This window comes from Rhizobium sp. 18055, from assembly GCF_902706285.1.
GTDB lineage: Bacteria > Pseudomonadota > Alphaproteobacteria > Rhizobiales > Rhizobiaceae > Rhizobium.
Genome location: NZ_CACSKD010000018.1, coordinates 1 through 55,594 on the forward strand (window position 1 = coordinate 1; position 55,594 = coordinate 55,594).

Annotated in this window: 54 protein-coding genes, 1 tRNA gene and 3 pseudogenes; 30 read left to right on the forward strand and 28 right to left on the reverse strand. The window is 62.0% G+C overall.

What is annotated here, in order from left to right:
* The 5 genes and pseudogenes from GVL52_RS23850 to GVL52_RS23870 form a co-directional block, all read right to left on the reverse strand.
* A pseudogene (locus tag GVL52_RS23850) lies at positions 1-127 on the reverse strand (electron transfer flavoprotein subunit beta/FixA family protein); the annotation flags it as partial.
* A 173-nt stretch (positions 128-300) separates the two neighbouring features.
* Entirely contained in the window at positions 301-1,086 is a 786-nt protein-coding gene (locus GVL52_RS23855) for a rhomboid family intramembrane serine protease (RefSeq protein WP_160011687.1), read from the reverse strand.
* A 37-nt stretch (positions 1,087-1,123) separates the two neighbouring features.
* A complete protein-coding gene (locus GVL52_RS23860; RefSeq protein ID WP_160011689.1) occupies positions 1,124-1,702 on the reverse strand; it encodes a cob(I)yrinic acid a,c-diamide adenosyltransferase in 579 nt (192 codons plus the stop codon).
* Positions 1,703-1,727: 25 nt separating this feature from the next.
* Positions 1,728-1,931 (reverse strand): twin transmembrane helix small protein, encoded by a 204-nt coding sequence (locus tag GVL52_RS23865; protein WP_160011691.1) that lies wholly within the window; start codon positions 1,929-1,931, stop codon positions 1,728-1,730.
* 15 nt (positions 1,932-1,946) lie between these two features.
* Entirely contained in the window at positions 1,947-2,780 is an 834-nt protein-coding gene (locus GVL52_RS23870) for an SDR family oxidoreductase (protein ID WP_160011693.1), read from the reverse strand.
* Positions 2,781-2,857: 77 nt separating this feature from the next.
* Between GVL52_RS23870 and GVL52_RS23875 the strand changes: the two genes are divergently transcribed.
* Complete coding sequence (locus GVL52_RS23875) at positions 2,858-3,787, forward strand: YihY/virulence factor BrkB family protein (RefSeq protein ID WP_160011695.1); 930 nt, start codon at positions 2,858-2,860, stop codon at positions 3,785-3,787.
* Here GVL52_RS23875 and gluQRS read toward each other — a convergent pair.
* Positions 3,752-4,633, reverse strand: coding sequence for a tRNA glutamyl-Q(34) synthetase GluQRS (gene gluQRS, locus GVL52_RS23880; protein WP_160011697.1), 882 nt, complete (start codon positions 4,631-4,633; stop codon positions 3,752-3,754). The genes GVL52_RS23875 and gluQRS overlap by 36 nt on opposite strands.
* Between gluQRS and GVL52_RS23885 the strand changes: the two genes are divergently transcribed.
* Together GVL52_RS23885 and GVL52_RS23890 are read left to right on the forward strand one after the other, a co-directional pair.
* Positions 4,632-5,318, forward strand: coding sequence for a DNA-3-methyladenine glycosylase (locus tag GVL52_RS23885; RefSeq protein WP_160011699.1), 687 nt, complete (start codon positions 4,632-4,634; stop codon positions 5,316-5,318). The genes gluQRS and GVL52_RS23885 overlap by 2 nt on opposite strands.
* Positions 5,319-5,429: 111 nt before the next feature.
* Complete coding sequence (locus GVL52_RS23890; RefSeq protein WP_160011701.1) at positions 5,430-5,987, forward strand: HNH endonuclease; 558 nt, start codon at positions 5,430-5,432, stop codon at positions 5,985-5,987.
* Between the two features lie 47 nt (positions 5,988-6,034).
* On the opposite strand, the gene GVL52_RS23895 is transcribed toward GVL52_RS23890, so the two are convergent.
* The 3 genes from GVL52_RS23895 to GVL52_RS23905 all read right to left on the reverse strand — a co-directional run bounded on the left by GVL52_RS23895 (position 6,035) and on the right by GVL52_RS23905 (position 9,087).
* Positions 6,035-6,547, reverse strand: coding sequence for a disulfide bond formation protein B (locus GVL52_RS23895; RefSeq protein ID WP_160011703.1), 513 nt, complete (start codon positions 6,545-6,547; stop codon positions 6,035-6,037).
* A 64-nt stretch (positions 6,548-6,611) separates the two neighbouring features.
* Positions 6,612-7,208, reverse strand: a complete 597-nt coding sequence (locus GVL52_RS23900; RefSeq protein WP_160011705.1) for a YqaA family protein — start codon at positions 7,206-7,208, stop codon at positions 6,612-6,614.
* A 130-nt stretch (positions 7,209-7,338) separates the two neighbouring features.
* A complete protein-coding gene (locus GVL52_RS23905) occupies positions 7,339-9,087 on the reverse strand; it encodes a cation:proton antiporter (protein WP_160011707.1) in 1,749 nt (582 codons plus the stop codon).
* Between the two features lie 306 nt (positions 9,088-9,393).
* Between GVL52_RS23905 and GVL52_RS23910 the strand changes: the two genes are divergently transcribed.
* Positions 9,394-9,714, forward strand: a complete 321-nt coding sequence (locus GVL52_RS23910; protein WP_306440382.1) for a hypothetical protein — start codon at positions 9,394-9,396, stop codon at positions 9,712-9,714.
* Positions 9,715-9,789: 75 nt separating this feature from the next.
* On the forward strand, positions 9,790-10,053 hold the full coding sequence (locus GVL52_RS23915) for a hypothetical protein (protein WP_160011709.1): 264 nt from the start codon (positions 9,790-9,792) through the stop codon (positions 10,051-10,053).
* A 27-nt stretch (positions 10,054-10,080) separates the two neighbouring features.
* Here the strand turns inward: GVL52_RS23915 and GVL52_RS23920 are convergent.
* A tRNA-Leu gene (locus GVL52_RS23920) sits at positions 10,081-10,165 on the reverse strand.
* 123 nt (positions 10,166-10,288) lie between these two features.
* A complete protein-coding gene (locus tag GVL52_RS23925; protein WP_160011711.1) occupies positions 10,289-11,590 on the reverse strand; it encodes an MFS transporter in 1,302 nt (433 codons plus the stop codon).
* A gap of 150 nt (positions 11,591-11,740) precedes the next feature.
* Here GVL52_RS23925 and GVL52_RS23930 point away from each other — a divergent pair, with 150 nt between their 5' ends.
* Positions 11,741-12,316 (forward strand): TetR/AcrR family transcriptional regulator, encoded by a 576-nt coding sequence (locus tag GVL52_RS23930; protein WP_160011713.1) that lies wholly within the window; start codon positions 11,741-11,743, stop codon positions 12,314-12,316.
* Here the strand turns inward: GVL52_RS23930 and GVL52_RS23935 are convergent.
* The gene (locus GVL52_RS23935; RefSeq protein ID WP_160011715.1) at positions 12,313-13,116 is read right to left on the reverse strand and encodes a class I SAM-dependent methyltransferase; all 804 of its coding nucleotides are present in this window, start codon (positions 13,114-13,116) and stop codon (positions 12,313-12,315) included. The genes GVL52_RS23930 and GVL52_RS23935 overlap by 4 nt on opposite strands.
* A 94-nt stretch (positions 13,117-13,210) precedes the next feature.
* On the reverse strand, positions 13,211-14,191 hold the full coding sequence (locus tag GVL52_RS23940) for an aldo/keto reductase (protein WP_160011717.1): 981 nt from the start codon (positions 14,189-14,191) through the stop codon (positions 13,211-13,213).
* Between the two features lie 197 nt (positions 14,192-14,388).
* Here GVL52_RS23940 and GVL52_RS23945 point away from each other — a divergent pair, with 197 nt between their 5' ends.
* On the forward strand, positions 14,389-16,029 hold the full coding sequence (locus tag GVL52_RS23945; protein ID WP_160011719.1) for an AMP-binding protein: 1,641 nt from the start codon (positions 14,389-14,391) through the stop codon (positions 16,027-16,029).
* Between the two features lie 44 nt (positions 16,030-16,073).
* Entirely contained in the window at positions 16,074-16,616 is a 543-nt protein-coding gene (locus GVL52_RS23950) for an AAA family ATPase (RefSeq protein ID WP_160011721.1), read from the forward strand.
* Positions 16,617-16,646: 30 nt separating this feature from the next.
* Here the strand turns inward: GVL52_RS23950 and GVL52_RS23955 are convergent, their stop codons facing one another.
* The 5 genes from GVL52_RS23955 to secA form a co-directional block, all read right to left on the reverse strand.
* Positions 16,647-17,924 carry a GNAT family N-acetyltransferase gene (locus GVL52_RS23955; RefSeq protein ID WP_160011723.1) on the reverse strand — a complete coding sequence of 426 codons (1,278 nt, stop codon included), beginning with the start codon at positions 17,922-17,924 and terminating at the stop codon, positions 16,647-16,649.
* Positions 17,925-17,928: 4 nt separating this feature from the next.
* A complete protein-coding gene (locus GVL52_RS23960) occupies positions 17,929-19,341 on the reverse strand; it encodes an oligosaccharide flippase family protein (protein WP_160011865.1) in 1,413 nt (470 codons plus the stop codon).
* Between the two features lie 110 nt (positions 19,342-19,451).
* Positions 19,452-20,558, reverse strand: a complete 1,107-nt coding sequence (locus GVL52_RS23965) for a D-alanine--D-alanine ligase family protein (RefSeq protein ID WP_160011725.1) — start codon at positions 20,556-20,558, stop codon at positions 19,452-19,454.
* Between the two features lie 32 nt (positions 20,559-20,590).
* A complete protein-coding gene (locus GVL52_RS23970) occupies positions 20,591-21,211 on the reverse strand; it encodes a C39 family peptidase (RefSeq protein ID WP_160011727.1) in 621 nt (206 codons plus the stop codon).
* A 181-nt stretch (positions 21,212-21,392) separates the two neighbouring features.
* Entirely contained in the window at positions 21,393-24,101 is a 2,709-nt protein-coding gene (secA, locus tag GVL52_RS23975) for a preprotein translocase subunit SecA (RefSeq protein WP_160011729.1), read from the reverse strand.
* A gap of 245 nt (positions 24,102-24,346) precedes the next feature.
* Between secA and GVL52_RS23980 the strand changes: the two genes are divergently transcribed.
* The 6 genes from GVL52_RS23980 to GVL52_RS24005 all read left to right on the forward strand — a co-directional run bounded on the left by GVL52_RS23980 (position 24,347) and on the right by GVL52_RS24005 (position 28,424).
* Positions 24,347-25,234: a peptidylprolyl isomerase gene (locus GVL52_RS23980; RefSeq protein WP_160011731.1), complete on the forward strand. Its 888-nt coding sequence runs from the start codon at positions 24,347-24,349 to the stop codon at positions 25,232-25,234.
* A 66-nt stretch (positions 25,235-25,300) separates the two neighbouring features.
* Positions 25,301-26,542 (forward strand): bifunctional glutamate N-acetyltransferase/amino-acid acetyltransferase ArgJ, encoded by a 1,242-nt coding sequence (argJ, locus tag GVL52_RS23985; RefSeq protein ID WP_160011733.1) that lies wholly within the window; start codon positions 25,301-25,303, stop codon positions 26,540-26,542.
* A gap of 7 nt (positions 26,543-26,549) precedes the next feature.
* The gene (locus GVL52_RS23990; protein WP_160011735.1) at positions 26,550-27,332 is read left to right on the forward strand and encodes an N-acetyltransferase; all 783 of its coding nucleotides are present in this window, start codon (positions 26,550-26,552) and stop codon (positions 27,330-27,332) included.
* On the forward strand, positions 27,329-27,742 hold the full coding sequence (mutT, locus tag GVL52_RS23995) for an 8-oxo-dGTP diphosphatase MutT (RefSeq protein WP_160011737.1): 414 nt from the start codon (positions 27,329-27,331) through the stop codon (positions 27,740-27,742). The genes GVL52_RS23990 and mutT overlap by 4 nt, the downstream gene beginning before the upstream one ends.
* Before the next feature lie 124 nt (positions 27,743-27,866).
* Positions 27,867-28,202: a hypothetical protein gene (locus GVL52_RS24000; protein ID WP_160011739.1), complete on the forward strand. Its 336-nt coding sequence runs from the start codon at positions 27,867-27,869 to the stop codon at positions 28,200-28,202.
* Positions 28,203-28,253: 51 nt separating this feature from the next.
* Entirely contained in the window at positions 28,254-28,424 is a 171-nt protein-coding gene (locus GVL52_RS24005) for a Flp family type IVb pilin (protein ID WP_160011741.1), read from the forward strand.
* Between the two features lie 12 nt (positions 28,425-28,436).
* Here the strand turns inward: GVL52_RS24005 and GVL52_RS24010 are convergent, their stop codons facing one another.
* The gene (locus GVL52_RS24010; RefSeq protein ID WP_160011743.1) at positions 28,437-29,321 is read right to left on the reverse strand and encodes a class I SAM-dependent methyltransferase; all 885 of its coding nucleotides are present in this window, start codon (positions 29,319-29,321) and stop codon (positions 28,437-28,439) included.
* A 77-nt stretch (positions 29,322-29,398) separates the two neighbouring features.
* Here GVL52_RS24010 and GVL52_RS24015 point away from each other — a divergent pair, with 77 nt between their 5' ends.
* From GVL52_RS24015 to GVL52_RS24030, 4 genes are all read left to right on the forward strand, one after another.
* Complete coding sequence (locus GVL52_RS24015) at positions 29,399-30,172, forward strand: ComF family protein (RefSeq protein ID WP_160011867.1); 774 nt, start codon at positions 29,399-29,401, stop codon at positions 30,170-30,172.
* A 32-nt stretch (positions 30,173-30,204) separates the two neighbouring features.
* Positions 30,205-30,462 carry a glutaredoxin 3 gene (grxC, locus tag GVL52_RS24020; protein WP_160011745.1) on the forward strand — a complete coding sequence of 86 codons (258 nt, stop codon included), beginning with the start codon at positions 30,205-30,207 and terminating at the stop codon, positions 30,460-30,462.
* Between the two features lie 114 nt (positions 30,463-30,576).
* Positions 30,577-31,005 (forward strand): DUF1178 family protein, encoded by a 429-nt coding sequence (locus tag GVL52_RS24025; protein ID WP_160011747.1) that lies wholly within the window; start codon positions 30,577-30,579, stop codon positions 31,003-31,005.
* Positions 31,006-31,030: 25 nt separating this feature from the next.
* Positions 31,031-31,588, forward strand: a complete 558-nt coding sequence (locus GVL52_RS24030) for a DUF3291 domain-containing protein (protein WP_160011749.1) — start codon at positions 31,031-31,033, stop codon at positions 31,586-31,588.
* Between the two features lie 94 nt (positions 31,589-31,682).
* Here GVL52_RS24030 and ubiG read toward each other — a convergent pair whose 3' ends face one another.
* Positions 31,683-32,429 (reverse strand): bifunctional 2-polyprenyl-6-hydroxyphenol methylase/3-demethylubiquinol 3-O-methyltransferase UbiG, encoded by a 747-nt coding sequence (ubiG, locus tag GVL52_RS24035; protein WP_160011751.1) that lies wholly within the window; start codon positions 32,427-32,429, stop codon positions 31,683-31,685.
* A gap of 215 nt (positions 32,430-32,644) precedes the next feature.
* Here ubiG and GVL52_RS30965 point away from each other — a divergent pair.
* Positions 32,645-33,415, forward strand: a pseudogene (locus tag GVL52_RS30965) (FecR domain-containing protein); the annotation flags it as partial.
* A 745-nt stretch (positions 33,416-34,160) separates the two neighbouring features.
* Here GVL52_RS30965 and GVL52_RS24045 read toward each other — a convergent pair.
* Positions 34,161-36,353: a CHASE2 domain-containing protein gene (locus GVL52_RS24045; protein WP_160011755.1), complete on the reverse strand. Its 2,193-nt coding sequence runs from the start codon at positions 36,351-36,353 to the stop codon at positions 34,161-34,163.
* Between the two features lie 365 nt (positions 36,354-36,718).
* Here GVL52_RS24045 and GVL52_RS24050 point away from each other — a divergent pair, with 365 nt between their 5' ends.
* Positions 36,719-37,765 carry a glycosyl transferase family 90 gene (locus tag GVL52_RS24050; protein ID WP_160011757.1) on the forward strand — a complete coding sequence of 349 codons (1,047 nt, stop codon included), beginning with the start codon at positions 36,719-36,721 and terminating at the stop codon, positions 37,763-37,765.
* Here the strand turns inward: GVL52_RS24050 and GVL52_RS24055 are convergent.
* The gene (locus GVL52_RS24055) at positions 37,762-38,721 is read right to left on the reverse strand and encodes a UDP-glucuronic acid decarboxylase family protein (protein ID WP_160011759.1); all 960 of its coding nucleotides are present in this window, start codon (positions 38,719-38,721) and stop codon (positions 37,762-37,764) included. The genes GVL52_RS24050 and GVL52_RS24055 overlap by 4 nt on opposite strands.
* Positions 38,722-38,975: 254 nt before the next feature.
* Here GVL52_RS24055 and GVL52_RS24060 point away from each other — a divergent pair, with 254 nt between their 5' ends.
* Positions 38,976-39,254, forward strand: coding sequence for a hypothetical protein (locus tag GVL52_RS24060; RefSeq protein ID WP_160011761.1), 279 nt, complete (start codon positions 38,976-38,978; stop codon positions 39,252-39,254).
* 20 nt (positions 39,255-39,274) lie between these two features.
* Here the strand turns inward: GVL52_RS24060 and GVL52_RS24065 are convergent, their stop codons facing one another.
* Both GVL52_RS24065 and GVL52_RS24070 read right to left on the reverse strand, forming a co-directional pair.
* Positions 39,275-39,502 (reverse strand): hypothetical protein, encoded by a 228-nt coding sequence (locus GVL52_RS24065; protein WP_160011763.1) that lies wholly within the window; start codon positions 39,500-39,502, stop codon positions 39,275-39,277.
* A 230-nt stretch (positions 39,503-39,732) separates the two neighbouring features.
* Complete coding sequence (locus tag GVL52_RS24070) at positions 39,733-40,812, reverse strand: GH25 family lysozyme (protein WP_160011765.1); 1,080 nt, start codon at positions 40,810-40,812, stop codon at positions 39,733-39,735.
* Positions 40,813-40,944: 132 nt separating this feature from the next.
* On the opposite strand from GVL52_RS24070, the gene GVL52_RS24075 reads away from it, so the two are divergent.
* Entirely contained in the window at positions 40,945-41,190 is a 246-nt protein-coding gene (locus GVL52_RS24075; RefSeq protein ID WP_160011767.1) for a hypothetical protein, read from the forward strand.
* 58 nt (positions 41,191-41,248) lie between these two features.
* On the opposite strand, the gene gstA is transcribed toward GVL52_RS24075, so the two are convergent.
* Positions 41,249-41,866, reverse strand: a complete 618-nt coding sequence (gstA, locus tag GVL52_RS24080; RefSeq protein ID WP_160011769.1) for a glutathione transferase GstA — start codon at positions 41,864-41,866, stop codon at positions 41,249-41,251.
* A 158-nt stretch (positions 41,867-42,024) separates the two neighbouring features.
* Entirely contained in the window at positions 42,025-42,639 is a 615-nt protein-coding gene (locus GVL52_RS24085; protein ID WP_160011771.1) for an O-methyltransferase, read from the reverse strand.
* 420 nt (positions 42,640-43,059) lie between these two features.
* On the opposite strand from GVL52_RS24085, the gene GVL52_RS24090 reads away from it, so the two are divergent.
* From GVL52_RS24090 to GVL52_RS24120, 7 genes and pseudogenes are all read left to right on the forward strand, one after another.
* Positions 43,060-44,334 (forward strand): aspartate kinase, encoded by a 1,275-nt coding sequence (locus GVL52_RS24090; protein WP_160011773.1) that lies wholly within the window; start codon positions 43,060-43,062, stop codon positions 44,332-44,334.
* A 90-nt stretch (positions 44,335-44,424) separates the two neighbouring features.
* Positions 44,425-46,692 carry a phosphoenolpyruvate--protein phosphotransferase gene (gene ptsP / locus GVL52_RS24095; RefSeq protein ID WP_160011775.1) on the forward strand — a complete coding sequence of 756 codons (2,268 nt, stop codon included), beginning with the start codon at positions 44,425-44,427 and terminating at the stop codon, positions 46,690-46,692.
* 27 nt (positions 46,693-46,719) lie between these two features.
* Positions 46,720-47,802 (forward strand): peptide chain release factor 1, encoded by a 1,083-nt coding sequence (prfA, locus tag GVL52_RS24100; RefSeq protein ID WP_160011777.1) that lies wholly within the window; start codon positions 46,720-46,722, stop codon positions 47,800-47,802.
* Positions 47,799-48,680, forward strand: coding sequence for a peptide chain release factor N(5)-glutamine methyltransferase (gene prmC, locus GVL52_RS24105; protein ID WP_160011779.1), 882 nt, complete (start codon positions 47,799-47,801; stop codon positions 48,678-48,680). The genes prfA and prmC overlap by 4 nt, the downstream gene beginning before the upstream one ends.
* Before the next feature lie 344 nt (positions 48,681-49,024).
* A complete protein-coding gene (locus tag GVL52_RS24110) occupies positions 49,025-49,948 on the forward strand; it encodes a DUF4167 domain-containing protein (RefSeq protein WP_160011781.1) in 924 nt (307 codons plus the stop codon).
* Positions 49,949-50,286: 338 nt separating this feature from the next.
* Positions 50,287-52,040, forward strand: a pseudogene (locus tag GVL52_RS24115) (methyl-accepting chemotaxis protein).
* Between the two features lie 469 nt (positions 52,041-52,509).
* Positions 52,510-53,238, forward strand: a complete 729-nt coding sequence (locus GVL52_RS24120) for a hypothetical protein (RefSeq protein WP_244619263.1) — start codon at positions 52,510-52,512, stop codon at positions 53,236-53,238.
* Here GVL52_RS24120 and GVL52_RS24125 read toward each other — a convergent pair.
* On the reverse strand, positions 53,235-54,125 hold the full coding sequence (locus GVL52_RS24125; RefSeq protein ID WP_160011783.1) for a DMT family transporter: 891 nt from the start codon (positions 54,123-54,125) through the stop codon (positions 53,235-53,237). The genes GVL52_RS24120 and GVL52_RS24125 overlap by 4 nt on opposite strands.
* Positions 54,126-54,155: 30 nt before the next feature.
* Complete coding sequence (locus GVL52_RS24130; protein ID WP_160011785.1) at positions 54,156-54,932, reverse strand: DUF3108 domain-containing protein; 777 nt, start codon at positions 54,930-54,932, stop codon at positions 54,156-54,158.
* A gap of 239 nt (positions 54,933-55,171) precedes the next feature.
* Here GVL52_RS24130 and rpmB point away from each other — a divergent pair, with 239 nt between their 5' ends.
* A complete protein-coding gene (rpmB, locus tag GVL52_RS24135) occupies positions 55,172-55,474 on the forward strand; it encodes a 50S ribosomal protein L28 (RefSeq protein WP_160011787.1) in 303 nt (100 codons plus the stop codon).
* Positions 55,475-55,594 lie beyond the last annotated feature (120 nt).

The following is a 55,594-nucleotide window of genomic DNA, read 5'->3' on the forward strand; positions in this document are numbered from 1 at the left end:
CGGAGATTTCGTCGAAGGGGTTCATCGACATCTTGATGTTGGCGAGTTCGACACCCGTGCCATCCGGCTTGACGCGGATCTTCACGTTGTAGTCAACCACCCGCTTGACGGGGACGAGAATCTTCATGGGGTCCTTCCTTCAACTCTTTCGCCAAGAAAATGCGCGTTTCCGCGCTGCTCCGATTGTCGAATGGCGACATGGATACGCGTTTTTCCTCCAAAGACAACGCTTCCATGACGCAGACAGGCAAATTGAATCGGCAATAACTTACCTTTACGTTCACGTCAATATTGTTGACGTCACTTGTCCCAGGGCAGGCGTGGGCGTGGCGGCTGGCCGGGGATGCTGATCATGGCGGGATTGGGCGTGGCCCGGTCGCGCACGGCGCGCGGGGTGATCACCTCGCGGTCGAAAAGCGGCACGCCACGGCGGCGCATGACGGTGACAAGCAGGGCGCCGGCGATGATGCCGCCGACATGGGCACCCCAGGAGACGCTGCCATCCGGCTCCAGCGCCAGCATGACGAACTGCTGGCCGATCCAGAGGATGATGGGGATGAAGGCCGGCAGAGGCAGGGGCACGCGCATGAACACCAGCACCCAGACTTTGACGCGCGGATGCAGCATCAGATAGGCGGCGACGACGCCTGCAATGGCGCCGGATGCGCCAATCAAAGGCGATTGCGAGGTGACGCCGACAAGGCCGTGGCAGAGCGCGCCTGATATGGCGCACAGAAGATAGAAAATCAGGAAGCGGACATGGCCCAGCGCATCCTCGACATTGTCGCCGAACACCCAGAGGAACAGCATGTTGGAGGCGAGGTGCCAGAAGCTGGAGTGGACGAAGGAATAGGTGACGTAAGTCAGCGGCTCCGGCGTGTAGGCGAGCGCCGGCTCGAGATGAGCATAGTGGAAGGCGACGGCCGGGATATAGCCGAGGCCGACGAAGGCTGCCTGCGCGACGCTTTCGGTGGCGATGACGCCGGTGAACAGCCAGACGACGACGTTGATCGCGATCAGCCCCATGGTCACCCACTGCAGCTTGATGTGCTTCAGCGTATTGGCGTCGTGCAGCGGTATGAACATGAAGCCCCGGCGGTTCTGTTGCTCGTGGTCGGTGAGGCTAGCGGTTCTTGCCGGGAACCCAAAGCACGTCGGCCAGACCGCGGTCATTGGCGTGGCGGGCGGCGACGAAAAGGAAATCCGACAGGCGGTTGACGTATTTCAACGCAGCCGGGCTGACGATCTCGCCGTCGCTGCGACCGAGCGTCACCATCAGCCGTTCGGCGCGGCGGGTGATGGTGCGAGCCAGATGCAGATGGGCGGCGGCGGAATGGCCGCCCGGCAGCACGAAGGATTTCAGCGGCTGCAGATCGGCATTCAGCGTGTCGATGTCGTGTTCGACGCGGGTCACCTGGGTCTCGATGATCCGCAGCGGTTCGTATTCGGGTATCTCGCCAGTATCGGGGGTGGCGAGATCGGCGCCGAGGTCGAACAGGTCGTTCTGGATCATCATCAGCATGGCGTCGAGAACAGGCATGCCCTGCATGTGCAGCCTTGCGATGCCAATCGCCGAGTTGGCCTCGTCGATGGTGCCGTAGGCCTCGATGCGCAGGTCGTCCTTCAGGCGGCGCGGGCCGGAGACCAGTGCGGTGGTGCCGTCATCGCCAGTCTTGGTGTAGATCTTGTTGAGCTTGACCATCTCTGGTTCCTCTTCTTCCGAGTTCTCAGGTCGGCCGCCCGCCGCCGGTCAGCCACAGGGTCAGCATGATCAGGAAAACGGCCAGGGCCTGCAGCAGCACGCGCAGCTGCATCAGCTTGTTGGACAGGTTGGCATCGCCGCCCTTCATCATGTTGAAAAGGCCGCGCACCAGAACGATGGCGACCAGGCCCATGACGATGATGGCGAGAACGTAGACGACAGTAGACATGTGGTTTCCTCCTCCTCAGTCGAACCTGCGTATCAGACGGTAGAAGAGGTCTGCGGGCAGCAGTTTCTTCAGCAGGATGCCCTGCTTGGCCGGCCTGGTCACTGGGTAATGTGGTCGCGGGCGCCTGGCGTTCAATGCGTGCTTCAGCACGTCGTAGACGGCATCAGGGCCGAGCTTGTGGCGATTGGGGCCGCCGGAGCCATCGAGGCGGGCGAGCTGGCGACGATATTCGGTGGCGTGCGCCGAGCCTCTGAGGTCAATATGCTCGTTGATCTTCAAGAGCGAGGTGGCAACGAAGCGCGAGGTGATCGGGCCGGGCTCGATCAGGCTGACATGGATGCCGCTGCCCTCGAGCTCCATGCGCATGGTGATGCTGAGACCTTCGAGCGCAAACTTCGAGGCGGTGTAGGCGCCACGGAAGCGATAGGGCACGACGCCGAGGATCGACGAACACTGGACAATGCGGCCCTGGCCGCGCTTGCGCATCATCGGAATGATCTGCCGGGTTAGTTCGTGCCAGCCGAAAAAATTGGTCTCGAACTGTTCGCGCAGCACGTCGGTGGTCAGGTCCTCGACGGCGCCCGGCTGGCCGTAGGCGCCGTTGTTGAACAGCGCGTCGATGCGCCCGTTGCCTGCCCTGGTGACATCGCGGACGAAATCCGCGATCGAATCGCTGCTGGTGTAATCCATCCGGAAGGCTTCGATGCCGTCGGCTTCCAGCGGTGCCAGGTCGTCGAACTTGCGGACGGTGGCGAAGACGCGCCAGCCATCTGCCTTCAACGCACGGGCACAATAGGCACCGATCCCGGACGAACATCCGGTAATGATGATAGTGCGCTGATCCGACATGGAATGATTCCTGTACAAACTAGGACTCGTTTCCCATATTCGATCGGGCGACACAATGAGGAATGCCGGGAGCAGGAATGCCGAAAATATTTCGCATCTTCTATGATGTGCTCTACGACGCGATCTGGCATTTCCTCGAAGATGACGGCTTCGCCATGGCAAGCCATATTGCGCTCTCCAGCCTGCTGGCGGTGTTCCCCTTCCTGATCTTCGGAACCGCATTGGCAAATTTCCTCGGCGCCGACCAGTTTTCATCGACGGCCGTGCATCTGGTGTTCGACACCTGGCCGGAGGCGATCGCCAAGCCGCTGGCCGATCAGGTGCTGCAGGTTCTGACCGTGCCGCGTGGGGGGCTGCTGACGATCTCGGTGCTGGCGGCGGCCTATTTCGCCTCCAACGGCGTCGAGGCGCTGCGGATATCGCTCAACCGCGCCTACCGGGTGCAGGAAACGCGGCCGTGGTACTTCACCCGTCTTGCCAGCCTCGGCTTCGTCCTGATCGCGGTGGTGATCTTTGCGGCGATCAGCATCATGCTGGTGGCGGTGCCGCTGGCGCTGGATTATGCCCGGCAGTGGTTTCCGCTGTTTGCCGATACGCTCGACGTGGTGTTCGACTGGCGTATCTACGGTACGCTGTTCGTGCTGACTGTCGGGTTGCTGGTGGTGCATCTGTGGCTGCCGGCCGGGCGGCGGCGGGTGTTCGACGTGGTGCCGGGCGTGCTTCTGACGCTGATCCTGTGGTTCGCCGGTGCCCTGATCTTTGCCTATTACCTCGCGACCTTCGCCAATTACGCCGCCACCTATGCCGGTCTGGCCTCGGTGATGATCGTGCTGATCTTCCTTTACATGGTGGGCGTGATCTTCATCATCGGCGCCGAGCTCAATGCGGCGCTGTTGAAATTCCGGGTGCGGGCGATCTTCGCCCATAATTTTCTCAGCGGCCAAGGGACCAGCGGCCAGGGCGCCAAGGCTTCAAAGCCCGACAAGGTGGCGGATATCGGTCGCTGACAGACCTTTGGCCCGCAGTTCGGCAAGGCCGGTATCGCCGGCACTTTTCGAGAGCTTGCGGCCGTCGGCGTCGTTGATCAGGCGGTGATGGTGATAGGTCGGCGCCGGCAGGCCGAGCAGTGTCTGAAGCAATCGGTGCACCGATGTTGCGTGGTAGAGATCAAGGCCGCGCACCACATGGGTGATGCCCTGCAGCGCATCGTCGACGACGACCGAGAGATGATAGCTCGATGGCGCATCGGAACGCGACAGCACGACATCGCCCCATGCGGCGGGGTCGGCTGTGATCTCTCCACGCTCACCGTCGCCGGTCTCGCTCCACGCGAGCGGGCTTTCGACCGTCGCTATCGCCTTTGCCATGTCGAGCCGCCACGCGTGCTTTTGTCCTGATCCCAACAATTGCTTGCACTCTTCTGCCGATTTGGTGCGGTCGGTCGGTGGATAATGTGGCGAACCATCCGGATCGCGCGGCCAGGGCGTGCCGGTGTTCTCAATAGCGGTGACGTGAGCCTTGACCTCGCCACGGGTGAGAAAGGCGGGATAGGCGAGGCCGCGGTCGATCAGGCTGTCCAATGCGGTCTGATAGTCGGCGAAATGGTCGGATTGTCTTCGGGGCGGCTTTTCCCAATCGATACCGAGCCATGCGAGATCGGTCTCGATACCGGCTTCGAATTCGGGTGTGCAGCGGGCCAGATCTATGTCTTCCATGCGCAACAGAAATCGGCCGCCCGATGCCTTGGCCATGTCGCGGTTGAGGAGAGCCGACAGCGCGTGGCCGAGATGCAGCGGGCCGTTGGGGCTCGGGGCAAAACGGAAGACGGGCTTTTGACGGGGAATCGCGATCATGCTTTCTTCTGCCACGGATTTTACGAGATCGCGAGGAAGCGTGCAGATCATTCGCAACGACGACGATGTGAGATTGGGCTTGGAGCAGCTACTGCTGCTCGATCCGCGGCTGGTCTCTGTTGCTGCCGATGCCGGCCCCTTGCCGCTCAGGCTGCGCGAGCCGGGGTTCGAGGGCCTGGCGCATATCATCGTCTCGCAGATGGTGTCGCGGGCAAGCGCCGAGGCGATCTGGCGGCGGATGCGGCCGGGCGACGTGCTGCTGACGGCAGAAGTCTATGCCGCGCTGCGTCCGGACGCCTGGCGGGAGTTCGGCCTGTCGCGGGCGAAAGCCGAGACGCTGACCCGGATCGCCGAGGCGGCGGCTTCAGGGAGGCTCGATCTCTCGGCACTGTCGGGTCTGCCGCCGGCCGATGCGATGGCCGCGCTGACGGCGCTGAAGGGCGTCGGGCCGTGGACGGCGGAGGTCTATCTGATGTTCTGCGGTGGTCATGCCGATGTGTTTCCGTCCGGCGACGTGGCGCTGCAGAACGCGGTGGCTGCGGCATTCGGTCTCACGGAACGGCCAAGTGCTAAAAAACTGGCGGCTGATGCGCAGGCCTGGTCACCGTTCAGATCGGTGGCGGCGCGACTTTTCTGGGCGTATTATGCCGCAAAGCTCGGACGCGGCTTGCTGCCGGTGGCCTGAACTGCAACACTCGTCAACGTGGCTGTCCTGCTTGAATTTATTGGACTTCACAATGCCGTCACAAGCGGCCTAATATAAGAGTGCAGATGCCGAATCGATCAGGAGAGTGCCTTGACGATTGCCGTTTCCCCTCAGGCCCTGCCAGCGCTCGTTCTGAACGCTGACTACAGGCCGCTGAGCTATTACCCCTTGTCGCTATGGTCCTGGCAGGACGCGATCAAGGCCGTCTTCCTTGACCGTGTGAATATCATTGCGGAATACGAACATTCGGTCTCGTCTCCGAGCTTTTCGATGCGGCTTCCAAGTGTCGTGTGCCTGAAGACCTACGTCCAGCCTTCGCGCAATCCGGCTTTCACGCGCTTCAACGTGTTCCTGCGCGACAGGTTCGAGTGCCAGTATTGCGGCCAGCACGACGACCTGACCTTCGACCATGTCATTCCGCGCGCCCATGGCGGCGAGACGACCTGGCAGAATGTCGTGGCAGCCTGTTCTCCCTGCAATCTCAGGAAGGGCAGCAAGCTGCCGAAGCAGGCAGGCATGTTCCCGCACCAGAAGCCGTACCAGCCGACCGTGCAGGACCTGCACAACAATGGCCGGCTGTTCCCGCCGAACTATCTGCACGAGAGCTGGCTCGATTATCTCTACTGGGATAGCGAACTGCAGCCCTGATCGTTGCCGATCGGGACCGGATCACCTTATCCAGCCGCCATGCCTGATCAGGACGACTTGCGCACGCCGATGAAGGCGAAGGCGGCGAGGATGATGCTTGCAATGACATTCCAGCCGGCCATCGACAGGCCGAGAACGCGCAATGCCGCTTCGGTGCAGGAGGGGCCCTTGATGGTGTTGAGCTCCGTCAGCAGGTTGCCGGCATCCTGGGTCATGCTGCCGGCGCTGGTCGAGCAGGCGGTCGGGCCGGCCCAGAAGTGCCATTCGACGCCGGCGTGATAGACGCCGATGCCAGCGCCGACGACCATCAGCAGGCCACCGGCCAGAAGAAAGGTGCGGGCGATCCAGTTCGGCAAGCCGAGCGCCGAAGTGATGGCGCCGATGATGACCAGCGGGATGCCGTAATAATAGGGCTGGCGCTGCATCAGGCAGAGCTCGCAAGGGATATAGCCGCCTATATACTGGAAGCCGAGCGCGGAGCCGACGACCGCTGCCATGCCGACGGCCATCAGGATCGAATAGAGGAAGGCCGGGCGGCGGAGAGAGAAGGAGGCGGTCATGCAGGAGCTCCGGGGGATTGGCGCATTCGTGTGACGTCAGCTGGCCGATATCATTGGGCTTGCATCAGTGCGCAAGCAATTTGTAGGCGACGCCCAACGCGATCAACACGGCGGCGGCGATGGCGGTGATCTGGCCGAGGCGCTTCTCGATGAAATGACGGATCGGTTCGCCATAGTGGCGCAGCAGCCAGGCGAGGAACAGGAAGCGGGCGCCGCGCGCAATGATCGCCGAGATCACGAAGAAGCCGAGGTTCATGTGGATGACGCCGGCGAGGATCGTAACGATCTTGATCGGCGGCAGATGCGCCAGGCCTGATGTCACCAGGAGCAGCAGCAGGATTTCCCACTCGTCGTGAATGTAGACCCGCATCTGCTCGAAGGCGTCGAGCTTGCCGTAGAATTCCAGCACCGGGCGGGCAATCGTATCATAGGCGTAGTAACCGAGCATCCAGCCGGCGATGCCGCCAAGCACCGAGGCGACGGTGGCGACCAGCGCGTAGCGATAGGCGCGCTCGGGCCTGGCCAAGGCCATCGGCAGGAAGAGGACGTCGGCTGGAACCAGAAAGACGGAGCTTTCGACGAAGGCGATAACGGCAAGCCAGACTTCGGCCGATTTGCGGCCGGCGAGCGACATGGTCCAGTCATACAATCTGCGAAGCATTCCGATCCTTTCAGGTTGCGTGCATGAGCTTTATGGGGCTCGCATCGGCCTGTAAATGCTTGCTGTGTCACTCATGCGGCGGTGCGGCGAAAAAATCTTCGTGATCGCCGCGCCATGAGCGCCCACAGCCTCACGAGGCGATGTCGGAGGGCTGGACGCGCTTCTGGCGCATGACGTTCATCTCGGTGCGTTCGCGGGCCAGATCGCTGACCATCTGGCGCAGCGCCGGATGCTTTGATGTGAACATGTTGAAGTCGCGCCGCTCGAGCACGAAGAACTGGCAGAAATCGACAGCGACGACATCGGCATTGCGGCGGCCACCTGACAGAAGGGCTATTTCACCGAAGAAGGCACCGGGCTCCAGCCGGATCGGCTCGCCGGGGATCTGCACCTCGACGGCGCCGGAGGAGAGGAAATACATGCCGTCGCCACGGTCGCCCTTGCGCATCACGCGCTCGCCGGGAAGGGCGGATTTCGGGCGGAACAGCAGCAGCAGCTCTTCCTGCGAGTTCTCGTCGACATTGGCAAACAGCGGGAAGGTTTCGCTGAGTTCCTGCATCTCCAGATGATGCTGGTGCTGGCGCGCCTCGGTGATGGCGCGGATCTTGTCGAGCGCGTCGTTGAGCGTATCGAAGTTGGCGTGGCCGTGGCCGGCACTGACGGCCGGCCAGCGGCGCAGGACGTAATTGTGCAGCGCCTCTGCGCCGGCGCAGACGACCGGGTTGAGGGTGATCGAGATAATGGCGCTGGCGAGAATGATGTCCTGGCCGTCGGTCGGCAGCAGGCCGAGCGTGACGCCGAGGCCGGCGAGGATGAAGGAGAACTCGCCGATCTGCGCCAATCCGGCGGCCACCGTCAGCCCCATGCCGATCGGATAGCGCAGCAGGGTGACGACGGCAAAGGAGATGATCGCCTTGCCGACGATGATCAGCAACAGCGCGGCGATGACGCCGAGCGGCTGGCGCACCAGGATCGACGGATCGAACAGCATGCCGACGGAGACGAAGAACAGTACCGAGAAGGCGTTCTGCAGCGGCAGAGAGTCGGCGGCGGCCCGGTGGCTGAGGTTGGATTCGCTCATCACGACGCCGGCGAAAAACGCGCCGAGCGCAAAGGAGACGCCGAAGATCTCGGCCGAGCCGAAGGCGATGCCGAGCGCGATGGCCAGCACCGTCAGCGTGAACAGTTCGCGCGAGCCGGTTCTGGCAACGCGGGTCAAGAGCCAGGGCACGACCTTGGGACCGAGGAAGATCGCCATGGCGGCAAAGGCACCGACCTGCATCAGGGTGAGCGCAATGGTCAGCGGCAGCGGCATGCCGGCGCCGTGGGCTGCATTTTGCGGGGCGTGGCCGCCGAGAAGTTCGGCCAGCGCCGGCAAGAGCACCAGCGCCAGAACCATCACCAGGTCCTCGACGATCAGCCAGCCGACGGCGACGCGGCCGCTGGCGGAATCGACCAGGTTTCGCTCCTCCAGCGCCTTCAGCAAAACCACCGTGCTTGCGACCGAAAGGCTGAGCCCGAAGACGATGCCGGCGCCGAGGCTCCAGCCCCATAGCTCCGCAAGGCCGCAGCCGAGCAGGGTTGCCACGGCGATCTGGGCGATGGCACCGGGCACGGCTACCCCGCGCACGGCGAGCAAGTCGGCCGCGGAGAAATGCAGGCCGACGCCGAACATCAAAAGGATGACGCCCATTTCGGCCAACTGGCCGGCAAGACCCGCATCGGCGATAAAGCCCGGCGTGATCGGCCCGAGGAAAATGCCGGCCATCAGATAGCCAACCAGCGGCGGCAGCCGCAGCCGGTCGGCGATATAGCCGAGCACGGCCGCACAGACGAAGCTGACGGCAATGGTGGCGATGAGCGGGACTTCCTGATGCACGGTGGCGCTTTCCCCTTTGGCGGAGGCACTTTGACCGATGTGGGCGGGAAATTAAACCGTTGATTTAAAGTGTGCTATGTATGAATTCATATCACAACGCGCTGAAATGCAGGGCTTGCGGTGCACAACGCCGGTCAGCCATTCACCAATGTCATGGCTTTGCAGACGGATGCCGCTTTATTCGCCATTCTTCAATTGCTTTGTCCCGGCTTCGGGCGCATGCTCTTTCCTTCAGCAGCCACTGTTACGGGCGCTGCTGTTTGAGGGTCACCAAACCCTAGCCCCCTATTCGAAAGGAGGACCGCGATGTCTTCCAATGTAGATACGACGTACCTTTCCGGCGCCGATCTCGACTTTCTGCACGGCATTCTCGCAGAAGCCGGCTATTCCGGCGCCGACGACAGCGCCCGGCAGCTGCGCTCGAGCAGCGTTGCCGCCAACCTGCTGATCCGGCTGTTTCAGGAAGGCGTGACGGGTCGTGCGGAACTCTGCTCGCAGCTCGAGCGGCACTTCGGCAGTTTCGTGCGGGTGCGCAAAAGCGCGACGTCGCCGTTCCAGCGCTACGCGATCCAGGGATTGCCGGTGAAATCGCGGACGTGGCGGGTGGAGCTGGCGACGGCGCATTGACGGTATCAACGATTTGATACAACTTTAGCGTTTTCTAAAGCTGAAAATACAGGTGTTTCGACTACACCTGCTCGGATGAGCAAGTTTTCGCTGTTGGTGGTTCTGTCTTCGGTCGCCTCGTTTCTGGGCGCGGGCGGCTATACGCTAATTCCGCGTGAGCTCTATCACTCAGCATGCGATATCAAGGGCAACATCTCGATCAATTCGGCTGCGAGAATCTATCACGTCCGCGGCCAGGAAGACTACGACGCGACGATCATTCGGCCGGAGTACGGCGAGCGGTGGTTTTGCTCGGAGGCTGATGCGCGTGCTGCGGGATGGCGCAAGGCCGGGCGGTGAGGTTGGGCTGTCGTCGTTTGAGTTCAGTGGTGCCCCATGCCGGAGTCGAACCAGCACTTCTTTCGAAACTCGATTTTGAGTCGAGCGCGTCTACCAATTCCGCCAATGGGGCAACGGATACCGACGAGGCGGGTGTCTAGCATGCGTTCGGCGGGGGGCGCAAGACGGGCTGTGTGGTTAGCGGGCTGATTTCATGATGCTTCCGGCCGAAAGATTGCGGCCGGAAGCGGGTTGGTCAGTGGGCGACGGATACGGCAGGCGTGGCGGAGCTTGCCTTTTTCAGGGTGATCGCCAGGATCGAGGCCAGCAGGCAGAAAGCGCCGGCGATGAAGAAGGCGGGCAGGTAGCTCTGCAGCTCGGTGCGCGACAGGCCGGCACCATAGGCCGCAGTAGCGGCGCCCAGCTGGTGGCCGGTGAAGATCCAGCCGAAGACGATGCCGACCTTTTCCTTGCCGAAGCGTTCGGCGGCGAGCTTGACCGTCGGCGGCACGGTGGCGATCCAGTCGAGACCGTAGAAGACGGCGAAGATCGACAGACCGTAGAAGCTGAAATCGCTGAACGGCAGGAACAGCAGCGACAGGCCGCGCAGACCGTAATACCAGAACAGCAGCCAGCGATTGTCGAACCGGTCGGACAGCCAGCCGGAGCCGATGGTGCCGAAGAAATCGAAAATGCCCATGACGGCGAGAACGCTGGCCGCTGCCACCGGCAGGATGCCGAAATCACCGCAGAGCGTGACGAAATGCGTCTGGATCAGGCCGTTGGTGCTGAGGCCGCAGATGAAGAAGGTGGCAAACAGGATCCAGAAGGTCGAGGTCTTCGACACCTCTCTCAAGACGACGATCGGGGTTGCCAGCATGGCGAGCAGGCCACCCGTCTGGGCCGGCGGCGGCGGGGTGACGCGGTCTTCGCCGAAGGAGGGCAGGTTGAGGTCCGAGGGGCGGTCGCGCATGAAGGCGAGGACGACGAGGGCTGCAAACAGGATCATGCCGCAGACGAAGAAGACGGTGGCGCGCCAGCCGTAGCTCTCCGTCAGCTGCGCCATCAGCGGCAGGAACACCAGCTGGCCGGTGGCGGAACTGGCCGAGAGCATGCCGACGACGAGGCCGCGATGCCTGGTGAACCAGCGGGCCGAGATGGTGGCGGCGAGCACCATGGCGGTCAGGCCGGTGCCGAGGCCGACGACGACGCCCCAGAGCAGCAGGAGCTGCCAGATCTCGGTCATGAACAGCGAGCCGACGAAGCCGCTGGAGATGAGGATCATGGCGAAGACGATGACCTTGCGGACGCCGAAATAATTCATGAAGGCGGCCGAGAACGGTCCCATCAGGCCGAACAGCACGAGACGCACGGCAAGCGCCGAGGAGATCTGCGAGGTGTCCCAGCCGAACTCGTCCTGCAGCGGCTTGATCAGCACGCCTGGCGCGCCCATGGCGCCGGCGGTGACCAGCATGGTGATGAAGGTGGTGGCGACAACGACCCATCCGTAGTGGATGTTGCGCCGCGCCAGCGTGGAGGCAAGTGCAGTGGAGACCATGGGGGCTATTCCGTTCGGGGGTTGCCGGAAAGGCTAAAGCATATTTTTAGATGACGGCCATCATGTTTGTTGATTATTGATGATGGACGTCATATAAATTGTCAAGCGGCTATTTGGCCTCTGTTGAAGCCACGGATTGCGGAGAGCCGGATGCGGGTCACCAAGGAGAAGTTTGCCGAAAACCGGGAGAAGATCCTGCAGGTTGCCGGCGTGCTATTTCGCGAGAACGGTTTCGACGGGGTTGGCGTCGCCGAGATCATGAAGGCGGCGGGGATGACGCATGGCGGCTTTTACGGCCACTTCCAATCGAAGGAGGATCTGGCGCTGGAGGTCAGTCAGGCGCTGATCGCGCGGGTCAAGGTGCGCTGGAGCGAGATCATCTCGGCCGCGCCGGATCGGCCGCTGGATGCGCTTGTCAACCACTATATCTCGCGCTGCAGCGTCGATGATCCCGGCGGCAGCTGTGTGTTCGCAGCGCTGGTGCAGGAGGTGAGCCGCAGCCGCGGTGCGGTGCGCGCCACCTTCAATGACGGCCTGTCGATGCTGGTCGATATTCTCTCGACCATCGTGCCCGGCGAGACCGAGGAAGAACGCCGCGCCAGGGGCTTTACGACGCTGTCGTCGATGATGGGGGCTGTCATTCTGGCGCGCGCCGTCGAAAGCCGCGAGCTTTCCGACAGCTTCCTGTTCACGACGCGCGACGCTCTTTCGCCGGCTAATGGTTAGTCGCGGCCGCTGCGGCGGGCGATCAGACCGGTGATCTCGACGATTTCCTGGAAGCGGCCGTCGGGCGCGAGCCTGGCCAGTGCGACCCGCAGCTCGGTTTCGAAGGCTGCGGCCTTGTCGCCGAGGGTTTCCGGCGAAGTGACCGAGGTCGAGAAGGCGCGGCCGACGATGTCGTCGATGCTCAGTTGCCGCTCCCTGATGATGCCGATGCGTTCGAGATCGTTGAACGGCGATTGCAGCAGTACGGCTTCGTGCGGTGTCCAGTCCGGGCCCTTGCGGCGCTCGCGATCGGCATTGCGGGCGGGGGCGAAGGTTTCTGCGAGGCCGTTGACGACGTCGCGCCATTCCGGTGTCGATGACACATGGCGGTCGCCGAACAAGACGACGCAGCCGTCGGGGACGGTGATCTGGTCCAGCGCCTTCAGCGTCGCCGGGCGGTCCATCCAGTGGAAGGAGCGGCCCATCACCGTCATCTTCAGCGGTGCGAAGGCCTGGCCGAGATCGTAGGACGAGCCCTGGATGAAATCGACCGCGACGCCGGCGGCTGCCGCATCGGCGCGGGCGGTGTCGAGCATTTCCGGCTCGGGATCGAGGCCGGTGACGGTTGCTCCAGACAGGCGCGCGAAGGCGATGCCGAGCTGGCCGGGGCCGCAGCCGAGATCGAGCAGGCGCTCGCCGGGCGCAAGGCCGCCGCGGGCACTGACGCGCTCGATCAACTGGTCGGGATAGGGAACGCGGTAGCGGGTGTAATAGGCCGCGGTCGAGCGGAAACGACGGGCTTCGAAGGGGATGGCGGTCATCGGGATATCCTATTTGGAGCGCCCCATCGCTAGAGCCGGACTGTGACTTGTTGTTGACGGTCGTTGCCACGGCGATGGGGCGTTCCGATCACCTTTACTTGAAGCCTTCGACCTGATGCGGGACGTAGGGCTGTTCGAGTGCCGCAACATCTTCGGCCGAGAGCTTGACGGCAAGGGCGCCGACGGCATCGGCGATGTGGCCGGGCTTGGAGGCGCCGATGATCGGGGCGGTGACGGCGCTCTTCTGCATGATCCAGGCGGTGGCGATCTGGGCGCGGGAGACGCCGTGCTTCTTCGCCAGATAGCCGACGATGCCGATGATGGCGCGGTCGGCGTCCTCGGCCTGCTTGTAGAGCGTCTTGCCGAATTCGTCGGTTTCGCTGCGGGCGGTCTTTTCGTCCCAGTCGCGGGTGAGGCGGCCGCGCGCCAGCGGGCTCCAGGGAATGACAGCGATCTTCTGATCCTGGCAGAAAGGCAGCATCTCGCGCTCTTCCTCGCGGTAGAGCAGGTTGAGATGGTCCTGCATGCTGACAAACGGTGTCCAGCCATTGGCCTTGGAGGTGTTGATCATCTTGGCGAACTGCCAGGCATACATCGACGAGGCGCCGATATAGCGGGCCTTGCCTGCCTTGACGACATCATGCAGCGCCTCCAGCGTTTCCTCGATCGGGGTGGTCGGATCAAAGCGGTGGATCTGGTAGAGGTCGACGTAATCGGTGCCGAGGCGGCGCAGGCTGTTGTCGATCTCGTCGAAGATCGCCTTGCGCGACAGGCCGGCGCCATTGGGGCCGGGGCGCATGCGGTTGAACACCTTGGTGGCGAGAACGATCTCCTCGCGCCTTGAGAAATCCCTTATGGCGCGGCCGACGATCTCTTCGGAGGAACCGTCTGAATAGGTGTTGGCGGTGTCGAGGAAATTGATGCCGGCTTCGAGCGCCTGACGGATCAGCGGGCGGCTCGCCTCCTCGCCCTGCGTCCAGGCGTGGTTGCCGCGGTCGGGATCGCCGAAGGTCATGCAGCCGAGGCAGATTTTCGAGACCTCGAGGCCGGTGCCGCCAAATTTAACGTAATCCATGAAATCGCTCCGTGATGAAGATGAAACCCAGACGCCCTCACAATCTAGGGCGGCAGCCGCGATAATGTCAGCGGTCCCGGCGAATTATCGCATGTCCCGCGGCGGCAAGTTGGCCATTGCCCTTCACGCTTGCGTGTTCATGGCGCAAGGTGTTAGCTGCTGCAGCATCATCGGACCCTGCTCATGAAACTGCGCCCATGAAACTGCCGCCGCGCGATCGTTATGACGATCTCTATCGCGATTTTGCCTGGACCATTCCTGCGGATTTCAACATCGGCCGCGCCGTCAGCGACGACTGGGCGGCGCGCGCGCCGGAGCGGATTTGTCTTGAGCATTTCAGTGCTGACGGCCAGCACCTGTCGATGAGCTATGGCACGCTTGCAGCGCGCTCGTCGTCGCTGGCCAACGGTCTCGTTTCGCTGAGGGTGAAGAAGGGCGATCGGGTGGCGCTGCTGTTGCCGCAGTCGTTCGAGACGGTGATTGCGCATGTGGCGATCTACAAGATGGGTGGAATAGCGGTGCCGCTGGCGCTGCTGTTCGGTGTCGAGGCGCTGGAGTATCGGCTGCAGACGGCAGGCGTGAGCGCGATCATCACCAACGGCTTCGGGCTGGAGCGGGTTCGGCAGATCCGGGATCGGTTGCCGGAGCTGAAAACCGTGATCAGCGTCGATGATGATGGCGATGCGCTATCCTTCTCGGCGTTGGTGGATGCGCATTCACCCGCGTTCGACGTGCCGCCGACCAATCCTGACGAACCGGCGCTGATGATCTTCACCTCGGGCACAACAGGGGCGCCGAAGGGCGCGCTGCATGGCCATCGGGTTCTGGCAGGCCATATTCCGGGGATGCAGTTTGCGCATGAGGGCTTTCCGCAGCCCGGAGACAAAATGTGGACGCCATCCGATTGGGCCTGGGCGGGCGGTTTGCTGAATGCGCTGCTGCCGAGCCTGCTGCTCGGCGTGCCTGTCGTGTCGTCGCCGGCGCAGAAATTCGATGCCGACATGGCCTATCGGATCATGGCGGAGATGAAGGTGCGCAACGGGTTCATTCCGCCGACGGCCCTGCGACTGATGAAGGCGGTGGCCGATCCGCGCAGCAAATATGATCTGGTGCTGAGGACCATCGGTTCGGCCGGCGAGGCGCTGGGGGCGGAGACCTATGAATGGGTCAAGCGCACGCTCGGCATTGGCGTCAACGAATTCTACGGGCAGACGGAGTGCAATTTCGTGCTGTCGTCGAGTGCTGTGCATGGGGTCAGCAAGGCGGGTGCCATCGGGCGGCCGGTGCCGGGGCATCGCGTGGCGATCGTCGATGATGCCGGGACCGAACTGGCTGTCGGCGAGGCCGGGCAGATCGTGATTGCGCAGCCTGATCCGGTGATGTTTCTCGGCTACTGGAACGATGAGGAAGCGACTACGCGCAAGTTTGCCCGCGACTGGCTGCTGACCGGCGATCTTGGGCGGCAGGATGTGGAGGGCTATGTCACCTTTCTCGGGCGCGACGACGATGTCATCACCTCGTCGGGATACCGGATCGGACCTGCCGAGATCGAGGATTGTCTCAGCGGCCATCCGGCGGTGCAGATGGCAGCAGCGATCGGCAAACCGGATGCGCTGCGCACCGAGATCGTCAAGGCCTATGTGGTGCTGGTGCCGGGGTTCGAGCCGAGCATGACGTTGGAAGCAGACATCCGCAACTGGGTGAAGACGCGGCTGTCGATGCACGAATATCCGCGCGAGGTCGAATTTGTCGATACGCTGCCGCTGACCACCTCGGGCAAGGTGATCCGCCGGCTGCTGCGCGAGCGGGCGGTGGCCGATAAGGGCATTTCAAGCTGAATGTTGCTGTTTCACAAGGCATTCGAGACATTGGAATTGGCGACATGGGTGTCAGAAATTATTTGATTGAAGGTGTTTCAGGGACCGGCAAGACGTCCGTCGCCACCGAATTGCAGCAGCGGGGCTATCACGTCATCCACGGCGATCGAGAACTGGCATATCAAGGCGATCCGCGGACGGGCGAGCCGCTGGATATCGCTGCCCGGGTGGAGGCGGCTCTGGATGTGGCTTTCAGGCATCAACACCACCTGTGGAATGTCGATAAAGTCAAAGCGCTGGTTGCCGATCAAAGCAACCCGATGGTCTTCTTCTGCGGTGGTTCGAGGAATTTCGATCAGTTCATTGATTTTTTTGACGATGTGTTCGTTCTGGCGGTCGATGCATGCACATTGAAGCGGAGGCTTGCTGCCCGAGCCGAGAACGAGTTCGGCGGAAAGGCGGCCGAGCAGGAATTGGTCATGCGGCTGCATTCAACGCGAGAAGACATTCCAAAGGGCGCAACAGCGATTGATGCCACCGCGCCACTTTGCTTGGTTGTCGACGAGATCCTATCGAAATGCGGCAAGCCTGAACAGACGCTAGAATAATCGTGGCGGATGCATTCAGGGTCCCGCTGCCTAGCCGCGCCCTGCCAGCGACAGGATTTTCTGGCGCAGCATTTTTGCGACGTTGCGGGTGCTGCTGTAGAGGTGCAACTGGGCTGCGACCTGGCGGACGTCGCGGTCGGCGTTCTGGTTGAGGCCGATGACGACAGTGCCCATTTCCTCGCGCTCCTGCCAGAAGCGGCTCATGATCGGGTGATCGGGTATCGCGCAGGAATCGGAGCGGACGATGTTGGCGTCGTCGAGGTGCCATTCGGTCAGTTCGGCCATCAGCAGCTTGCCCGGCGAATAGCGGGCATAGGCCTCGTCATAGGCGGTCTTCCACGTATAGGCTTCGCCGCCCATCATCAGCACGACCGTCGATGCGATCGATTTGCCGTTGAAGTCGATGCTGTGGATACGCACGGCATCGACGGCGGCGAGGTTGGAGATTGCCTCGCGGGCAAAGGCGGTGTGATAGCGGTCGGTCACCAGCGCGCTGCGCTTCTTGCCCTTCCAGCCGCCGGCTTCCAGCGCCAGGAATTCCTCGAAGCGCAGGTGGATGTCGCGCGGCTGGCGGGCGACGTTGTAGACGACGGTTCCCTGTTCTTCCAGCAGGCGCCACTGGCGGCGCATCTCGCGCAGGTGCGAGGAAGAAACCGACTGGCGCAGGTAGGCGGTGGCGTCCTCGTCGCTTTGCAGCATCGGGCGCAGATAGGGGTTGGTGGTTGATATCGGCAGGTTGCGGCCGATGGCGACGGCGCGGATCATGCGGGCGAAAATGCCGTTCAGCCTGAGATCGGGCAGCACCAGGATGGGTGGCATGCGCAGATCACGCGCGGTCAATCCGTCCAGCAGATTGTCCAGGGTCTCGGCGGCATCCTCGCCATCGAGCAGCGGCGTGCCGAGCGGCGCGAAGCTGTTTGCCCAGACGCGGATAATCGACGGACCGACGGCAAAGCCCGGCTTTTCGATCGAGAACGGCATCAGCACGCGCAGGCGACTGCGGGTTTCGTCCTTGTCGCGCAGCAGCGCGAAATTGACGGCGCGGTCGTCGAGGCGCGGCATGGCGGGCGCCAGGAAGCGGCCGGTGAAGAAGACGTTCGGTTCCAGCGCGCGGTTGGAGAGGAAATCGAGCTCCTCCTGCAGGTCGTAGCCGAGCTTGCCGGAATAGACGCAGAGCTCGCGGCCGGGGCGGCCGACCTCGACGCGGGCTTGCGCCTGCGGCGCGTCGAATTCCAGCGATGCCAGCTCATGGACCATGCGGTTTGCGGTGGCGTCTGTCGTGTGGGAACCGGGAGGAGTGCGCACCATTCTGTCAGGCTTCCATGTCGTTGCCGGCGGCAGCCGGTCTGGCGAAGGCGAAGAGGGCGATGCCGAGCGCATGGCGCACGGCGAAATGCAGGAGCAGCGCTTCGACACCCATGGCCGATGCGGTGGCGATCGCCGCGCCCTCGATGCCGAAATGCGGGATAAGGAGGATGTTGAGGGCGACGTTGGCCGTTAGCGCCGCGGCGTAGAGCGCGACGCAGATATTCTGCTTGCCTGCCATCATCAGCAGCGTTTCGGCGGGGCCGACCAGCGACTTGGCGAGAATGCCGGCAAGCAGGATGACCATCAGGATATAGCCTGATGTGAAGGCACCGCCGAACAGCGACAGCAGCAGGTGGCCGGCGGCCAGCACGACGAGACCGACGGCGAGTGCCGGCCAGAAGGTCCATTTGGCGGCGTCGATGGCGGCTACCGCCAGTTCGGCGCGGGTGCCCTCGGCGATGATGCTGGAAAAGCGCGGGCCGGAGGCGGCCTTGACGGAGAAGTTGATGAAATGCACCAGCGCCATGGTCTTGGCGGCGGCAAAGTAGATGGCGACGTCGTGCGGCTCGAGAAAGATGCCGACGACGACGACGTCGGAATTGGTGAGCAGGAAGCTGACGCCCTCGATCAGGAAGATCGGGAAGGCGACGCTGAGCCAGCCGAGGAAATCGACCTTGCGTGGTCCTTCATGATAGTGGCGGCGCAGGCGGATCAGCGTTGCCACATACTGGCCGAGGGCTGTGACGTAGGTGGCAACCAGTGCTGCCTGCATGGCGGTTACGGCTGTGTGCGGGGCGCCGAGGCCGATGGCACCCAGCATGCAGGCGATGATCAGCAGCGGGCGGATGATATAGACAGGGCTCAGCGCCATCACCGGCCAGTGGTTGGCGCGCGAGGTGCCCTCCAGAATATCGCCGAGCGCGATCATCGGCATGGCGAGCAGGCCGAGAAAGATCGGCATTACGTAATAGCTCTGGATGCGGTCGCCGAAGAGGTGCAGAGCGACCATGCCGATGGCCAGCACCATGGTGCCGGACAGCAGCCCGAACAGGCGGGCGGTGCCTGTCAGGCCCCGGATTTCCTCGAAGGCGCCCGTCGCCTTGTAGTGCGGCAGAAAGCGGATGATGGCGGTGTGGAAGCCGAGGCAGGAGAGATCGCCGAACAGAACAATCAGCACCCAGACGAAGACGAAGATGCCGTATTCGTATTCGCCCATCAGCCGGGCGAGGACGATCTGGGAGGCGAAGGCAAGGGCGGCGCTGATGATGCGGATGGCGAATGCGGTCAGCGCCATGCGCTGGGCGGCGGCTTTCTCGCCGCGCTCCGTCAGCACATCGGCCAGCATGCGGAGCACGCGGCCGCCCGCAGGACGCAGGCCCGCCGGTAGCATCTTTTCCGCTGTCTCGATGACCGCCATAATGGACACGCAAAACTCTCTGGCAAATCGTGCCTAGAGTAGTGGCAGAACAGCGTTAACAAACGGTTGTGGCTGGGGGCGGCGGTTTAACGATCGGTGGGCTCTACGGGTCATCCGCCGCCGCGCGTGAGGGCGCGGTCGATCAGCGTATCGAGGATCTCCGGATAGCCGACGCCTGACGCCGCCATGGCCTTGGCGTACATGCTGATATTGGTGAATCCGGGGATGGTGTTGAGCTCGTTGACCACGAAGGACATACCCTCAGTCAGGAAGAAATCGACCCGGGCCATGCCGTCGCAGCCAAGTGCCTTGAAGGCCTGGCCTGCGGTCACGCGCATCACGTCCTCGATCTCTTTCGGCAGTTGGGCCGGGACGCGCAGGGCTGCGCCATCCTCGTCGATGTACTTGGCCTCGTAGCTGTAGAAGCCGTGGCTTGCGGCCGGGGCGATCTCGCCGGGGAGCGACACGAAAATCTGGCGATCGGCGTGTTCGAGCACGCTGAATTCGATCTCGCGGCCGGCGATGAATTCTTCGGCGAGCAGCTTGCTGTCGTGCTTGAAGCCTTCGGCCAGCGCTGCGGTGAAATCCTGCGGGTTCTTCACCTTGCTGACGCCGACGGAAGAGCCCTGGCGGGCCGGTTTGATGAAGAGGGGCAGGCCGAGTTGTTCCGTCAGCTCTTCGAAGGAGGGCACGGTATCCTTGTCGATGCAAATGCCCCTGGCCACCGGGAGGCCGGCTTCTCTCAGCAGGCGCTTGGCGATGTCCTTGTCGATCGCGGTGACCGAGCCGAGCAAGCCGCAGCCTGCGAGCGGCACGCGGGCGACGGCGGCCAGGCCCTGCACGGAGCCGTCTTCGCCATGCATGCCGTGCAGCACGGGAAAGATGACGTCGATGGCGGGCAGCTCATACGAAGCGGCGTCTTCGGGGATGGCGAGCAGGCGACCGTGGCCGCCGGGCAGCAGGCAGAGCTGCGGCGCGCCTTTCACGGTAGCAGCCGCGGAAAGCTCGGTTGCTTCGGGCGGCATCCGCCATTCTCCTTCGCGGGTCACGAAGATCGGCATTACATCATATCGCTCGGGATCGAGGGCGTTGACGACATTGGTGGCCGATAGGATCGAGACATCATGCTCCGGCGAGCGACCGCCGAACAGGATGGCGATGCGCAGGCGCGTCTTCGCGGATCGGGCAGTGTCTGCAGTCGAATGGGTGGTCGGCATGGTGAACAGTCCCCCTCGGATTGTCGTTGGCTCTATAGCGTGACGGCGATGCCGCGATTGGCGAAAAAGCGGTCGAAGACTGCGACCGGCAGTTCGACGTCGGCCTGGCTTGCCTCGTCGTGGCCGGATGGGTTGTGGAAGCGGATCGTCTCCGGCGTCGCGGCGGTGACCAGCACGAGGTGGCCGCCCCTGGAGGGCGGCTCGCGGTCGGGCCAGCGGATCTGGCTGTTGACCGAAGCGATGAAGACGCTGTTCCGCTCGAGTATCCCGGCAATGCCTGTGGTCGGCAGGTTGGTTGTGATCTCGGCCTTCAGGTCGAAAATCTCGCCGACATAAGCGACGAAGGGCGCGTAGATCAGGCCCTTGATCGATTGGTCCTCATCGTTGACGACGTAGCCGCCGAAGGCGGTGCAGCCGCGGGCAAGGTCGATGGTGCGGTGATGTTCGCCGCGGGCGGCGAGGATCATCTTCAGGCAGGCCATGCCGCAGATGTTGACGGCCCAGCGGGCGTATTCCTCCGGCGTCTCGGCGCCGGATTGTTGCCAGAGCGGATCGGCGAGCAACGCTCGTGCGCCGTGATCCAGCACCGACAGCGTCATCGACGCGGTTTCCCACTGGCTGAAATAGGGAGCCTGCAGGGCGCGGTCGGTCATCAAGCTCTCCGGAAATCGCGAAAAATATGGCGCCAAGCTCGGCGAACAAGATGACGGTTTTGCGGCTGAATCCGGGACGGAATATGAAATCGAAAGTTGCGGCTCTGCCTGCATCCCCGAAACGAAAAAGCCCCCGCAACATCTCTGTCGCGAGGGCTTCGATCTCAGCAGTCAGCTAGCCTCAGGCCTGCTCGAAAGCGCCGTGGCAATGCTTGTACTTCTTGCCGGAACCGCAAGGGCAGACCTCGTTGCGGCCGACCTTGCCCCAGGTTGCAGGATCGTCGGGATTGCGGTTTTCTGGCGCAACGATGACTTCCGACGCCTGGTAGACCGAGGCGAATTCGTCTTCGCCGGTGGTCGGGTCGATGTGATGGGCCTGCATTGCCGGTGGTTCCGGCTGCTCCTGCTGCACCAGCTCAACGCGCATCAGCTGGGCTGTCACGGCCTGGCGGAGATTGTTGAGCAGGGAGGTGAACAGTTCGAAGGCTTCCGACTTGTATTCCTGCAGCGGATCGCGCTGGGCATAGCCACGGAAACCGACGACGGAACGCAGGTGATCGAGGTTGACGATGTGCTCGCGCCACAGGGCATCGAGCGTCTGCATGACGACCGAGCGTTCGACGTAGTGCATGATGTCGTCGCCGAAGCGCTCCGACTTCTCGGTGAACACGGCATTTGCCGCTTCCGTCAGGCGGTCGCGGATGTCGTCTTCGCCGATGCCGTCTTCCTTGACCCAGTCTTCGATCGGCAGGTCGAGGTTGAGAACCGCATTGACCTGCTCCTTGAGGCCGGCAGCGTCCCACTGTTCGGCATAGGCGCGTTCGGGAATGTGCTTCTGGACGAGATCGTCGATGACTTCGCGGCGCATGTCGGAGACGGTTTCGGAGATGTTGGCCGATTCCATCAGCTCGACGCGCTGTTCGAACACCACCTTGCGCTGGTCGTTCAGAACGTCGTCATACTTGAGCAGGTTCTTGCGGATGTCGAAGTTGCGGGCTTCGACCTTCTTCTGCGCGCGTTCCAGAGCCTTGTTGATCCAGGGATGGACGATGGCTTCGCCGTCCTTCAGGCCAAGCTTGGTCAGCATCGAGTCCATGCGGTCGGAGCCGAAGATGCGCATCAGGTCGTCCTGAAGCGACAGATAGAACTTCGAGCGGCCCGGATCGCCCTGACGACCGGAGCGGCCGCGCAGCTGGTTGTCGATGCGGCGGCTTTCGTGGCGCTCGGTGGCGATGACGTAAAGGCCACCGGCATCGATTGCCTTCTGCTTCAGTACCTTGATCTCTTCGACGATCGCAGCGATCTTTGCATCACGCTCGGGACCCGGCTCAACTTCGCCAAGCTCGCGCTCGATGCGCATGTCGAGGTTGCCGCCGAGCTGGATGTCGGTGCCGCGACCGGCCATGTTGGTGGCGATGGTGACCGAGCCGGGCACGCCGGCCTGGGCGACGATATAGGCTTCCTGCTCGTGGTAGCGGGCGTTCAGGACCTGGAAGTTGGTGAAGCCCTGCTTGCGCATCATGTCGGCGAGCAGTTCGGACTTTTCGATCGAGGTGGTGCCGACCAGCACAGGCTGGTTGCGCTTCTGGGCCTCATTGATCTCGGCGATGATCGCCTTGAACTTTTCCTCGAAGGTCCGGTAGACCTCGTCGTCTTCGTCGATACGCTGGATCGGCAGGTTGGTCGGTACTTCGATGACGTCGAGACCGTAGATGTTGCCGAATTCTTCGGCTTCCGTCTGCGCCGTGCCGGTCATGCCGCCAAGCTTGTCGTACATGCGGAAGTAGTTCTGGAAGGTGATCTGCGCCAGCGTCTGGTTCTCAGGCTGGATCTTCACGCGTTCCTTGGCTTCGAGCGCCTGGTGCTGGCCTTCCGAATAACGGCGGCCCGGCATCATGCGGCCGGTGAATTCGTCGATGATGACGATCTCGTCGTTGCGGACGATGTAGTCCTTGTCGCGCTGGAACAGCTTGTGGGCCTTCAGCGCGTTGTTGACGTGGTGGACGATCGCCACATTCTCGATGTCGTAGAGGCCGGCGCCCTTCAAGAGGCCGGCGTCGCGCAGCAGGTTTTCGAGCTTTTCCGTGCCCTCTTCGGAGAAGTTGGCGGAGCGCTGCTTTTCATCGATTTCGTAGTCCCCGTCCGAGAGGAGCGGGATGTAGGCATCGATGGTGTTGTAGAGATCGGAGCGGTCGTCGAGCGGGCCGGAGATGATCAGCGGCGTACGCGCTTCATCGACCAGGATCGAGTCCACTTCGTCGACGATCGCGTAATTGTGACCGCGCTGAACCATCTGGTTCTTCTCGTACTTCATGTTATCGCGCAGATAATCGAAGCCGAGCTCGTTGTTGGTCGCGTAGGTGATGTCGCAGGCATAGGCCGCGGCACGCTCCTCGTCGGAGAGACCGTGGACGATGACGCCGGTGGTCAGGCCGAGGAAGCTGTAGAGGCGGGCCATGGTGGCGGCGTCGCGCTGGGCGAGGTAGTCGTTGACGGTGACGACGTGGACGCCCTTGCCCGACAGCGCATTGAGATAGACCGGCAGGGTGCCGACCAGCGTCTTGCCTTCACCGGTCTTCATTTCCGCAATCGCATTCGAATGCAGGATCATGCCGCCGACCAGCTGAACGTCAAATGGTCGCATGCCAAGCACGCGGCGCGAGGCTTCGCGGACAACGGCAAAGGCTGGAACAAGGATATCGTCGAGCGTCTTGCCTTCGGCGAGAAGCTTGCGGAACTCCACGGTCTGGGCGGCGAGCTGTTCGTCGGACAGTGCCTTGGTCTTTTCCTCAATCGCATTGATTGCGGCGACGTTCGGCGTGAAGGACCGCACGCGGCGATCATTGGCAGAGCCAAATATTTTGCGGGCTATACCGCCAAAGCTGACCATACGAGTGGTCCTTTCTGAATATTCATCCCGGACTTTTCATCTGGGCGGCCCGGCCGAATTTCGGGCGCACTGATCGAAACGCCAGGAAACTTTTCTGGACGCGAGGGTGCGTGACAGATAAGAGGGGGGTCGAATGATGTCAACGGATTTGGCTGATATAGAAAGGCCACATTCCAGTGTTGATGGCTGTTTCAGGCTGGATTCACGAAGTTGAAGCCGGTGGTTTAACTGTGAAGGAATATTTAATGTTGAACTACAACAAAATCGCCGTCATGGCCCTCGCGACTTTCGTTGCGTTTCAGGCGCCTGTACGTGCGGAAGACAAGCCGGATGCGGTCATCGCCAAGGTCGGCGACGTCGATATCCATCAGTCCGAACTTGACCTCGCCATTGCCAATCTCGACCCACAGCTGGCCCAGCTGCCTGAAGACCAGAAGAAGGTCGCGGCTCTGTCTGCTGCCATCGACGTCAAGCTGCTTGCCAAGGATGCATCGGCCGAAAAGCTGGACCAGTCCGAAGAATTCAAGAAGCGCATGCAGTATCTCGCCGATCGTGAGCTGCACAATGCCTATTTCAAGAAGCACGTCGTCGACACCGTCACCGACGATGAAGTCAAGGCACGCTACGACAAGGAAGTCGCAGCCCTTCCGAAGCAGGAAGAAGTTCACGCCCGCCACATCCTGGTGAAGACGGAAGACGAAGCCAAGGACGTCATCAAGCAGCTCGACGCCGGCAAGAACTTCGCTGATCTCGCCAAGGAAAAGTCCACCGACCCGAACAAGGCTGACGGCGGCGATCTCGGCTATTTCACCAAGGGCCGCATGGTCAAGGAATTCGAAGACGCAGCCTTCGCGCTCGACAAGGGGACCTACACCAAGACCCCTATCAAGACCGATTTCGGCTATCACGTCATTCTCGTCGAAGACAAGCGTGACGCCGCTCCTCCGGCCTACGACCAGGTCAAGGATCAGGTTCGTCAGCTCGTCATGCGCGACAAGTATCTTGCGCTTCTCGCAACCGCCAAGGAAAAGTCCAAGATCGACATCACGGACGAAGCCCTGCGCAAGGGTTACGACGATGCCAACAAGCAGCCGCAGCCGGGCGAAGCGCCCGCCGCGCCGGCTCAGCAGTAATATCATCCATCGAGGGCCCGGTTTTTCCGGGCCCTTCCATATTCCTTTCTTGCCAGGTCGATGATCATGTCCGGTTCCGTTTCCCCGCTCGCCCCCAAATCCTTCGCCTCCATGCCTGCCGTGCGCGGCGTTCGCATGGCGACCGCTTCCGCCGGGATCAAGTACAAGAACCGCACAGACGTGCTGATGATGGTGTTCGACAAGCCGGCGGCCGTCGCAGGCGTGTTCACCCGCTCGAAGTGCCCGTCGGCGCCCGTCGATTTCTGCCGCGCCAATCTTTCCGGCGGCGTGGCGCGTGCCGTCGTCGTCAATTCCGGCAATGCCAATGCCTTTACCGGCGCCAAGGGTCGCCAATCCACCGCGCTGACCGCAAAGTCTGCTGCCGCCGCCGTCGGTTGCAGCGAGAGCGAGATATTTCTTGCCTCGACCGGCGTGATCGGCGAACCGCTCGACGCCACCAAGTTTTCGGGCGTGCTCGACACGCTCTATACCGATGCGACAGGTGATTTCTGGTTCGAGGCCGCCAAGGCGATCATGACCACCGACACCTATCCGAAGGTCGCCACCCGCAGCGCCGAGATCGGTGGCGTTACCGTGTCGATCAACGGCATCGCCAAGGGCGCCGGGATGATCGCGCCCGATATGGCGACGATGCTGTCCTTCGTGGTCACCGATGCCGATATCGCACCGGCCGCGCTGCAGGCGATGCTGTCCGCCGGTGTCGATCCGACCTTCAATTCGATGACCGTCGATAGCGACACATCCACCTCCGACACGCTGATGCTGTTTGCCACCGGCGCTGCTTCGGAAGACGGCCAGGTGCGTGTCGAAACGGCAGGTGATCCGCGCCTTGCCTCGTTCCGCGCGGCGCTCAACGATCTGCTCAAGGATCTGGCGCTGCAGGTGGTGCGCGACGGCGAAGGCGCCACCAAGATGCTGGAGATCACCGTCACCGGTGCCGAAAGCGATGCCGCTGCCAAGGTGATCGCGCTGTCGATTGCCAATTCGCCACTGGTCAAGACCGCGGCTGCCGGCGAGGATGCCAATTGGGGCCGTATCGTCATGGCTGTCGGCAAGGCCGGCGAAATGGCCGATCGTGACCGTCTTGCCATCTGGTTCGGCGACGTGCGGGTTGCGGTCAATGGCGAGCGCGATGCCGGCTACTCGGAAGAGGCCGCGTCCAACGTCATGAAAAAGCAGGATATTCCGGTAAGGGTCGAAATCGGCCTCGGAAATGGTACGGCAACGGTCTGGACGTGCGACCTGACAAAGGAGTATGTCGCCATCAACGGTGACTACCGGAGTTGAGTTTTCATTGACCGACACATCTACCAAGAAGGCAAATCTGCCGCTGGTGCGCAGGCTCGAGGCCGTCGGCTTTCGGGCCTGGCCTGCGTCGTCTGTGGTCTATGACGGCAGCTGGCAGGTGCGGCTGACGGCAGGGCATCCGTCGAACCGACTGAACTCCATCGTGCCGCTCGACCCATCCGACCATCGCGATGTCGAGATCCGTCTTGCCAAGGCCAGCCGCAAGTTCGAAGCCTATGCGCGGCCTGCGGTTCTCCGGCAGACGCCGCTGGCATCGCCGGTGCTGATCGATCTGATCAAGGCGGAGAAGTGGACGCCGTTCGACGAAACCATCGTCATGACCTGCGACCTGGCCAGTGCCGCCCTGCCGGATACGCTCGACCATCTCCCGACCCATGACATCAGCCGCTTCGTCGATGCCAATCTTCTGACCGACCAGGTGTCGCCGAAGCTGAAGCCGGCGCTGGCCGAGGTGATCAACGCGATCAAGCCGCCATCGGGCCTGTTCATGATCGAGGATCCGCAGACCGGACCGGTGGCGACCGTGCTCTGCGTCCAGGACAACGATCTCGCCGGCATCATGTCGCTGTCGGTCACGCCGCAGCGCCGCCGCGAAGGGCTGGGCCTTGAAATCCTGACGTCGGCGCTCCGCTGGGCGCGGATGCGCAGTGCCCGTTCGGCCTGGCTGCAGGTAAAGGCCGGCAATGTGCCGGCGATCGCGCTTTACGAGCGGATCGGCTTTGTCGAAGCCTATCGTTATTCCTACTGGCGGCGGGACCTGCCGTCATGAGCGAGCCGGGCCGCAGCATCCTTCTTGTCGTCGCCTGCGCGCTGATCGATGCCGACGGTCGCATCCTTCTGGCGCAACGGCCGGAGGGAAAGTCGCTGGCAGGTTTGTGGGAGTTTCCCGGCGGCAAGGTCGATCCCGGCGAAACGCCGGAAGACGCGTTGATACGCGAACTGCGCGAGGAACTGGGGATCACCACCAAGGTCGCCTGCCTGGCGCCGCTGAGCTTTGCCAGCCATACCTACGAAAAATTCCATCTGCTGATGCCGCTCTACGTCTGCCGACGCTTCGAGGGCATACCCCACGGCAAAGAGGGCCAGGCCATCAAATGGGTCAAGCCGCAGGCACTGCGCGACTACCCGATGCCGCCCGCCGACGAGCCGCTGATCCCGGTTCTCCAGGACCTACTTTAGAAATTTCTGTTGTATTGTCGTTTCCGTGCCAGTTTGGCTGTGGATATTAATCGATCGTTTAACAGATTCTGGCAAAGATCGGCCTCAATCAAGCAACTGGCGTGTGTGTAGAAGGCTTGACCGCATGGACGATGATTTCTGGAAAGCAGTTCGGGAGAAGGAGCAGGCTTCGGTTTCCTCACGCAAGACGGGGGCGCTGAACATCGCCTTGCTGTTTGGCACGGCTGTCGTGGCACTGACATTGATCCTGACGCCGATGCTCGCCGACAAATCGAAGTCGAGCGTGTTCGCCAGCGTGCCGTCCGAATTCGATTCGATCACGACGGGTTCGATTCCAAAGGCAGATAGCAGCCCTAAGACGGACAACGGCAAGCGCTACACGATCCGCCGCAGCGTTCTTCAGGATACGCCGGGGTCTGTTTGCGTGGTTCAGGGTTACGGAAGTGGCATCGGCTGCTGAGGGCGAGGGTCCTCAGTGCTGATGGTCGCGATGTTGCGTAGAGGACGGACGATGGGGTTTGTGAAGACGTTTATCGCAGATATCAAGGGTGCCACGGCCGTCGAGTACGGGCTTCTTGCTGCCGTCATATCGGTGGCGATCCTGGCCAGCATCGGCGCGATCGGCAACAACATCGGCAACCTGTTTCTCAACACCAGCAACCACTTGAATATCGTCAACTGAGATTGGCCGAGCTTACTGCTCGAGCTTGTGTTCCTCGACCTTCAAGGCGTCGGCGAGCCGCATCTTTGCCGAGCCCGGTCGCAGCGGTTTCTGCTGGCTTTCGTGCGGTGCCCATCCCGAGACATAGATGAACGAGAAGGTCGCGCGGATGCGGCCGTCCGGGTCCGAATAGCGCTCGGCATAAATCTCCGCAGCCCTCATGAAGAATGCGCGCGTCAACGGCTTGCTGCTGCGCTCGGCCAGCGGATTGCCCATGCCCATTGCGCGCAGATCGCGCATCAGCGGAAAGATCGAATCGTAGCGAACCGTATAGGTCTCGGCATCGATGACCGGCAGCGCAAAACCGGCGCGCTGCAGCAACCCACCGACATCGCGGACATCGGCAAACGGAATGACCCGCGGGCTGGCGCCGCCTGTCATCTCGACCTCTGTCGCCAGCAGCACCTCGCGCAGCTCCTGCAGGGTGCCGGAGCCGGGTATTGCAGCGAGAAACAGTCCATCCGGCCGTAGCGCGCGGCGGATCTGGATGAAGACGCCCGGTGTGTCGTTGGTCAGGTGCAGGCTGAGCGGCGCGATCACCAGATTGGCCGATTGCGGCTCGAGCGGGACCACCTCGAGCGGCGCTTCGATGAAACCGTCTTCCGGGCTGGCGTAGGCCGCTTCGCTTTCGACGCGGGTCAGAGTGGCGATCTTGCCGGTCGCCTTGGCAGCGCGGGCAGCGGCACCGGTGGCGCCGTGCAGCTCGACGGCGTGCTCGAAGGTGCGCTCGACGACGGCGAGGCGTTCGCCGAGCTCCTCTGCTGCAATATCGAGCAGGAAGCTTGCCTTCGGATCGTTGTTGCGCAGCGCGCGATGCCTGTTTGCCGCAATCCTGACGGTGTCGAAGATGATATCCATGGCTGACGTCCATAATCCCGCAAGGCCGGTGCGGCAAGGCGATTTTCCTCGCGCGCGAAATGCGCTATTGCTTCGCCATGGGGTTGCATTGGTTCGAACGTCTGGCCGGGATCGACAGGACGCTGCTGCGGCCGCTTTCTGCCGTGGTCGATCTGGTCTATCCGCCGGGCTGTGCAGTGTGCGGCGTTTCGACCGGCCGGCATCGCGGGCTTTGCCCGAAATGCTGGTCGGCGCTCCGCTTCATCGAGCGGCCTTACTGCGAGGTTCTCGGCATTCCCTTCACGCATGATCTCGGCCCCGGAATCCTGAGTGCTGCCGCCATCGCCAATCCGCCGCCGTTCGACCGCCTGCGCTCGGCCGCGTTCCATGACGTGCCGGTGCGCAATCTGGTGCACGGGCTGAAATATCGGGACCGAACCGATCTGGCGCCGATGATGGCGATGTGGATGCTCAGGGCATCCGACGGGATGGTGGAGCGCTGCGACGCAATCCTGCCCGTGCCCTTGCATCGGACGCGGATGTTTTCGCGCAGGTTCAACCAGGCAGCGGAGCTGGCGCGGCATATGGCCAGGCAGGCTGATCGCACGTTCTTGCCGGCCACGCTGCTGCGCATCCGGCGAACGCGCCAGCAGGTCGGATTGGGAGCCAAGGCGCGTGAGGACAATGTGCGGGGTGCGTTTGCGATCGGCGAGGGACGGGAGGGCGATGTGTTCGGAAAGCGGCTGGTGCTGGTGGATGATGTCTACACGACAGGCGCCACCGTTGCGGCGGCTGCAAGGGCCCTGCGCAAGGCCGGTGCAGCCGATATCACGGTTTTGACCTTTGCAAGGGCTCTTTCGGAAACTATATGACAGGGAGATAAATGTCCCTTGCTGGAGCCGTCATGGTACCCGTCACGATCTATACACGCCAGGCCTGTGGCTATTGCGCCCGCGCCAAGTCCCTTCTCGCCGGCAAAGGCGTCGAGTTCCTCGAACACGATGCGACCTTCTCGCCGGAATTGCGCAAAGAAATGATTTCGAAGGCCAATGGCGGCTCGACCTTTCCGCAGATTTTCATAGGCGACAGCCACGTCGGCGGATGCGATGATCTGTTTGCGCTGGATCGCGCGGGCAAACTCGACCCGCTGTTGGCAGCCTGAGGAAACGCGCATGACGTTCAAAGCCGCCGCCATCCAGATCTGTTCGGGTGTGGACCCGCAGCGCAACGCTGCGGCGATGGCGCGGCTGCGGGCGCTGTCCGGAGGCGTGGCCGCTTGATCCGCTATTCGCTGCGTTGTGAAAACGCCCACGAGTTCGAGGGCTGGTTTTCCGAAAGTGCCGATTTCGACCGTCAGGTCACGTCAGGCTTCCTCACCTGCCCGGTGTGCAATTCGGCTGCGGTCTCGAAGCTGCTGATGGCGCCGTCGGTTTCGACTGCCCGCAAGAAGGACCAGATGCAGACGGTTGCGATGGACGCGGTGCGCCGCGAGGCGTTCCAGAAGCTGAAAGAGGCGGTGACCGCGATCAAGGCCAATTCCGAGGATGTCGGCGAGCGGTTTCCCGAGGAGGCGCGCAAGATCCACTACGGCGAGGCGGACGCACGCGGCATCATCGGCCAGACAACATTTGACGAGGCGCAGGCCCTGCTGGAAGAAGGTATCGAGATTGCCGCGTTGCCTGTTTTGCCGGATGATGTGAACTAGCATGTGTTCCTAGGCGCGCCTTGCGATGTATAACTTCGGTTTGCACGTGGCGCCCTTCGAGAGCGATGCAGTCGAAGGTTTTAGGCTGCGCGAGGCAGCCAATTTCGAGGCTGCCGCCCGCGCCTGCGGGTTCCTCGGCCGCTCTGGCTACACCGGCGAGGCCGGAACACGGAGCTGGGGTCGGCAGGTCTTCCCTCGCTTCATTGCCGGCAGCGGCTTCGACACCGCGCCATCCTCCCTGTCTCTGTGGGCCGATATCGAGTCGCTTATGGCGTTCAGCTATAACGGCGTGCATGCCGATGCGCTGAAACACGCGCGCCACTGGAACGTCAGGCCGGCATGGCCGCCACTGGTGTTGTGGTGGGTTGGTCGCAACCACCGGCCGGACTGGAGCGAGGCGGTCGAGCGGTTCGAGCATCTGGCGGATCATGGGCCGAGTGCGGACGGATTTACCTTCAAGCGGCCTTTTGGCGCTGATGGCGCAGAGGTTCAGATCGATCGTGATCGGATCAAGGAACTGGCCGCACGCAACGCCGAGACGCAGCGCGAACTCCTGGCGCATGTGCTGACTTTGAAAGTTTAGGCGGGTGCCGTGATTTTCCCGTCTCTCCTTGGAGAGACGGTACCCGAAAGGGTCGGATGAGGGGCGGCAGACGCTGACGCCGGTATTGCGGCCCTTACGCCTCGCGCCTGGCGAGCAGCATGTAGTTCACATCCATATCCCGCGACAGGTTCCACTGGTTCGACAGGGGATTGAAGAACACGCCGGTGCGGTCGATGATGGTCATGCCGTCGGCCGTCACCGGCTTTTCGATTTCCTCAGGGCGCACCAGCTTTTCGTATTGATGCGTACCGCGGGGCAGCCAGCGCAGGACATTTTCGGCGGCGAAGATGGCAAGGGCCGCGGCCTTCATCGTGCGGTTGATGGTGGCGACGAACATCAGCCCGCCCGGACGGACCATCTTTGCGCAGGTGGTCAAGAAAAATTCGACGTCGGCGACATGCTCGACCACTTCCATGTTGAGCACGATATCGAAGGTCTCGCCGGCGTCTGCCAGTTGTTCGGCGGTCACTGCGCGGTAATCGACGGCGACGCCGGAGGCTTTCGCGTGCGTCGAGGCGATGCCGATATTTTTCTCGGAAGGGTCTGCGCCGACGACGGTTGCGCCCATGCGGGCGACCGGCTCCGACAACAGACCGCCGCCGCAGCCGATATCGAGAAGGCGCAAGCCTTCGAGCGGGCGGGCGCTGCGCACATCACGGCCGAAATTCTCCGCCGCCTTGTCCCTGATATAGCCCAGTCGCACCGGGTTGAACTTGTGCAGCGGCTTGAACTTGCCGGTCGGGCTCCACCACTCGGCGGCCATGGCCGAGAAGCGGTCCACTTCGCTCTGGTTGATGGTGCTTTTTGCCGCTTCCGTCATGGTCATGCTCCTTGGTTTGTCACGACTGAAGTCGGACGAACGACCTGCGAAGTCAAGAGGCGGGAGGATGTGTCCTGTGGCCGCGGCCGGCCGCGACCCTACCCCAAGAGGATAAGGCGACGTCCATGAACATATTGTGATATTGTTAACCTATCTTGAGGGTGACAACGATGTTGCGTCTGCGTGGTGTCTCGGCCGCGGTGTTCGGCCTGTTGATGTGCAACCCGTTTCCGGCGTTCGCGGAAGTAGCGGTTGGCGAGGCGACTCTCATCAAGACCGAGGTCACCGGCGAGAACGGACCACTGGTTGTCAAGGCGCCTGTTCATCGCGACGAGCGGATACGGACATCGATCGGCGGGCTCGGGCAATTCGTCTTCCGCGATGGCACCAAGCTTGCGGTCGGCGCAGGGTCGTCCGTGGTGATCGACAGCTATGTCTATGACGAGGCAAACTCGGTCAAGAAACTCACCATCAAGGCTGCCAAGGGAACGTTCCGCTGGATCAGCGGCAACTCGTCGTCATCGGCTTATTCGATCGTGACGCCGGCCGGAACGATCGGCGTCAGAGGCACGGCATTCGATGTCTATGTCGCTCCGAACGGGACGACGGCCATGGTGCTTCTCAACGGCTCGGCACAGTTTTGCGGCGCTGGCGGGTGCAAGCAGCTCAGGCAGCAGTGCGATTGCGTGATTGCGTCGCGTCGTGGCGGGGTTTCGGAACCGCGCAGGGTTGACGAGGAGACACTGCGCACGCTGGGGAACCAGAAAGCTCTGCCTTTCCTGTCTGGAAACCAGCAGCTTTCCGGGCCTCTCGGCAATATCCGCACCAGCTGTGGCCTGCGGAGCATCAGGCTCGAGCGTCGCGATCCTGTCCGGGAGGATGCGCCGGAGGTGGCTCCGTCTCCCCAGAAGCAAGAGCCGGCGCCGCAGACACAAGAGCCGCAGCGCGAGCCGGACCGCCCGCAGAAGCCTGACAAGGCACATCACCATCACAGAGATGACCATCATCATTGGGGCGGCCATCGTGACCGCCATGACGATCACTGGGGTGGTCGTCATGATGGGCACCATGCCGGCTGGAACGGGCACCCTGTCGGTCAGGACGGAGGCTGGGGCCAGCGCAGCGGGGGCCGGGATGGAGGACACCATCGTCCTGGCCGCCAGCTCGCGAGCTTGGGCAATCAACGCGGTGGACAGGGCGGCCAGCCTGACGGGCAACGCAACGGACAAGTTGACCGGGGCGGCAGGGATCATGCCGATCGCGGGCATCGGGATAGGGACCATGCCGACAGAGGCGCGGGCAGGCGCGGCGACCATAATGGCCGGCAGGACCGCCAGCAGGCCCGCAGCTCGCCGGCGAACGGCGCCCACTCGGGTGATGCGCATACCAATGGTGTTCATGCAGATAACGGGCAAACAAACAACAGACACGCAGACAACAGACAGGCTGGCAACAGGCAGGCAAGCGTTGGGCCTGCAAGCGACGGGCCGGCCGATGGCGGCTCGGCTGAGGCCGGGTCAGGTGATGCCGGACGTGACCGCGCCGAAAATGGGAACCGCCAACGCGGCGGCTGGCATGGCGATGGTGGGCAGCGCGCGCGCAATCATGGTCGTCACGGACGTTAAATTGCTTCCAGAACAAATGGTCGGCGAATTTGCGTTCGGTTTTGCTTGAAGCTAGAAGCCCGGGCGGAACTGTGATCGCTCAGGCTCCAGCTCCGTCGGTGCTATCCTACGTAACATGCTCCTGGTGTGTGGCCGGCTGGCTGATCTTGTCTGCGGGCACGTCGCGGAAGTGCTCGGCGCGGCGGGCAAGGCGGCGGTAGAATTCCGGCAGGGCTGCTTCGGTGAAGGGCTGGGCGCGCTGTCTCGTTCGTGCCAGAAGCTTTCGGCTATCGGCCGAGCGGGTGCGCATTGCCTCGATGAGTGCCTGATGAGCGGTTTCAAGCAGGGCAAACGTGGTCGACAGACCGATCTCCTCATCGCCTATTGCGGCATAGAGCCGTGTTCGGGTGCTCTTGCCTTTCAGGCCCAGAGCGCCGGCGTCGAGCAGCGCAAAATCAGGCAATGCCGCAGCCGTGGTCTCGGAAACGAGGATGTCGAAGCCGACTTCCTTGCAGCAGCCTTCGATGCGGGCCGAGACATTCACCGCATCGCCGACGGCGGAATAATTGAAGCGGCTTTCGGCGCCCATGTTGCCGACACAGGCAAGACCCGTGTGGATGCCGATGCCGATGCCAACCTGGTATGCCGGGCCGAAGCCGAAGGCGTCGTTGGCATTGAGGCTGGCCAGCGTCTGGCGCATCGCAAGGGCGGCGCGCACGGCCTTTGCCGGATGATTGGCGACGTCCACCGGCGCATTCCAGAATGCCATGATGGAATCGCCGATGAACTTGTCCAGCGTGCCTTCATTGGCCACCACATGGCGGCTCAGGGCATCAAGCAGCGTATTGAGGAAGCGGACGACGTCTGCCGGCTGCAGGCGTTCGCTCAGCGTCGTGAAACCGCGCACATCGACGAACATCACCGTCAGTTCGCGGTCGTCGCCACCGAGGCGCAGCGCGTCGGGATTGTGCTCGATGCGATGCAGAAGCGAAGGCGAAAGATACTGGCCGAAGGCGCGCCGGACCTCGCGGCGCTCGCGATCGATCACCAGGATGCGGAACGAGGTGGCGGCGAAATGGATGATCGAGCCGGCGATGATCGGCGCCAGCGGATCGAACAGCAAGCCCCATTGCGAGAAGGCGATCCACGAGGCGGCCAATGCGAGCGCCGTGATGATCACGCCCCAGGCGAGGGCAACGGCCGGGCTGACAAAGGTGGTGACCATGACGAGGCAGGTGCCGAGCACGGCGATCAGCAGAATCTCCATGCCGTCGGCCCAATCCGGGCGGGAGAGGAAATGGCCCGAGAGGATCTGCTCGACGGTTTGCGCATGCACGGAAACACCTGGCACGTTTTCGCCGAGCGCCGTGGTGCGGATATCCTGGAGACCGGCCGAGGAGGTGCCGACGAAGACGATGCTGCCTTGGATGGCGGCGCTGACCTCCGGCGGCGGGCCGTCTGCGGCCAGGACCTTTGCGGCGGATATGTAGCGCTCGGCATTGTCGGGGCTGGTATAGAGCCAGAGTTCGCCTGATGAGGTGACCGGAACGACGAAATCGCCGACCTTGATCGATGTCAGCGTGTCCGCTGCATCGGGTGCCGCGGCGACGATATAGGTCGAGGCGCCCTGGGCGACGCGCAATGCCTCGAGCGCCAGGTTCGGATAGAGCTGTTCGCCATCGCTGAGCAGCAGCGGAACGCGACGGACGGCTGAGGAATAGGTGCCGGGATTGAGGCTGATATGGCCGATGCCTGATGCATTGATCTGCAACTGCGGGCGGATCGGGGTTGCCGCCGTCATGTGCGGCGGCGCGTTGAAGGGGCTTTCTCCGGTGAAAGCGAAGCCCGCCTTGACGGGTGGCTTGTAGCTGCCATCGGTGGAAAGGCCGAAGCCGAGGACGACGGGACGCCCTGCTAGGGATTCCGCAAAGATCTGATCGTTGTCAGGTAGCCGGCTAAGCAATGTCGGATCGACGCCGCCGACGTCGCGCATGATCGAGCGTGGGGACAGGCGGTCGGCCTCGGCGAACAGGACGTCGAAGGCGATGGATGCGGCGCCCATGTCGGATAGCCTCTCGACCAGCAGCGCCAGCCGATCGCGCGGCCATGGCCATTGGCCGAACTCCCGCAGCGATGCCTCATCGATATCGACGACTCGGACGGGCGTGTTCTCGAACGGGCGCGGCGTGATGCGCTGATATTCGTCGAAGGTTATGTCCCGGAGCTGGCGCAGCAGCGGCGGATCGCTGGCGCGCAGCAGCGTGAAGGCCGCCACGAGCGCGAGGCCAAGGATGACACCGATGTGCTGCATGCGCGTCATGATCGGATCGGTCCGTGGGTCGGAGGTCTGGTCGCGGCTCAGTGCGGGCTGGACATGTCCTGCTGCAGGCGCTCCGCCAGGCCGCACTCAGGCTGCCTGTTTCTCCGGTGCGATGCAACTGCGTCTTTCGGGCGCTTGGTGGTTGGGACACAGCGGGCGCACCATGCTCACTTGCCTGCCGCCACAACCGGGCTGGAGCCGGTGGCCTCGATACGCCGTGCATGCGCCGGAGAGAAAAGGGTCCGGGTCGCTGCCGGTTGTATTGCCGGTGGGCTCAACCGGCTCAATTTACAATGCAAAGGTGGTAGCGAGGGCTGCAGAAATGGTGTTTCGGTACGATTTGAGCTCGATTTTTCAGAAATATCATGACTTACGCAATTAGCCTTGATCCTGTTCGCCTCTACTGCACCTTGCCCGTTGCTCCCTACTTCAGACGCGAGTTCGCGCGCGTCGGTTCCGGTGTCGGTGCCGAAATCGGTGTAGGGGCGCCCGAGGTGCGGATCCGCTATACGAATGCCGGCAATCCGCCGCGGGACGTGCTGATCGAGCGACGCGGGCAGCGCTTCACGCTGGTGCTCGAGACTGCTTCGCCGCGCCGTTTTACCCGGTCGATGCGACGGATGGTTTGCGCCTATGCCTACTGGCTCAGCCTGACACCGCCCGAGGTGACGCGGATCACGGTCAATGCATCTGACGGCGATGTCGCCTCCAATGCGCGGTTTGCCGCCTCTGTGCGGTTTCCGCAGCATGTGGGTCTGCCCGACCCGCATTATTTCCAGAACCATGGCTTCGTGGCCGAGCGCGACGCCGGTCTTGGTGCGGTCCGCTGGGAGGAGCGATCCGGCGATCTGGCCTGGCGCGGCGCAATGAACGGAACAGGCTGGCCCAGCTTTGCTCCGGAGGACGTCGATAATCCGGCGGTGATGCAACGGCTGCGGATGGTGATGCGGCTGAAGAGTGTGGCAGGAACCGACGTCAAATTCGTCAACGTTCCAAACGCCATTGCGTCCTTCGGGGTATTTGCAATGCGGTCGGGATTGCTGGGCGCGCCGATGCCGGCCAGGCGCTGGCTCGGGCAAAAGTTCGCCATCGATATCGACGGATACACCAACACCTGGTCGAACCTGCTGGTGCGGATGCACTATGGCTGCTGCGTTCTGAAGGTCGGTTCGCAGTTCGGATTCCGTCAATGGTATTATGACGCGCTGAAGCCGTTCGAGCATTACGTGCCCGTCGCCGCTGACATGACGGATTTCGAAGAGAAGATCGAATGGGTGCGCAGCCATGATGCGGAGGCCAAGGCCATTGCGGAGCGCGGACAGGCATTGGCGCGGAGGCTGACGTTCGAAAGCCAGGCCCGCCGCGCCGTCGAAATCATCGAGGCGCATTGGGATCGGGACGGCCTCGGTTAGGAGGCCGCTCGGGTCTGCTCCGCCAGCATGTCTTCAAAGTATGCGATGGTGCGCACCAGGCCGTCACGAAGGGCGACATTCGGGTTCCAGTCGAGAGACTGTCTTGCCCTCGATATATCCGGCCGGCGCTGACGGGGGTCATCGATGGGAAGCGGCTGGTGGATGATGCGCGAGCGCGAATTGGTCATCTCGACAACGATGTCGGCCAGTTCCCGCATGGTGAATTCCTCGGGATTGCCGAGATTGATCGGTCCGACGACATCGGCACCGCTGTTCATCATCGCCACCATGCCGGAAACGAGGTCATCGACATAGCAGAACGACCGGGTCTGCATCCCGTCGCCATAGATGGTGATGTTCTGGCCGGTCAGGGCCTGAACGATGAAGTTGGAGACGACGCGGCCATCGGCAAGCTGCATCTGCGGGCCGTAGGTGTTGAAGATCCTGATGACCTTGATCGGTAGCGCGAACTGGCGCTGATAGTCGAAGAACAGGGTCTCGGCGCTGCGCTTGCCCTCGTCATAGCAGGCGCGGGGGCCGATCGGGTTGACGTTGCCCCAGTAGTTCTCCGGCTGCGGGTGAATGTCCGGATCGCCGTAGACCTCGGAGGTCGAGGCCTGCAGCACGCGGATATTGCGCAGCTTCGCCATTTCGAGCACATTGAGCGCGCCCAGAACGCTGGTCTTCAACGTGGCGATCGGATCGGCCTGATAGTGCACCGGCGACGCAGGGCAGGCCAGATTGTAGATCTGGTCGATATCCAGCAATGTCGGCTCGGTCACATCATGCTTCAGCAGGCTGAAGTTCGGATTGTCGAGGAAGGGCGCGATATTGCGCCAGGAGCCGGTTGAAAAATTGTCCATGCAGACAATCTTATGATCCTGTTCCAGCAGTCTCCCGCAGAGATTGGATCCTAAAAAACCGGCGCCGCCGGTGACGAGAATGCGCTTGTTCATTTTAGCAACGGTTCATTTCATGACTATTTCGAGAAGGTTTTATTCCTAAATCTGTGCGCGTCAATGCGTCAGGAAGCCTTACTCGGTACAATGCTGATTGCTTGGCGCCGTATTGTGGAAAGAATGAGGTGGTGCGTTGCAAGACCATAGGAAGTTGAGGTTGCCCGTGGCTTAAATCAAGTGCCGCGATGCGCTGAAACCGCCTGCGTGTGCTTGGTTTTGGCTTTTGCCTACTATCGGTTGCTGGAGGTGGGATGACCGCAGACAATCACGAGCTTGGTCTCGACGTGGCGCGGCGTGCCAAGGTCATTGCCACGGATTCGCCGGAGCAGACCAAAGCCTATGGCGCGCCATTTTTTCTTGACGGTTTTCCTGAACGCGACCGCGTGGTCGATCTGGCCGATGTCGTCACCGGATCTGTGCTGTCTCGCAACGGCGCTGGCGACACCACGCTCTTGTGCTCCGTCGGGCTGGCCGGTACGGAGGTGGTCGTCGCCTCCAGGATCATGTCAGCTCTTCGTGCGCGACCCTGAGGGACGGTCCAGGCGTGCACTCAACTCTGTGGTACAGGTTCCGGCTTGTCGGAGGATGCGTGGGCTTCCAGGATCGCTGCCGTTATGACGCTGCGCAGTTCATAGACCAGTGACCGTGACCGCTTGCGGTCGAGATCCTGGGCTGCCTTTGCAAGATTGAGCCCCTCATTCAAAACAATGTGGTGGGCCCGGGCGAGCGCCCAGCTTTCAATATCAAGATTTCTCATTCGGAATCTCCGCCAAATCATTCAGCATCAAAGAATTTCGCGAATCAATTTACGCCGCATACTTATGATCGAAGAAGAATCACAGTTACATTTCTTTGGGAATATATATTCCGCCCAATTTTTAGTCGTGCCGCATATTTGTTGCAAACAAATCACGGTGATTGTCGTCATGGTTGAAAATATAGATCACGGTGACTTACCTTTGGTGAGCCCTCGTTGATCATTCGCCGGTTTTGCCTGTGGCGGAGCGGTCAGCCGGAGCGCGCCGACGACCAGCCCATCCATTGATCGCCGCTGCCATGGAAGACATTGAGATCGATCCTGCCATCGACGCCATGCGACAGGCCGGAGCCGGAATACTGCCAGAACAGCCACTTGCGGCCGGGATAGCGCTTGGACGGGTGGGCGGCGACGGAGCGCAGCCAGAAGGGATAGTTCAGGAACTCGCCTTCGAGATTGTCAGCGTAGAAATCCGGCGCAGTATAGATGACCGGGCGCTTGCCGTAGTGGCGCTCGAGCTTGTCCATGAAGACTTTCATCTTTTCCAGCACGTTTTCACGCGACGGGCGGCGCTTGCAGCTGGATTCGCCGTTCCACTCGACATCGATGACAGGCGGCAGTGCATCGGCATCTCTTGGAACGTTGCGGATGAACCAGTCTGCCTGCTCGCCGGCGGTGCGGCACCAGTAGAAGAAGTGGTAGGCGCCGCGCTTCATGCCGGCTTCCTTGGCCTTGCGCCAGTTGGTCTTGAACATCGGATCGAGGTGGTCGCCGCCATCGGTGGACTTGATGTAGGCGAAGTTGGCGCCCTGGGTGCGCAGTTTCGGCCAGTCGATGTCGCCCTGCCAGCGCGAGACATCGACGCCGTGGACGGCGAGCTTGTGCGGCGAGGCGGAGCCGAAGTTGATTGGCTTGGCATCGCGGAAACGCCGGCTGTAGAGCTGGCCGGCGCGGCTGCGCGGGGCGGGCTCTATATCGATATCGGGGCTTTCCAGAACAGGCGGACGGGCCGGCGGCACCACCATGGCGACCATCGGGCGCTCGGCCGGAAGCGGTGCGCCGACAGTGCTGTTGGCCGGGATGAAGGCTTTTGGCTCGGGGATCTGGCCTGCCCAGGCCAGGACCTCCTGGTGCGGCGCGGGCTGCAGATCGGCGCCGCCAATATCGGCGGATGGCACCGGCGCGGAGGGCACGGCTGCGGGTGGAGAAACGGAACTGGTTGTTTCGCGAGAGGGCGCGACGGAGGCCAAAACATCGGGGCCAGAAGTGGATGTGCAGCCTGATACGGTCAGACAGGCAAGAAGGATCGCTGGCACGGCCGGAAAACGCATTGGGAACCCGTTACTCACTACAAGCCTGGGACAAATACGCGCCGCCAGGAACATCAAAGGGTATTGCTAACGGGACATTACCAAAAAATGCTGAATCCAATCTTTACGGGTTGAGATTGGTGGAGCGATGAGGTGGCGCACGACAATGGCTTGTCCGTCTGGCGGCCGGATCGCCAAGGGTTCAGGCTGTCTTTGGCGGCACCCTCAAAAAGCTTGATCCTGGCAGTTACGGCGGGTGTGCGGCGCGATCAAGTCTTTGAACAAAAATGGCTTTTCTTCTCGTTGCTGATGCGCCATGGCCGGATTTCTGCGATGAACACGCAGACGGGATGGCGGGAGGTGCCGGTCGTCAATTCCTCTCAAAGGCCGATTGCATAAAAAAGGCGGCGAGATCGTCTTCCGCCGCCTTTACGTTGTTCGGTTCTCGATCAGCCGGTCAGGCGACCATGGCTATATCGGCTTCGCGGGCGCGCGCTGCAGCCACCGATGGGCGCGCCTCGATGCGCTTGACGTAGGCGGCAATGACCGGCCATGCGCCGAGGTCGATGGCCAGGTGCGGGAACCAGCCGAAGACCGTGAACAGATAGGCGTCGGCCACGGTGAAAGTGTCGCCCATCAGGTAATCGTTGCCGGCAAGACGGGCGACGATCACTTCGAGGCGTTTGGCGAGCTTGTCCCTGAAGATCGTTCGCGCTTCATCGGGAAAGGCCGGGTTGAACAGCGGGCCGACGCCGGCGTGGACTTCGCTGTTGATGAAACTCAGCCATTCCTGCAGCTGCGCGCGGCCAATGGTGCCGTTGGCAGGTGCCAGGCCGGTCTCCGGCCTGAGGTCGGCGAGATACTGAACGATCGCCGGGCCTTCGGTGAGGACGGTGCCGGTTTCGAGCTGCAGGGCTGCGACATAGCCTTTCGGATTGACGCTGCGGAAGTCGCTGCCTTCCGAGGTCTGCTTGGTCTTGTTGTTCACCCGCACGAGATCATAGGGCATGCCCAGTTCCTGCAGCACGATGTGGGGCGAAAACGAGCAGGTGCCGGTGGCGAAGTAGAGTTTCATCGGTGGATCAATTCCTTGGTGGGCGATGGCGGCGGCCTATGCTTTGTTTGTGAAGGAAAAATTACCGCACTTGAATTTGGAGCCGGCATGGTGATCACGAACGCGTTTGCGCGCGCCGTATGCTGTGGGACAGGCGTGCGTGGTAATTCCCCGAGGCTTTACGGCTCGTAACGGCTGATCTCGATGCCACTGCCGACCGGCAGAAGCACGCTCGATATGCCGGGCTTCCTGCGGATCGCTTCGCCATAGGCCGTCACATTGTCGTCGCCGGGGCGAAGCATGTTGTCGGCGACGATGATCGCGCCGGGATTGAGTTTTGGGTAAAAGGCTTCAAGGCAGGGGAGGTAGAGGTCCTTCCAGAGATCGACGAGGATGAAATCGATGCCGACGTTCAGTTGCTTGATCATCTCGACGGCATCGCCGACCCTGAAGTCGATGACGTCGGCAAGGCCTGCCCTGGTTGCCATGTCGCGGGCGAATTCGGATTTGTAGCCGTGCAGTTCCATGGTGATCAGCCGTCCGCCCGATGCCCTGGCGGCTTCTGCCAGCCAGATGCCGGAATAGCCGAAGGAGGTGCCGAGTTCGAGGATGGTCGGCGAGGGAAGGCTTGCGGCCAGAATATTCAGCAACTGGCCGGTGCGCGGGCCGACGGCGCGCATCCTGGTGTCCTGTCCGCCATCGCGCCCGCCCGGCGCTTCCATGCGCGGGCTGCCACGTTCCTTGTCGATCATCTCGTGGTAGGCGTCGAGCACGCCCTGAATTTTGCTGTCCATCCGCTTTCCGTATCCTGCAGTTTGTCGTCGTGGTGCGAGATCGAGAGTGCACCAGCCGGTGCCGCGGCTGAAGTTAAACTTTGGCAATAATGGAGATTCGCGACAGTTAAGGTCGATTGCGGCAGATGGCGATGACCGGGCGAACACGGCAGCAAGCATCGAACGGTCGTTCGGTGCTGATCGAGCTTGTCCGGGCGACGACAAATTCTGCGGGCGATAGACGCCGTCATTCTCCTTTCTCCACCTTGCCACCCCCCGACAAACTCGGTAAGAGACGCCGCAACTTGGGCCCTTGTGCGCAAGGCTTTAGAAGGGTTCCAGAGTGTTTTGTTCTGGCGCTTCGGCCCTGCTCTCTCACAAGGCTTCGTCGTGCCGGGTCTGGCTTTCGTCTCGCCCGGCGGTTTGCTGTGGTAGAGGCTTATGGCACGCATCGTAATGAAGTTCGGCGGAACATCCGTCGCTGATCTGGACCGCATCCACAATGTTGCCCGCCACGTCAAACGCGAGGTCGATGCCGGCCATGAAGTGGCTGTCGTCGTTTCCGCCATGTCGGGCAAGACCAACGAGCTGGTCGGCTGGGTGCAAAACACGCCGAAGGTGGCCGGTACCAACTCGCCGTTCTATGATGCGCGCGAATATGATGCGGTCGTGGCCTCGGGCGAGCAGGTAACGTCTGGATTGCTGGCGATCGCGCTGCAGGCGCTGGATATCAATGCCCGCTCCTGGCAGGGCTGGCAGATCCCGATCCGGACCGACAATGCGCATGGCGCTTCCCGTATCCTCGAGATCGACGGTGCCGACATCATCAAGCGGATGGGCGAAGGCCAGGTTGCGGTGATCGCCGGGTTCCAGGGGCTCGGCCCCGACAATCGGATCGCGACGCTCGGCCGCGGTGGCTCGGATACGTCGGCCGTGGCGATTGCTGCTGCGGTCAAGGCCGATCGCTGCGATATCTATACCGATGTCGATGGCGTCTACACGACCGATCCGCGGATTGTGCCGCAGGCGCGCCGCCTGAAGAAGATCGCCTTCGAGGAAATGCTCGAAATGGCGTCTCTCGGCGCCAAGGTTCTGCAGGTTCGCTCGGTCGAGCTTGCCATGGTGTTCAAAGTGCGCACCTTCGTGCGTTCGTCGTTTGAAGATCCCGATGCGCCGGGCATGGGTGATTTCTTGAATCCGCCCGGAACGCTGATTTGTGACGAGGAAGAAATCGTGGAACAGGAAGTAGTCACCGGCATCGCCTATGCCAAGGATGAAGCGCAGATCTCGCTTCGCCGTCTTGCCGACCGGCCGGGCGTCTCAGCCGCGATCTTCGGACCGCTGGCCGAGAACCACATCAATGTCGACATGATCGTCCAGAACATCTCCGAAGATGGCTCGAAGACCGACATGACCTTCACCGTGCCTTCGGGCGACGTCGAGAAGGCTATCCGGGTGCTCGGCGAGCACAAGGAGAGCATCGGCTACGACGTGGTGCAGAACGAATCGGGTCTGGTGAAGGTGTCGGTCATCGGCATCGGCATGCGCAGCCACGCCGGCGTCGCGGCGACTGCTTTCAAGGCACTTGCCGAGAAGGGCATCAACATCAAGGCGATCACCACCTCGGAAATCAAGATTTCCATCCTGATTGACGGTCCTTATGCGGAACTCGCTGTCAGGACTTTGCATTCCTGCTACGGTCTGGATAAGAATTGATTCCCAGCAGGCCTGCCGCGCGTACAAGTTGAGAAGTGGCGCGGCATTCTGCCGGGCTACCTTGATTTTGTTTTTGGAGCTTGAGACGCAATGAGAGACCTATCCGGCGGTCCGCGTGTGCTGCTCAAGCGGCTACGCGAGTTGATGGCGGAGCCGCTGGAGCCGCAGGAACGTCTCGACCGGATCGTGAGCCAGATTGCCAGCAACATGGTGGCGGAGGTTTGCTCCGTCTACGTGCTGCGTGCCGATGGCGTGCTCGAACTCTATGCAACCGAGGGTCTGAACCGGGAAGCCGTGCATCTGGCACAGCTGAAGATGGGGCAGGGCCTCGTCGGCACCATCGCGGCATCCGCACAGCCACTCAATCTTTCCGATGCGCAATCGCACCCGGCCTTCCGCTATCTGCCGGAGACCGGCGAAGAGATCTATCACTCGTTCCTCGGCGTGCCGATCCTTCGCGCCGGCCGCTCGCTCGGCGTTCTCGTCGTGCAGAACAAGGCAAGCCGCAACTATCGCGATGAAGAGCTGGAAGCGCTCGAAACAACGGCGATGGTGCTGGCCGAGATGATCGCCACCGGCGAGCTGAAGAAGCTCACCAAGCCCGGCCTCGAACTCGACCTGACGCGATCGGTGACGATCGACGGCGACACCTATAATGAAGGCATCGGCCTCGGTTATGTCGTGCTGCACGAGCCGCGCATCGTCGTCACCAACCTGCTCAACGACGATGCCGACAAGGAAATCCGTCGCCTGGCGGAATCGCTCGGGTCGCTGCGCATCTCGATCGACGATCTCTTGTCGCAGCGTGACATGTCGATGGAGGGCGAGCATCGCGAGGTTCTCGAAACCTACCGGATGTTCGCGCATGACCAGGGCTGGGTGCGCAAGCTCGAAGAGGCGATCCGCAACGGCCTGACGGCGGAAGCCGCGGTCGAAAAGGTGCAGAGCGATACCAAAGCGCGGATGATGCGCCTGACCGATCCCTATCTGCGCGAGCGGATGCATGATTTCGAGGATCTGGCGAACCGCCTGCTGCGACAGCTGACCGGCTACACCGGACGCACCTCGGGCGACGGTTTCCCTGCGGATGCCATTATCCTGGCGCGTGCCATGGGCGCTGCCGAACTGCTCGATTATCCCCGCGCCAGCGTGCGCGGCTTGGTTCTCGAAGAGGGCGCCGTGACCAGCCATGTCGTCATCGTCGCGCGGGCTATGGGCATCCCTGTCGTCGGCCAGGCGGCCGGCATTGTGGCGCTGGCCGAAAATGGCGATGCCGTGATCATCGACAGCGATGGCGGTCACGTGCACCTGCGGCCACTGCCGGAGCATCAGCGTTCCTATGAGGAAAAGGTGCGGTTTCGTGCCCGCCGCCAGGAGCAGTTCCGCGCCTTGCGCGCCGTCGAGCCGCTGACCAAGGACGGACAGCGTATTTCGCTGCAGATGAATGCCGGACTGCTGGTGGATCTGCCGCAGCTGTCGGAATCGGGTGCCGAGGGCATCGGGCTGTTCCGCACCGAGCTGCAGTTCATGATTGCCGCGACCCTTCCAAAGGCGGAAGAGCAGGAGATATTTTATCGCAGCGTGCTGAAGCAGGCGGCGGGTCGCGTCGTGACGTTCCGCACGCTCGATATCGGTGGCGACAAGGTCGTTCCCTATTTCCGCGGCCACGAGGAAGAAAACCCGGCGCTCGGCTGGCGGGCGATCCGCCTGTCGCTGGACCGGCCCGGCCTGCTGCGCACGCAGCTGCGCGCCATGCTCAAGGCTGCGGCCGGCATGGAGCTGAAGCTGATGGTGCCGATGGTCACCGAGGTTTCGGAGCTCCAGCAGGTTCGCGAGCTGTTGCAGAAGGAAGTGCAGCATCTGTCGCGCTTCGGCCATGGCCTGCCGCGCAAGCTGCAGTTCGGCGCCATGCTGGAGGTGCCTTCGCTGCTGTGGCAGCTCGACGAACTGATGGCGGCGGTCGATTTCGTGTCTGTCGGGTCCAACGACCTGTTCCAGTTCACGATGGCGGTCGATCGCGGCAATGCGCGGGTGTCCGATCGGTTCGATACGCTGAGCAAGCCGTTCCTGCGGATCCTGCGCGACATCGCGCGGGCCGGCGAGCGCAACAAGACGCCGGTGACGCTGTGCGGCGAGTTGGCCGGCAAGCCGATCTCGGCGATGGCGCTGTTTGGTATCGGTTTCCGCTCGGTGTCGATGTCGCCGGCCTCGATCGGGCCGGTCAAGGCGATGCTGCTCGGTCTCGATGTCGGGGCGCTGGAAAAGCTGATGAACGATGCGCTTGACGATACCAAGACGCCGACATCGATGCGCGAGTTGCTTACCCACTTCGCCGACACGCACAATATTCCGCTATAGTTTTAGACAGACAGAATTGGAGTGAGGGTGGCGAAGCTTCCCGTTGAAAAGATGCGCGAGCTGGAACGCCGTTTCGGCGAGATCGAAGCGCGCATGTCGGCCGGCCCTGCGGCCGACGTCTACGTCAAGCTTGCCTCCGAATATTCCGAGCTGCAGCCGGTGGTGATGAAGATCCGCGACTACGAGAAGGCGCTCTCGGAGCTGGCCGATCTCGAATCGCTGCTTGAGGACAAGTCGGTCGATCGCGAGATGCGCGACATGGCCGAGACCGAGATGCCCGACGTCAAGGAGCGGATCGAGGCGCTTGAGCGGGAAATCCAGCTGCTGCTGTTGCCGAAGGACGCGGCCGACGAAAAGAGCGCGATCCTCGAAATCCGCGCCGGTACCGGCGGGTCGGAGGCAGCACTTTTTGCCGGCGATCTGTTCCGGATGTACGAGCGCTATGCGGCTGCTCGCGGCTGGAAGGTCGAGGTCCTGTCGTCGAGCGAGGGCGAAGCCGGCGGTTTTAAGGAAATCATCGCGACGATCACCGGCAAGGGCGTGTTCGCCAAGCTGAAGTTCGAGTCCGGTGTGCATCGGGTGCAGCGCGTGCCGGAGACGGAAGCGGGCGGGCGTATCCACACGTCGGCGGCAACCGTCGCGGTGCTGCCCGAGGCCGAAGAGATCGATATCGAAATCCGCCAGGAAGATATCCGCATCGACACGATGCGCTCATCGGGTGCGGGCGGCCAGCACGTCAACACGACGGACTCGGCCGTGCGCATCACCCACCTGCCGAGCGGTATCGTCGTCACCAGCTCGGAAAAGTCGCAGCACCAGAACCGCGCCAAGGCGATGCAGGTTCTGCGCTCCAGGCTCTACGACGCCGAGCGCCAGCGCGCCGACAGCGAGCGGTCCGCCGACCGCAAGAGCCAGGTGGGCTCCGGCGACCGTTCGGAGCGCATCCGCACCTACAACTTCCCGCAGGGCCGCGTTACCGATCACCGCATCAACCTGACGCTCTACAAGCTCGACCGGATGATGATCGGCGAAATCGACGAAATCGTCGATGCCCTGATGGCCGACTACCAGGCGAGCCAGTTGGCGCAACTCGGCGAACAGTCTCTATGAGCGGCAGCGGGAAACAGGCCGGTACGACCGTTTCCCAGCTGCTGGCCGAGGCTCGCCGCCGCTTCACCGAAGGTGGCATCGACGATCCGGCCGCCGATGCGCGGGTGCTGATCGCAGGGTTGCTTGATCTGACAACAACCGAAATGCTGACGCGCGGCGGCGACCCCGTCGACGTCGAAGACGCAGCACGCATCGAGGCTGCGATCGAGCGACGGCTGGCACATGAGCCGGTGCATCGCATATTGGGCGAACGGGAGTTTTATGGGCTGCCGTTGTCGCTTTCCGCCGAGACGCTGGAGCCGCGGCCGGATACCGAAATTCTCGTCGATACGATGCTTCCCTACCTGCGAGACCTTGCAACAAGGGATGGGCATATCCACATCCTGGACATGGGAACGGGCACCGGGGCGATCTGCCTGGCGCTGCTGAGCGAATGTCCCGAGGCCTCCGGCGTCGGCAGCGACATCTCGGCCGATGCATTGAGGACGGCGCAATCAAACGCCAGGAGAAACGGACTGCAGGACCGCTTCGAAGCCATCCAGTCCAACTGGTTCGAGGATATCCACGGGTCGTTTCATGCGATTGTCTCAAATCCGCCCTATATAGCTACCAGTGTCGTTGACACTCTTGCTCCCGAAGTGACAAAATTTGATCCGGCTGCCGCATTGGATGGCGGTAGCGATGGGCTCGACGCCTACCGGTCAATTGCCAGGGATGCCGCAAGGTTCATGCAGCCTGACGGTGTTATTGGAGTCGAGATAGGCTACGATCAGCAAGCGGACGTGACAGGCGTTTTTGCGACTGCCGGTTTCAAGTGCTTGGAATCCGTGAAGGATTATGGTCAGAATGACCGGGTACTTGTGTTCGCTCTCAAGTGATGGGTCGCAAACGACTGTATCGGATAGGTCGTTGTTGTCATTGCGAAGAAAAGGCTTGGATTTACACGGGAAGCAATATAGGTTGCCCCCACGTATTGGAGAGATAGGTCAGAACGATGAGTCGTTCGAAGCTAGCTCGGCCTCGGGGGTCCACTCTCTTAATCGAGAGTTTCAAAGGTTGAACACGACCCAATGCGTGAATCAGTCAAAGCGACTTGAGAACAAGCGGCAGGTTGGCGCGAAGGCGCAATATGCTTGCGGCACGAAGGCCCTGAGCCGGTCGATCCGGTCACGGCTGATAGTGCCATCACTCCACACAAACAGAGAATTCAGGTGAACGATCGATGAGGCCAGGACAGCAGAACAAACGCGGTCGCGGGCGTACCAACAACAGTGGCGGCGGCGGCGGAAGCAACAACAATAACAACAATAACAATTTCAACCGCAAGGGTGGCAATCCGCTGACGCGGACCTACGACAGCTCCGGCCCAGACGTTAAGATCCGTGGCACTGCCCAGCACATCGCTGAAAAATACGCGCAGCTCGGTCGCGACGCGCAGAGCTCCGGTGACCGCGTGATCGCCGAGAACTACCTGCAGCACGCCGAGCACTACTACCGCATCATTGCTGCCGCCCAGGCGCAGATGCAGGATCGTGTCCAGCGCGACGACCGCGGCGAATTCGATCGTGACGGCTCCGATGGCGATGACATGGATGGCTCCGACAATGACGACGTCGTCGTCGTTCAGCCGCCGCGCCAGCAGCAGCAGGAACACCAGCAGCGCCGCAACAACAACGACGATCAGCCTCGCCGCTACGATGAGCAGCAGCCACGTCGTTCGGACGAACAGCCGCGCCGCAACAACGACGAACAGCGTCAGCGTCGCTCGGAAGAGCAGCCGCGTCGCAACGAAGAGCAGCCGCAGCCGGTCAGCGAAGAGCAGCCACAGGCCAACCGCAGCGATGAGCAGCCGGCGGCCGTGCGCCAGCCACGCCGTCGCGAAGAGCGGCGCCCTGCGCCCGTTGCCGCCGTCGAAGCCCCTCAGCCAGAGGTAAACGACGGTTCCGGCCCGCAGCCTGAGATCGAAGGCATCCCAGCCGAGGTTTCGATGGGCGAGGAAAGCGGTGCAGCAACGGGGCGTCAGCCACGTCGCCGCAGCGCAACGCCCCGTCCACGCCGCCCGCGTCGTGCGGAAGGCGAAGCAGCAGCTGAAGGCGATGCCGGTGCCGGCGATGCGCCTGCAATGGCGGAAGCTGATTCCGAATAATACTGCGCATCGCGTCTCCGTCAGGAGAGCGTGCAGATGTCTCGAGGGCGCCTTAACGGGCGCCCTTTTTGCGTCCGGATTGCCAGATGCATCTCATGTAAGAAATGCATCATGAGTTTTGGGGGGCGTACGCATATTAAATTAGATATTTCTTGCATACTAAACATTAACCCTCACGGGATGATCATTGGTTGTGAGGGGTTTGGAGATTGCGATCTAGGATGGATGCAGTTCTCCGGTGAGCGGCGCGGCGCGATCGATGACGATTGCGCAGTCGGGGACCCTTTTAACGTTGTGCGGCGCGCCAACTTTGGCGTCGCCTTAAGAGGGGGATGGGAATGTTCGGTCTGGCGTCTGATTCGGGATATATCCTTGGTGCGATTTCGAAGTCGCAAGCAATCATCGAGTTCGATCTGAAGGGCAACGTCCTGAAAGCGAACGAAAACTTCTGTAACGCGCTTGGCTATGGCCTGGCGGAGATTGTCGGCAAGCATCACAGCATGTTCTGCGATCCGGCCTCCACGGCGACGCCGGAATATCGCGAATTCTGGGCGCGCCTCGGCAGGGGCGAGTATGATACCGGCGCCTACAAACGCGTGGCCAAGGGCGGTCGCGAGATCTGGATCCAGGCCTCCTACAATCCTGTCTTCAAGCACGGCAAGCCCTACAAGGTCGTCAAGTTCGCTTCCGATATCACCGTCGTAAAAAACAAGGCCGTCGAGGATGCCGGGAAGCTCGATGCGATCTCGCGATCGCAGGCGGTGATCGAGTTCACGCCAACCGGCGAGATCATCACGGCCAACGAGAATTTCTGCAATGGCCTCGGCTATTCCCTGAGTGAGATAGCCGGCAAGCATCACAGCATCTTCTGCGATCCGGCCTACACCCGCACCGAGGAGTATGCGAACTTCTGGCGCCGGCTGGCGCAGGGCGAGTTCATTGCCAACGAATTCGTGCGCTATGGCAAGGGCGGCAGGGAGATCTGGATCCAGGCGGCCTACAATCCGATCACGGACGCCAACGGCAAGGTCTACAAGGTGGTGAAGTTCGCCACCGACGTCACCCAGCGGATGAGCGCCATCAAGCAGCTCGGCCAGGCGCTGCGCGGGCTTTCGGAGGGTGATCTGACGAAGACCGTCGATGTCGCATTCGTGCCGTCGATGGAGCAGTTGCGGCACGACTTCAACGCGACGGTGGGCCGACTTTCGGAGACGCTGAAGACGGTCGGCGAGAATGCCCATGCGATTGCGGCCGGGTCCCGCGAGATCGGCTCGACGGCGGATAGCTTCTCCAAGCGTACCGAACAGCAGGCGGCATCGATCGAGCAGACGGCAGCGGCGCTCGAGCAGATCACCACGACGGTCAACGATAGCAGTCACCGCGCCGACGAGGCCGGCAAGCTGGTCGCCAAGACCAAGCAGGGGGCAGAACAGTCGGGTCTCGTTGTTCGCAATGCCGTGGCGGCGATGGACCAGATCGAGCAGTCCTCCCGCGAGATCACCAATATCATCGGTGTGATCGACGACATTGCCTTCCAGACCAATCTCCTGGCGCTGAATGCCGGGGTCGAGGCAGCACGCGCCGGAGAGGCGGGCAAGGGCTTTGCTGTTGTCGCCCAGGAGGTGCGCGAACTTGCGCAGAGGTCTGCCAGTGCAGCAAAGGCGATCAAGTCGCTGATCACGACATCGAGCGCACTGGTGCGCAACGGCGTGGATCTGGTGGGCCAGACCGGCAAGGCTCTGGAGACCATCGTCACCCAGGTCAACGACATCAACGCCAATGTGGCGGCAATCGTCGAAGGCTCCAAGGAGCAGGCGACCGGTCTCAAGGAGATCAACACGGCCGTCAACCAGCTCGATCAATCGACGCAGCAGAACGCGCCATGGTCGAGGAAAGCACGGCAGCAAGTCACAAGCTGGCGTCAGAGGCAGAGGCGCTTCGCGGGTTGCTGGCGCAATTCCGATTGAGCGATGCCTATGCTCACAGGCCGCCTGCCAGGGCGCCAACCTCTCCCGCTCTCCATCTTGTCTCTCGGGTCGCCAGAGCCCATGGCGCAGCCGCTCCGGCGGGCGATAGCTGGGAAGAATTCTGATCGTCAGATGAGAACGAACGAAATGGCCGGCAGCGCTTCAGGGCTCTACCGGCCATTTTGTTTTCAGTGAAATTTTCGTTGGAATCCAGGGCGCTCGAAATACATACTTATAATTGCATATGTCGTGGATCGTAATGCCGGAGAGCATGGCGCGCCTGCCGGCATTCTGCCGCATTCGGGGTGGATGTGCCAAGCTGTTCCACCCCGCGCCTGCAGGCGTAACATGTTGCTACGACTGCATCGAACGATAGAATTAGAGATTCATAATATATTAGCTGTCCACTCAAGAAAACAAAACCTATGCGCGAGGCGCCGTTGAAATGTTAGAATTTACGAATATGCTTATATTCATGTAGGGACGAGACATCCGCCGCTCTTGGCAATGGCCCGTCCCTTCCGGAAAGCGCGCTTCCCTTCTTTCGTTTCGTGTGTCGGGCATTGGGTTCGGCAGCATCTCGTGGAGGTTGGAATGCAGTATAGTGCATCGAAATTCGCCCTTTTGGCCCTTGGTTTCGCAGCGGTCGCGGCTCCGCTGCCTGCAGGCGCATTTGACGTTGGCGGCAGCAATGGCCTCAGCATCGGAACCAGCAATGGCTTGAGCGTGTCGCTCGGCGGCGCCAGCGGCGTCAATGCCACTGTTGGCGGCGGTTCCGTGGCCACCGCTTCGGTCGGTGGCGCAAGTGGCGTCAATGCCAATGTCGGTACCAGCTCCGGTGGTGGGCTCGGCGTCTCGGCGTCGGTGGGCGGTGCCAGCGGCGTCAATACCGGCACATCCGTGGGGAGTGGTTCCGGCGGTGGGCTTGGCGTTGGAAACACGGCCAGCATCGGCGGATCTGCCGGGGTCAACAGCAGTGTTGGCGCTACCGTTGGTGGCAAGGGATTGGCTAGCGCCCGCGCCAATGTGGGTGTCGGTGGCCGTACCTTGCTCGACATCTTGCTTGGCGTACCCGGTGTCGATCCTGATAATCCGAGGACCCCCACGAACCCCACAAATCCCACGGATACGAGAAGCCCGAATGGGCCGAACGCTTCGGGCACCAACAGCAGGAGCAGCATCAAGTCCCTGCAGGCCTTCAACGACCTGTCCTCGTCCGATCAGGTGAAGATGAAGGTTCGCTGCAAGGACATCCTGCGCGCCGGTGCCGGGTTTGACGGCAGCCTCGTGAAGCTGTGCAAGATGGTCATTGCGATGCGCTAAGCGGCAATCTGCCCTTTCGATACGGTCTTCTTCCGAAACATCTCCCGAGCTGCGAGTATCGCGCCACCCGTCACAAGCAGGCAGGCGAGCGCGATACGCCAGCTGGGCTCGGCAAAGCCCGACATCGTCAGGATCAGGGTCGACAACAGCGGCGCGGCATAACTTGCCGCGCCGAGAATCTGAATATCGCCGTTCTTGACGCCATGATCCCAGGCGTAGAAGGCCGCTCCTACGGGGAAAAGCCCGAGACCGGCAATGGCCAGCCACTCGAAGAGTGTTTCCGGCCAGACCGTCGTCTCAAGTCCCAGGTGGCAAAGCAGCGACAGAATGGATGTCGCAAGGCAGAAGCCGGTGACGACATCGGTCGAGACGGCATCGAAGCGACGGGTCAGCAGCGAGTATCCCGACCATGTGAAGGCGCATAGCAACGCCGCACCGTAGCCGACGGCATAGGCACCATCGAAGTTGATGCCGTTCTTGCCGATAATCAGGAAGGTGCCACAAAGGCCCGCAAGCGCGCCCGCGACGTGATACCAGCGCAGCTTTTCGCCCGGCAGCAGGGCGGAGCCCACGACAATCAGCAACGGCCAGAGATAGGCGATCAGCCCGGCTTCGACGGCCGGCGCATTGCGCAGCGCGGTGAAGTAGAGAAAGTGATAGCCGAACAGGCCAATGATGCCTGTGAGCCAAACCTTGGGCGGCTGCTTCAGAAGCTTGACGCGGGATGGATTGAGAGCCAGCACAAGCAGGCCCGGGATGCTGCCGATGGCAAAGCAGACGGCCGTCAGCTGAAAGGCCGGCATCTTGCCGGATGCGGCCGTAAACAGCGCCAGAAACGACCACATGAGAATGGCCGTGAACCCGATCAGCGTTGCCCGAAGCTTCATCTGTTCTCCTTCGCGGAGGCAGTCGCTCCGTTACGTTGCGCTGTATTTTACCGCGGTAATCGTCACTGGCCCGTATTGCGTGGGTATGCGAACGAAGACTGGAGCATATACATTCGCCGCATCCGCTTTGGCAAACCAGATTTCCATGCGGCTGCTCTTGCTGAGGTAGTCGATATCGCTGCGGCCCTTCTTGTAGCCCGATTTCGGCACGAAGCGCACGTTGCAGACTGTTGCCTTGCCGGTGAAGCCTTCGGTCGAGAAATCCTTGGAGCCGCTCGGCGACATCACCAGGTCCATCCGCATCTCACCGTCATAGATCGGCAGCTTCTGCGCGCAGACGTCGGTATTGGCCGGGAAGATCAGGCCGGAGATCGGGTCGAGCACGGCGCGCATGTCGGCGGCCGGCACATTGACCCAGTTCTTCGGCGGCAGCCGCGGCGGCTTGACCGTCGTCGAGGTGATGTTGCCGTTGGTGTAGCGGACATCATAGGTTCTGGCGCGCTTGCCGCTCTTGTAATAGAGCAGATAGTGCGATGCCTGCATGCGGTCGCCGCGCATCACGCCATCGACGCTGGTCTTCGCCGAGATGGTGGTGATCAGGTCGGCGAGGCCGGCCGAGCTGATATCGCCGGAGACGCGATAGGTCTTGTCATCCTCGATCCGGGTCATGAAGGCGGCGCGGGCGATGGTGATGATGCCGAGCGCCACCTTGTATTCCGTCCGATGCACGACCTCGGCGGCACTTGCCGGAATGGCTGTGAGTGCTGCCAGGACAGAGATGAAAATACGTTTGCCCATATGAGCCATGAAATGAACCTTGTTCCGGCGCGCTGGTCAGGCCGTCAGATACGGTCTATACGCTTGTCGCAGCCCGAAGAGAACACGAGCTTTTTGACGGAATTGCGGGAAACGGCAAGGTTTGGCTTGACGCGCCCGGTCTGTCTGATTATAGAACCGCAACTTTCCAATCATGGCCTGTTGGATTGCAAGCTCGACTTTGCGCGAGACCGCAATCGATGGCCGAGAAAAACAAGAATAGGTGTCCCATGTCCCGCATGTGCGAATTGACCGGCAAGGCAGTCCTCGTTGGCAACAATGTCAGCCATGCCAACAACAAGACCAAGCGCCGGTTCCTCCCGAACCTGTGCCAGGTTACGCTGATCTCCGACTCGCTCGGCCAGCGTTACCGTCTTCGCGTTTCGGCTGCTGCTCTGCGTACCGTTGAGCATCGCGGTGGTCTCGATGCTTTCCTGATCAAGGCAAGCGAAGGTGAACTGTCGATGCGCGCTCGTCTGCTGCGCCGCCAGATCGTCAAGAAGACCGCTGAAGCGGCTGTCGCTGCTGCCTAATTCGGGCAACGACTGACTGTTCGCGATACGGCTTCAAAAGGCTTGCACGGATGATATCCGTACAGGCCTTTTGCTTTGCCGGCTCATTCCTCCAACTGGTGGCATACCCCAGGATAAAAA

Excerpts from the sequence above, each read along its gene's own strand:
- GVL52_RS24110 (WP_160011781.1), top strand. The coding sequence starts at position 49,025 with ATGAGGCCAGGACAGCAGAACAAACGCGGTCGCGGGCGTACCAACAAC.
- GVL52_RS23940 (WP_160011717.1), bottom strand. The coding sequence starts at position 14,191 with ATGGATTACGTTAAATTTGGCGGCACCGGCCTCGAGGTCTCGAAAATC.
- GVL52_RS24000 (WP_160011739.1), top strand. The coding sequence starts at position 27,867 with ATGGACGATGATTTCTGGAAAGCAGTTCGGGAGAAGGAGCAGGCTTCG.
- GVL52_RS23960 (WP_160011865.1), bottom strand. The coding sequence starts at position 19,341 with ATGGCGGTCATCGAGACAGCGGAAAAGATGCTACCGGCGGGCCTGCGT.
- GVL52_RS23860 (WP_160011689.1), bottom strand. The coding sequence starts at position 1,702 with ATGGTCAAGCTCAACAAGATCTACACCAAGACTGGCGATGACGGCACC.
- GVL52_RS23865 (WP_160011691.1), bottom strand. The coding sequence starts at position 1,931 with ATGTCTACTGTCGTCTACGTTCTCGCCATCATCGTCATGGGCCTGGTC.
- GVL52_RS23965 (WP_160011725.1), bottom strand. The coding sequence starts at position 20,558 with ATGCCGACCACCCATTCGACTGCAGACACTGCCCGATCCGCGAAGACG.
- GVL52_RS24050 (WP_160011757.1), top strand. The coding sequence starts at position 36,719 with ATGACTTACGCAATTAGCCTTGATCCTGTTCGCCTCTACTGCACCTTG.
- GVL52_RS24060 (WP_160011761.1), top strand. The coding sequence starts at position 38,976 with ATGACCGCAGACAATCACGAGCTTGGTCTCGACGTGGCGCGGCGTGCC.
- GVL52_RS24085 (WP_160011771.1), bottom strand. The coding sequence starts at position 42,639 with ATGGACAGCAAAATTCAGGGCGTGCTCGACGCCTACCACGAGATGATC.
- mutT (WP_160011737.1), top strand. The coding sequence starts at position 27,329 with ATGAGCGAGCCGGGCCGCAGCATCCTTCTTGTCGTCGCCTGCGCGCTG.
- gstA (WP_160011769.1), bottom strand. The coding sequence starts at position 41,866 with ATGAAACTCTACTTCGCCACCGGCACCTGCTCGTTTTCGCCCCACATC.
- GVL52_RS24090 (WP_160011773.1), top strand. The coding sequence starts at position 43,060 with ATGGCACGCATCGTAATGAAGTTCGGCGGAACATCCGTCGCTGATCTG.
- GVL52_RS23945 (WP_160011719.1), top strand. The coding sequence starts at position 14,389 with ATGAAACTGCCGCCGCGCGATCGTTATGACGATCTCTATCGCGATTTT.
- GVL52_RS23915 (WP_160011709.1), top strand. The coding sequence starts at position 9,790 with ATGAGCAAGTTTTCGCTGTTGGTGGTTCTGTCTTCGGTCGCCTCGTTT.
- prmC (WP_160011779.1), top strand. The coding sequence starts at position 47,799 with ATGAGCGGCAGCGGGAAACAGGCCGGTACGACCGTTTCCCAGCTGCTG.
- GVL52_RS24010 (WP_160011743.1), bottom strand. The coding sequence starts at position 29,321 with ATGGATATCATCTTCGACACCGTCAGGATTGCGGCAAACAGGCATCGC.
- ptsP (WP_160011775.1), top strand. The coding sequence starts at position 44,425 with ATGAGAGACCTATCCGGCGGTCCGCGTGTGCTGCTCAAGCGGCTACGC.
- GVL52_RS23895 (WP_160011703.1), bottom strand. The coding sequence starts at position 6,547 with ATGACCGCCTCCTTCTCTCTCCGCCGCCCGGCCTTCCTCTATTCGATC.
- GVL52_RS23925 (WP_160011711.1), bottom strand. The coding sequence starts at position 11,590 with ATGGTCTCCACTGCACTTGCCTCCACGCTGGCGCGGCGCAACATCCAC.
- GVL52_RS23875 (WP_160011695.1), top strand. The coding sequence starts at position 2,858 with ATGCCGAAAATATTTCGCATCTTCTATGATGTGCTCTACGACGCGATC.
- GVL52_RS24045 (WP_160011755.1), bottom strand. The coding sequence starts at position 36,353 with ATGACGCGCATGCAGCACATCGGTGTCATCCTTGGCCTCGCGCTCGTG.
- GVL52_RS24030 (WP_160011749.1), top strand. The coding sequence starts at position 31,031 with ATGTATAACTTCGGTTTGCACGTGGCGCCCTTCGAGAGCGATGCAGTC.
- GVL52_RS23970 (WP_160011727.1), bottom strand. The coding sequence starts at position 21,211 with ATGACCGACCGCGCCCTGCAGGCTCCCTATTTCAGCCAGTGGGAAACC.
- GVL52_RS23910 (WP_306440382.1), top strand. The coding sequence starts at position 9,394 with ATGTCTTCCAATGTAGATACGACGTACCTTTCCGGCGCCGATCTCGAC.
- GVL52_RS23870 (WP_160011693.1), bottom strand. The coding sequence starts at position 2,780 with ATGTCGGATCAGCGCACTATCATCATTACCGGATGTTCGTCCGGGATC.
- GVL52_RS24005 (WP_160011741.1), top strand. The coding sequence starts at position 28,254 with ATGGGGTTTGTGAAGACGTTTATCGCAGATATCAAGGGTGCCACGGCC.
- GVL52_RS23900 (WP_160011705.1), bottom strand. The coding sequence starts at position 7,208 with ATGCTTCGCAGATTGTATGACTGGACCATGTCGCTCGCCGGCCGCAAA.
- argJ (WP_160011733.1), top strand. The coding sequence starts at position 25,301 with ATGTCCGGTTCCGTTTCCCCGCTCGCCCCCAAATCCTTCGCCTCCATG.
- GVL52_RS23855 (WP_160011687.1), bottom strand. The coding sequence starts at position 1,086 with ATGTTCATACCGCTGCACGACGCCAATACGCTGAAGCACATCAAGCTG.
- GVL52_RS24120 (WP_244619263.1), top strand. The coding sequence starts at position 52,510 with ATGCAGTATAGTGCATCGAAATTCGCCCTTTTGGCCCTTGGTTTCGCA.
- GVL52_RS23885 (WP_160011699.1), top strand. The coding sequence starts at position 4,632 with ATGCTTTCTTCTGCCACGGATTTTACGAGATCGCGAGGAAGCGTGCAG.
- GVL52_RS24130 (WP_160011785.1), bottom strand. The coding sequence starts at position 54,932 with ATGGCTCATATGGGCAAACGTATTTTCATCTCTGTCCTGGCAGCACTC.
- secA (WP_160011729.1), bottom strand. The coding sequence starts at position 24,101 with ATGGTCAGCTTTGGCGGTATAGCCCGCAAAATATTTGGCTCTGCCAAT.
- grxC (WP_160011745.1), top strand. The coding sequence starts at position 30,205 with ATGGTACCCGTCACGATCTATACACGCCAGGCCTGTGGCTATTGCGCC.
- ubiG (WP_160011751.1), bottom strand. The coding sequence starts at position 32,429 with ATGACGGAAGCGGCAAAAAGCACCATCAACCAGAGCGAAGTGGACCGC.
- GVL52_RS23930 (WP_160011713.1), top strand. The coding sequence starts at position 11,741 with ATGCGGGTCACCAAGGAGAAGTTTGCCGAAAACCGGGAGAAGATCCTG.
- GVL52_RS24055 (WP_160011759.1), bottom strand. The coding sequence starts at position 38,721 with ATGAACAAGCGCATTCTCGTCACCGGCGGCGCCGGTTTTTTAGGATCC.
- GVL52_RS24015 (WP_160011867.1), top strand. The coding sequence starts at position 29,399 with ATGGGGTTGCATTGGTTCGAACGTCTGGCCGGGATCGACAGGACGCTG.
- GVL52_RS24125 (WP_160011783.1), bottom strand. The coding sequence starts at position 54,125 with ATGAAGCTTCGGGCAACGCTGATCGGGTTCACGGCCATTCTCATGTGG.
- GVL52_RS23980 (WP_160011731.1), top strand. The coding sequence starts at position 24,347 with ATGTTGAACTACAACAAAATCGCCGTCATGGCCCTCGCGACTTTCGTT.
- gluQRS (WP_160011697.1), bottom strand. The coding sequence starts at position 4,633 with ATGATCGCGATTCCCCGTCAAAAGCCCGTCTTCCGTTTTGCCCCGAGC.
- GVL52_RS24065 (WP_160011763.1), bottom strand. The coding sequence starts at position 39,502 with ATGATTTGGCGGAGATTCCGAATGAGAAATCTTGATATTGAAAGCTGG.
- GVL52_RS24070 (WP_160011765.1), bottom strand. The coding sequence starts at position 40,812 with ATGCGTTTTCCGGCCGTGCCAGCGATCCTTCTTGCCTGTCTGACCGTA.
- GVL52_RS23950 (WP_160011721.1), top strand. The coding sequence starts at position 16,074 with ATGGGTGTCAGAAATTATTTGATTGAAGGTGTTTCAGGGACCGGCAAG.
- GVL52_RS23955 (WP_160011723.1), bottom strand. The coding sequence starts at position 17,924 with ATGGTGCGCACTCCTCCCGGTTCCCACACGACAGACGCCACCGCAAAC.
- rpmB (WP_160011787.1), top strand. The coding sequence starts at position 55,172 with ATGTCCCGCATGTGCGAATTGACCGGCAAGGCAGTCCTCGTTGGCAAC.
- GVL52_RS23935 (WP_160011715.1), bottom strand. The coding sequence starts at position 13,116 with ATGACCGCCATCCCCTTCGAAGCCCGTCGTTTCCGCTCGACCGCGGCC.